The organism is Rhizobium sp. SVR5-9E (assembly GCF_056755095.1).
This window is the reverse complement of record NZ_JBNDHS010000031.1, coordinates 1-55,336: the sequence shown is the minus strand read 5'-3', so window position 1 is coordinate 55,336 and position 55,336 is coordinate 1. Positions and strand designations below refer to the sequence as shown.

General features: G+C 60.1%; 52 protein-coding genes, 1 pseudogene and 1 other annotated feature (1 of these 54 cut by a window edge). Of the genes and pseudogenes, 22 read left to right on the top strand and 31 right to left on the bottom strand.

Annotated elements, in window-relative coordinates; all coding sequences use genetic code 11:
- The 4 genes from ACPYOJ_RS16130 to ACPYOJ_RS16115 all read right to left on the bottom strand — a co-directional run.
- Positions 1–1,446 carry the 5' portion of an LPS-assembly protein LptD gene (locus tag ACPYOJ_RS16130; protein ID WP_481417162.1) on the bottom strand. Its footprint begins 915 nt before the window's first position, so 1,446 of the gene's 2,361 nt are visible here — the first part of the coding sequence; it begins with the start codon at positions 1,444–1,446; its stop codon lies off the left edge, out of view.
- Positions 1,446–2,534: an LPS export ABC transporter permease LptG gene (gene lptG / locus ACPYOJ_RS16125; protein WP_481417161.1), complete on the bottom strand. Its 1,089-nt coding sequence runs from the start codon at positions 2,532–2,534 to the stop codon at positions 1,446–1,448. Before lptG ends, ACPYOJ_RS16130 begins: the two co-directional genes overlap by 1 nt.
- Positions 2,531–3,712, bottom strand: a complete 1,182-nt coding sequence (locus ACPYOJ_RS16120; protein ID WP_481417160.1) for an LptF/LptG family permease — start codon at positions 3,710–3,712, stop codon at positions 2,531–2,533. The genes lptG and ACPYOJ_RS16120 overlap by 4 nt, the downstream gene beginning before the upstream one ends.
- Before the next feature lie 98 nt (positions 3,713–3,810).
- Positions 3,811–4,584 (bottom strand): phosphatase PAP2 family protein, encoded by a 774-nt coding sequence (locus tag ACPYOJ_RS16115; RefSeq protein WP_481417159.1) that lies wholly within the window; start codon positions 4,582–4,584, stop codon positions 3,811–3,813.
- A gap of 161 nt (positions 4,585–4,745) precedes the next feature.
- Here ACPYOJ_RS16115 and ACPYOJ_RS16110 point away from each other — a divergent pair, with 161 nt between their 5' ends.
- Positions 4,746–6,239, top strand: a complete 1,494-nt coding sequence (locus tag ACPYOJ_RS16110) for a leucyl aminopeptidase (RefSeq protein WP_481417158.1) — start codon at positions 4,746–4,748, stop codon at positions 6,237–6,239.
- A gap of 8 nt (positions 6,240–6,247) precedes the next feature.
- Entirely contained in the window at positions 6,248–6,697 is a 450-nt protein-coding gene (locus tag ACPYOJ_RS16105; RefSeq protein WP_481417157.1) for a DNA polymerase III subunit chi, read from the top strand.
- 42 nt (positions 6,698–6,739) lie between these two features.
- Here the strand turns inward: ACPYOJ_RS16105 and ACPYOJ_RS16100 are convergent, their stop codons facing one another.
- From ACPYOJ_RS16100 to ACPYOJ_RS16085, 4 genes are all read right to left on the bottom strand, one after another.
- Positions 6,740–6,958, bottom strand: a complete 219-nt coding sequence (locus tag ACPYOJ_RS16100) for a hypothetical protein (protein WP_481417156.1) — start codon at positions 6,956–6,958, stop codon at positions 6,740–6,742.
- 43 nt (positions 6,959–7,001) lie between these two features.
- Entirely contained in the window at positions 7,002–7,928 is a 927-nt protein-coding gene (locus tag ACPYOJ_RS16095) for a Gfo/Idh/MocA family protein (RefSeq protein ID WP_481417155.1), read from the bottom strand.
- A 149-nt stretch (positions 7,929–8,077) separates the two neighbouring features.
- Positions 8,078–9,961: an ABC-F family ATP-binding cassette domain-containing protein gene (locus ACPYOJ_RS16090; RefSeq protein ID WP_481417154.1), complete on the bottom strand. Its 1,884-nt coding sequence runs from the start codon at positions 9,959–9,961 to the stop codon at positions 8,078–8,080.
- A gap of 53 nt (positions 9,962–10,014) precedes the next feature.
- On the bottom strand, positions 10,015–11,058 hold the full coding sequence (locus ACPYOJ_RS16085) for a GGDEF domain-containing protein (protein ID WP_481417153.1): 1,044 nt from the start codon (positions 11,056–11,058) through the stop codon (positions 10,015–10,017).
- Positions 11,059–11,272: 214 nt separating this feature from the next.
- Between ACPYOJ_RS16085 and ACPYOJ_RS16080 the strand changes: the two are divergent.
- A pseudogene (locus ACPYOJ_RS16080) lies at positions 11,273–11,407 on the top strand (glutathione S-transferase family protein); the annotation flags it as partial.
- An 84-nt stretch (positions 11,408–11,491) separates the two neighbouring features.
- Positions 11,492–11,914: a nucleoside-diphosphate kinase gene (gene ndk, locus ACPYOJ_RS16075; RefSeq protein ID WP_481417152.1), complete on the top strand. Its 423-nt coding sequence runs from the start codon at positions 11,492–11,494 to the stop codon at positions 11,912–11,914.
- A gap of 73 nt (positions 11,915–11,987) precedes the next feature.
- Here the strand turns inward: ndk and ACPYOJ_RS16070 are convergent, their stop codons facing one another.
- Both ACPYOJ_RS16070 and ACPYOJ_RS16065 read right to left on the bottom strand, forming a co-directional pair.
- The gene (locus tag ACPYOJ_RS16070; RefSeq protein ID WP_481417151.1) at positions 11,988–12,500 is read right to left on the bottom strand and encodes a hypothetical protein; all 513 of its coding nucleotides are present in this window, start codon (positions 12,498–12,500) and stop codon (positions 11,988–11,990) included.
- The gene (locus ACPYOJ_RS16065) at positions 12,497–13,042 is read right to left on the bottom strand and encodes a CGNR zinc finger domain-containing protein (protein ID WP_481417150.1); all 546 of its coding nucleotides are present in this window, start codon (positions 13,040–13,042) and stop codon (positions 12,497–12,499) included. The genes ACPYOJ_RS16070 and ACPYOJ_RS16065 overlap by 4 nt, the downstream gene beginning before the upstream one ends.
- Positions 13,043–13,109: 67 nt before the next feature.
- On the opposite strand from ACPYOJ_RS16065, the gene ACPYOJ_RS16060 reads away from it, so the two are divergent.
- Positions 13,110–14,006 (top strand): branched-chain amino acid ABC transporter permease, encoded by an 897-nt coding sequence (locus ACPYOJ_RS16060; protein ID WP_481417149.1) that lies wholly within the window; start codon positions 13,110–13,112, stop codon positions 14,004–14,006.
- Between the two features lie 4 nt (positions 14,007–14,010).
- Here ACPYOJ_RS16060 and ACPYOJ_RS16055 read toward each other — a convergent pair whose 3' ends face one another.
- The 5 genes from ACPYOJ_RS16055 to ACPYOJ_RS16035 form a co-directional block, all read right to left on the bottom strand.
- Entirely contained in the window at positions 14,011–14,472 is a 462-nt protein-coding gene (locus ACPYOJ_RS16055; protein ID WP_481417148.1) for a molybdenum cofactor biosynthesis protein MoaE, read from the bottom strand.
- Between the two features lie 169 nt (positions 14,473–14,641).
- Positions 14,642–14,896, bottom strand: a complete 255-nt coding sequence (gene moaD / locus ACPYOJ_RS16050; protein WP_481417147.1) for a molybdopterin converting factor subunit 1 — start codon at positions 14,894–14,896, stop codon at positions 14,642–14,644.
- Positions 14,896–15,483, bottom strand: a complete 588-nt coding sequence (pgsA, locus tag ACPYOJ_RS16045; RefSeq protein ID WP_168829095.1) for a CDP-diacylglycerol--glycerol-3-phosphate 3-phosphatidyltransferase — start codon at positions 15,481–15,483, stop codon at positions 14,896–14,898. Before pgsA ends, moaD begins: the two co-directional genes overlap by 1 nt.
- Before the next feature lie 110 nt (positions 15,484–15,593).
- Entirely contained in the window at positions 15,594–17,633 is a 2,040-nt protein-coding gene (gene uvrC / locus ACPYOJ_RS16040) for an excinuclease ABC subunit UvrC (protein ID WP_481417146.1), read from the bottom strand.
- Positions 17,630–18,397, bottom strand: a complete 768-nt coding sequence (locus ACPYOJ_RS16035) for an SDR family oxidoreductase (protein WP_481417145.1) — start codon at positions 18,395–18,397, stop codon at positions 17,630–17,632. The genes uvrC and ACPYOJ_RS16035 overlap by 4 nt, the downstream gene beginning before the upstream one ends.
- Before the next feature lie 368 nt (positions 18,398–18,765).
- Here ACPYOJ_RS16035 and ACPYOJ_RS16030 point away from each other — a divergent pair, with 368 nt between their 5' ends.
- The gene (locus ACPYOJ_RS16030; RefSeq protein ID WP_168829098.1) at positions 18,766–19,401 is read left to right on the top strand and encodes an outer membrane protein; all 636 of its coding nucleotides are present in this window, start codon (positions 18,766–18,768) and stop codon (positions 19,399–19,401) included.
- A 52-nt stretch (positions 19,402–19,453) separates the two neighbouring features.
- Here ACPYOJ_RS16030 and ACPYOJ_RS16025 read toward each other — a convergent pair whose 3' ends face one another.
- Positions 19,454–20,050, bottom strand: coding sequence for a glutathione S-transferase (locus ACPYOJ_RS16025; protein WP_168829099.1), 597 nt, complete (start codon positions 20,048–20,050; stop codon positions 19,454–19,456).
- Between the two features lie 58 nt (positions 20,051–20,108).
- Positions 20,109–20,978 carry a 23S rRNA (adenine(2030)-N(6))-methyltransferase RlmJ gene (locus tag ACPYOJ_RS16020; RefSeq protein ID WP_481417144.1) on the bottom strand — a complete coding sequence of 290 codons (870 nt, stop codon included), beginning with the start codon at positions 20,976–20,978 and terminating at the stop codon, positions 20,109–20,111.
- A gap of 16 nt (positions 20,979–20,994) precedes the next feature.
- Here ACPYOJ_RS16020 and ACPYOJ_RS16015 point away from each other — a divergent pair, with 16 nt between their 5' ends.
- The 4 genes from ACPYOJ_RS16015 to ACPYOJ_RS16000 all read left to right on the top strand — a co-directional run bounded on the left by ACPYOJ_RS16015 (position 20,995) and on the right by ACPYOJ_RS16000 (position 25,869).
- Positions 20,995–23,184 carry a molybdopterin-containing oxidoreductase family protein gene (locus ACPYOJ_RS16015; RefSeq protein ID WP_481417143.1) on the top strand — a complete coding sequence of 730 codons (2,190 nt, stop codon included), beginning with the start codon at positions 20,995–20,997 and terminating at the stop codon, positions 23,182–23,184.
- Entirely contained in the window at positions 23,181–23,774 is a 594-nt protein-coding gene (locus tag ACPYOJ_RS16010) for an NUDIX domain-containing protein (RefSeq protein WP_481417142.1), read from the top strand. Before ACPYOJ_RS16015 ends, ACPYOJ_RS16010 begins: the two co-directional genes overlap by 4 nt.
- A gap of 208 nt (positions 23,775–23,982) precedes the next feature.
- Positions 23,983–24,612: a hypothetical protein gene (locus ACPYOJ_RS16005; protein WP_481417141.1), complete on the top strand. Its 630-nt coding sequence runs from the start codon at positions 23,983–23,985 to the stop codon at positions 24,610–24,612.
- Positions 24,613–24,705: 93 nt separating this feature from the next.
- Positions 24,706–25,869 (top strand): alpha-D-ribose 1-methylphosphonate 5-triphosphate diphosphatase, encoded by a 1,164-nt coding sequence (locus ACPYOJ_RS16000; RefSeq protein WP_481417140.1) that lies wholly within the window; start codon positions 24,706–24,708, stop codon positions 25,867–25,869.
- Between the two features lie 5 nt (positions 25,870–25,874).
- Here ACPYOJ_RS16000 and purN read toward each other — a convergent pair whose 3' ends face one another.
- Together purN and purM are read right to left on the bottom strand one after the other, a co-directional pair.
- Positions 25,875–26,537, bottom strand: coding sequence for a phosphoribosylglycinamide formyltransferase (gene purN, locus ACPYOJ_RS15995; protein ID WP_481417139.1), 663 nt, complete (start codon positions 26,535–26,537; stop codon positions 25,875–25,877).
- Entirely contained in the window at positions 26,534–27,607 is a 1,074-nt protein-coding gene (gene purM / locus ACPYOJ_RS15990; RefSeq protein ID WP_481417138.1) for a phosphoribosylformylglycinamidine cyclo-ligase, read from the bottom strand. The genes purN and purM overlap by 4 nt, the downstream gene beginning before the upstream one ends.
- A gap of 241 nt (positions 27,608–27,848) precedes the next feature.
- On the opposite strand from purM, the gene ACPYOJ_RS15985 reads away from it, so the two are divergent.
- From ACPYOJ_RS15985 to ACPYOJ_RS15965, 5 genes are all read left to right on the top strand, one after another.
- Positions 27,849–28,970, top strand: a complete 1,122-nt coding sequence (locus ACPYOJ_RS15985; RefSeq protein WP_481417137.1) for an AI-2E family transporter — start codon at positions 27,849–27,851, stop codon at positions 28,968–28,970.
- Positions 28,967–29,665 carry a DnaA regulatory inactivator HdaA gene (gene hdaA / locus ACPYOJ_RS15980; RefSeq protein WP_481417136.1) on the top strand — a complete coding sequence of 233 codons (699 nt, stop codon included), beginning with the start codon at positions 28,967–28,969 and terminating at the stop codon, positions 29,663–29,665. The genes ACPYOJ_RS15985 and hdaA overlap by 4 nt, the downstream gene beginning before the upstream one ends.
- A 65-nt stretch (positions 29,666–29,730) precedes the next feature.
- Positions 29,731–31,935 carry an RNA degradosome polyphosphate kinase gene (locus ACPYOJ_RS15975; RefSeq protein WP_481417135.1) on the top strand — a complete coding sequence of 735 codons (2,205 nt, stop codon included), beginning with the start codon at positions 29,731–29,733 and terminating at the stop codon, positions 31,933–31,935.
- 12 nt (positions 31,936–31,947) lie between these two features.
- Complete coding sequence (gene ppx, locus ACPYOJ_RS15970) at positions 31,948–33,471, top strand: exopolyphosphatase (protein ID WP_481417134.1); 1,524 nt, start codon at positions 31,948–31,950, stop codon at positions 33,469–33,471.
- Between the two features lie 133 nt (positions 33,472–33,604).
- On the top strand, positions 33,605–34,483 hold the full coding sequence (locus tag ACPYOJ_RS15965; RefSeq protein WP_481417133.1) for an aldo/keto reductase family oxidoreductase: 879 nt from the start codon (positions 33,605–33,607) through the stop codon (positions 34,481–34,483).
- Positions 34,484–34,547: 64 nt separating this feature from the next.
- On the opposite strand, the gene ACPYOJ_RS15960 is transcribed toward ACPYOJ_RS15965, so the two are convergent.
- The 5 genes from ACPYOJ_RS15960 to ACPYOJ_RS15940 form a co-directional block, all read right to left on the bottom strand.
- Positions 34,548–35,906, bottom strand: a complete 1,359-nt coding sequence (locus ACPYOJ_RS15960) for an esterase-like activity of phytase family protein (RefSeq protein ID WP_481417132.1) — start codon at positions 35,904–35,906, stop codon at positions 34,548–34,550.
- A gap of 45 nt (positions 35,907–35,951) precedes the next feature.
- Complete coding sequence (locus ACPYOJ_RS15955) at positions 35,952–37,025, bottom strand: adenylate/guanylate cyclase domain-containing protein (RefSeq protein ID WP_481417131.1); 1,074 nt, start codon at positions 37,023–37,025, stop codon at positions 35,952–35,954.
- Between the two features lie 91 nt (positions 37,026–37,116).
- Positions 37,117–38,262, bottom strand: a complete 1,146-nt coding sequence (rnd, locus tag ACPYOJ_RS15950) for a ribonuclease D (RefSeq protein ID WP_168829114.1) — start codon at positions 38,260–38,262, stop codon at positions 37,117–37,119.
- A gap of 88 nt (positions 38,263–38,350) precedes the next feature.
- Positions 38,351–38,476 (bottom strand): hypothetical protein, encoded by a 126-nt coding sequence (locus ACPYOJ_RS15945; protein ID WP_481417130.1) that lies wholly within the window; start codon positions 38,474–38,476, stop codon positions 38,351–38,353.
- A gap of 283 nt (positions 38,477–38,759) precedes the next feature.
- Complete coding sequence (locus ACPYOJ_RS15940; protein WP_481417129.1) at positions 38,760–40,151, bottom strand: multicopper oxidase family protein; 1,392 nt, start codon at positions 40,149–40,151, stop codon at positions 38,760–38,762.
- Between the two features lie 255 nt (positions 40,152–40,406).
- Here ACPYOJ_RS15940 and aspS point away from each other — a divergent pair, with 255 nt between their 5' ends.
- Complete coding sequence (aspS, locus tag ACPYOJ_RS15935) at positions 40,407–42,197, top strand: aspartate--tRNA ligase (RefSeq protein ID WP_481417128.1); 1,791 nt, start codon at positions 40,407–40,409, stop codon at positions 42,195–42,197.
- 95 nt (positions 42,198–42,292) lie between these two features.
- Positions 42,293–42,348: a sequence feature (sul1 is cis-regulatory element that is thought to sense ions involved in sulfur or methionine metabolism; They are found in Alphaproteobacteria), on the top strand.
- A gap of 67 nt (positions 42,349–42,415) precedes the next feature.
- The gene (locus ACPYOJ_RS15930; protein WP_481417127.1) at positions 42,416–43,903 is read left to right on the top strand and encodes a SulP family inorganic anion transporter; all 1,488 of its coding nucleotides are present in this window, start codon (positions 42,416–42,418) and stop codon (positions 43,901–43,903) included.
- Between the two features lie 47 nt (positions 43,904–43,950).
- Here ACPYOJ_RS15930 and ACPYOJ_RS15925 read toward each other — a convergent pair whose 3' ends face one another.
- The gene (locus ACPYOJ_RS15925) at positions 43,951–45,138 is read right to left on the bottom strand and encodes a YdgA family protein (RefSeq protein ID WP_481417126.1); all 1,188 of its coding nucleotides are present in this window, start codon (positions 45,136–45,138) and stop codon (positions 43,951–43,953) included.
- Between the two features lie 221 nt (positions 45,139–45,359).
- Here ACPYOJ_RS15925 and parC point away from each other — a divergent pair, with 221 nt between their 5' ends.
- The gene (gene parC, locus ACPYOJ_RS15920; RefSeq protein ID WP_481417125.1) at positions 45,360–47,615 is read left to right on the top strand and encodes a DNA topoisomerase IV subunit A; all 2,256 of its coding nucleotides are present in this window, start codon (positions 45,360–45,362) and stop codon (positions 47,613–47,615) included.
- A gap of 155 nt (positions 47,616–47,770) precedes the next feature.
- Entirely contained in the window at positions 47,771–48,226 is a 456-nt protein-coding gene (locus tag ACPYOJ_RS15915; protein WP_168829120.1) for an SRPBCC family protein, read from the top strand.
- Here ACPYOJ_RS15915 and ACPYOJ_RS15910 read toward each other — a convergent pair.
- The 6 genes from ACPYOJ_RS15910 to hemB all read right to left on the bottom strand — a co-directional run bounded on the left by ACPYOJ_RS15910 (position 48,215) and on the right by hemB (position 52,259).
- Positions 48,215–48,607, bottom strand: coding sequence for a type II toxin-antitoxin system death-on-curing family toxin (locus ACPYOJ_RS15910; protein WP_481417124.1), 393 nt, complete (start codon positions 48,605–48,607; stop codon positions 48,215–48,217). The two genes, ACPYOJ_RS15915 and ACPYOJ_RS15910, sit on opposite strands and share 12 nt — an antisense overlap.
- Positions 48,604–48,825, bottom strand: coding sequence for an AbrB/MazE/SpoVT family DNA-binding domain-containing protein (locus ACPYOJ_RS15905; protein ID WP_481417123.1), 222 nt, complete (start codon positions 48,823–48,825; stop codon positions 48,604–48,606). Before ACPYOJ_RS15905 ends, ACPYOJ_RS15910 begins: the two co-directional genes overlap by 4 nt.
- A gap of 60 nt (positions 48,826–48,885) precedes the next feature.
- A complete protein-coding gene (locus ACPYOJ_RS15900; protein ID WP_481417122.1) occupies positions 48,886–49,770 on the bottom strand; it encodes a DMT family transporter in 885 nt (294 codons plus the stop codon).
- Positions 49,771–50,547 (bottom strand): arginyltransferase, encoded by a 777-nt coding sequence (locus ACPYOJ_RS15895; RefSeq protein WP_168829124.1) that lies wholly within the window; start codon positions 50,545–50,547, stop codon positions 49,771–49,773.
- Between the two features lie 169 nt (positions 50,548–50,716).
- The gene (locus ACPYOJ_RS15890) at positions 50,717–51,175 is read right to left on the bottom strand and encodes an RDD family protein (protein ID WP_481417121.1); all 459 of its coding nucleotides are present in this window, start codon (positions 51,173–51,175) and stop codon (positions 50,717–50,719) included.
- A 70-nt stretch (positions 51,176–51,245) separates the two neighbouring features.
- On the bottom strand, positions 51,246–52,259 hold the full coding sequence (gene hemB / locus ACPYOJ_RS15885; protein WP_481417120.1) for a porphobilinogen synthase: 1,014 nt from the start codon (positions 52,257–52,259) through the stop codon (positions 51,246–51,248).
- Positions 52,260–52,385: 126 nt separating this feature from the next.
- Between hemB and ACPYOJ_RS15880 the strand changes: the two genes are divergently transcribed.
- From ACPYOJ_RS15880 to ACPYOJ_RS15870, 3 genes are all read left to right on the top strand, one after another.
- Positions 52,386–52,823 carry a DUF6163 family protein gene (locus ACPYOJ_RS15880; RefSeq protein WP_481417119.1) on the top strand — a complete coding sequence of 146 codons (438 nt, stop codon included), beginning with the start codon at positions 52,386–52,388 and terminating at the stop codon, positions 52,821–52,823.
- A 131-nt stretch (positions 52,824–52,954) separates the two neighbouring features.
- Entirely contained in the window at positions 52,955–53,470 is a 516-nt protein-coding gene (gene ldtR / locus ACPYOJ_RS15875; protein ID WP_168829128.1) for a transcriptional regulator LdtR, read from the top strand.
- Positions 53,471–53,932: 462 nt separating this feature from the next.
- Positions 53,933–55,237, top strand: a complete 1,305-nt coding sequence (locus tag ACPYOJ_RS15870) for a L,D-transpeptidase family protein (protein WP_168829130.1) — start codon at positions 53,933–53,935, stop codon at positions 55,235–55,237.
- The last annotated feature ends 99 nt before the right edge of the window (positions 55,238–55,336 follow it).

The window sequence follows — 55,336 nt, the reverse complement described above, 5'->3', positions numbered from 1 at the left end:
CATGTTGAGCGCGAGCGCGTCGCCTCGTGCTGCAACGAGAGGCGTAAGAAGGACGCCCTGAGGTGTCACGAAAGTGCGCTTCCATTCCAATTCGCCGGTCAAGCGGGACGTCTGGCCCTTGAGCCCCGGGAAGCGGTTTTCGCCCACAGGGTTGTCGAAAAAGCTGTCGTGCGTGCGCGATATATTCGTGAAGTTGACGTCGAGCGAAAGTTCGCCACCCGCGAGCGGCTGCGGAGCGACCGCGTGATAGTCGATCACCGGATAGACGATCGCCTGCTGCTTTTCTTCCTCGCTGTCCGGATCGGCATCCTGCACATCGAAGTAGAACGAGCGGATGTCGAAATAATTCCGCTTGCCGAGACCTGTCAGGTAAACCTGGTTGGTGTGGGTCGTTTCATCGAAGCCTTGGAGCTTATAGGTACGCGAGAAGTTGTTGTCGGTCTGCGCCATGACATCCCAGCCGAACGTCCAGCGGGGATTGATCTTGAACTCTGCCTGAGACCCGATCATTGCGCGGCCATCGGCCTCGTGGTCGCTTGTGCCCTCAGTAAAGGTTTGCGGGCTCAGTTGGTCTATCCCGGCAACGCGCAGCGTGTGCGTGCCATTTTCAAACCGCTGACGGAACTCGGCGTCCAGAAGGAAGCCCTGGGTCGTATAGCCGGTGCCGTTAACCGTGACGTCCGCGCTCGGCGAGAAGACGTAATAATACGGGACGGTAACGCCGAATCCGAGATTCTGCGACGTACTGAAGGTCGGGAACAGGAATCCCGACTTCCGCTTCACGGTCTGGTCCGGAACCTCGATCCACGGAAGGAAAGCGATTGGCTTGCCAAGCAGTTCGAAGCGCGCTTTTTCCAGGCGGATCGTATGCTTCTCGCCGTTCTGAATAACGCGCTCGGCCTTTACCTGCCAGAAAGGTGGCCGCTCGGGGTGTTCGGCGCAGGGAAGGCACGCCGTATAGACGCCCTTGTTGAGGATCATCAAATTGTCGTCGACGCGCTGGCCGCTTTCGGCCGCGATGCGCGTATTGTCCGTGGTCTCGATGCGCAGCGCGCTGACGAAGCCTTGGGCAAAGTCGTCTGTCACGTCGATCTTGTCGGAATACATGCGGTTGCCATCGGGGCTGATCAGCTCGACATTGCCGATCGCCATCATCCGGCGCGTCTGCTGGTTGTATTCCACGCGCTGGGCCACCATTTTGTAGCCGGCGTAATTGATCTGCACGCCTCCGACGGCCGAAACGATCTGCTGGTCTCTGTTGTAGACCAGCTCATTCGCCGAAAGGATCATTTTCGCGTTGGGATCGATCTTCGGCTGCAGCCTTCCCACCGTCGTGCTCTGTTGCGCGAAGGCGGCAGGAATGGTTCCCGAATAGCTAACCAGAGTCGCCCCGGCCAGCAGGGCAACCATCTGTTTACTAAAAGTCTTGCGGTCGCCTGCCGCCACTAGCCGTCCTCCTGATGAAGCAGAATCGTTGCGCCGAGAGCCAACGCGACGACTACAGGAATCCAAGCCGCCACGAAAGGCGGCACGACTCCGCTGCTTCCAAACGCTCTAACAAGCGCCGTGACCACATAAAGCACGAAGCCTGAAAGGATTCCACCCAGAATCACCGACCTCGACTGGTTGAACCGGCTAAATTTTAGAGACACTGTTGCAGCAATGAGAGTCATCGCGACAAGCAGCAACGGTTGGGACAACAATGAGTGGAATTGCGTCTCCAGCGCCTTCGTCGGTATGCCAAAGGATTTGGCGATTGCGATTCGATGGGAAAGATCAAAAAAAGCAATGGTTTCAGGCGCCGTCAGGCGTTCCCGAACGAAATCCTGCTTCAAATTGGTGCGAAGTTCGACGGTTTCCTTGCGAAGGGCGATTTCGCCCGGCCGGCGTTCGACAACGTTCTTAAGAAGCCAGTAACCATTTTCCAATTTCGCCGATGCTGCATCCTGGCGCAGGATGACATGTCCGCTCGAATCGAAGTGGATCAAAACCGCATCGATCAGCAGCGTTCCGTTCTCTTGAATCGTGCGCGCTCCGATGATGACGTCATCCTTTCCGCTGATCTGGCGGAGCCATGGGATCTGCGGTTTGCTGCTCGAGGCTTTTTCCTGGCCGCGCCAGTCGGTTTCGACCAAAGCCGCCTGCCGCTGTCCCCAGGCCGCCAGCGGGTTGATGACCGTCATCGTCAGGACGCCGAGGAGGAAGGCGCCAAGCACGAACGGAGACATGAACTGCCAAACCGAAATGCCGGCCGCCCGCGCCACCACCAGCTCATACTTGCGGTTTAAGCCGATCAGGACCGTCATTCCGACGAAAAGCGCAATGAATGGAACCGTCTGCTGGATGATGAGCGGCAAGCGGACCGCAGTCATCAGCAGGCCGCCGGTGACGGTATAGCCGGGCAAGCCCGACATTCGTCCCGCCGTTTCGCTGAAATCAATGAGGAAGACGATCGAGATCACGCCCAGGAAGAACCAGATCGTAATCGCAAGATACCGGCGCAAGAAATAGCGCCCCAGAGTGCCGAAAATCATGAACGCCCTCCGGGTGTCTTGCCTTGAGCCGCGGACGGCAGCAGCCGTTCGATCTTCTGCCAGATGCTGGCCGCGCGCTCGCTCACCGCGGCTGGAACGGAAAGACGCTTGTGCAGGTTGAACGAGAGGATTGCTAAGACGGCGCTCACGATCGGAATCGCATACAGAACGCCGATATAAGAGGGATCGGTGTCAATCTGGTTCGCCGCGTAGAAGGAGGCCCAGCGCAGTGCAAAGGCGAAAGTAAGCGCCGTTACCATCGGATGCAGCCGCGCCTCGCGATGCGACCGTGCGTCGCCCGCAATCGCCAGTGAAATAAGCGCGAAGACAAAAGGCAGAATCCAATCGGTAAGCCGCCGGTGGAGTTCGGCGCTGTATGTTCCTGGCTTCGAAATATAGTCTTTGTCCGTCGGATCCGGATTGAGCAGGAAAGCCAGGTCGCGGTCGCTGGCGCGCAGCGTTGCCTGGCCGCGGTTCTCGGTCAGATCGGACAGATCGAAGGAGTATGAGTCGAATCTGATGATCGAGACATTGCCGTCGTGGGGTTTGCGCTGAACCTCGCCGTCACGCATGATGAGCGAGGTGCCCTTCTCGTCGACGGCACCTTCACGTGCATAGTAAATCATATCGGCGGTAGGATCGCGCTCGTCGACGACGAACAGGCCCTTCAGGACGCGGCCAGCCAGCCGCTCCGAAATCTGGACATACAGCCCATCATCGATCTTGCGGAAGTTCTTCTCTTCCATGACGGTGGACAGAAGATCGGCGTAGGCCGCTGCAATCATCTGGCGTCCGGCGGTCTTTGCTTTCGGTTCAACGACGTTGTCGACCAGGAAGGAGAACACGCTGATGAGCGCCGCGAGCACGAGGATCGGGCGGATGATCACGTCCCTCTTGGCGCCGGCCGCATCGATGACGGCCAGTTCCGAATCATTGTTCATCGTCGTCAGCGTTTGTGTGACGCCGATCACGACGGCGAACGGCAGCACGATGGGAATGATCGACGGCAGGATGAATGTCGCAAGCATGGCGAACGAGCCGATCGACTGGCCGCTATCTGTGACCAGGTTGATGCGTTGCAGCACTTGGGTGGTCCAGATGATAGCGAGTACAGGAAGGAGCGCTACGAGGAACATCTGGCCGACGCGCCGCAATATGTAGATCTCTAGTAGTTTCATGCCGGCCCTTGAACACACAAGCGATGCGGACGCACCGCAGCTGGAACCATCTAAGCTCTTTGCCGCGCTTTTGCGACAACCAGCCGTCATAATTTCATTCAAATTTCAGAATTTTTTGCGCGGTGTGATGAATCGGCTAGCGCAAAGACGCCAGCGAAAACAACCACAGCCAGCAGCCAACCGAGCACGACATCGGAAAGGAAGTGCGCGCCGAAGGCCAGCCGCATCAGCGGCGTGAGAATCGAGATTGCCAAAATCGGCAGAAACAGCCCGGTGCGTGCCGGCTGCGGTATCAGCACGAGGAGGCAGAGGAGCCAGCCGGCGCTCGCGGCCTCTCCGGAGACAAACGAGCAGTTCGACAGGCATTTTCCGGCAAAGGATCCGGCCTGCATGAAATCGAGTGTGCCGCCGAAGTCGAGTGTGCTGATAGGCCTCGGCCGGCCCGAATGCTCCTTGAGTATGAGGTTCACGATCAGGCCCGGCCCCAACAGCAGAGACGTCAGAGCGATTTTGAGGTTCCGAGCCCGAAGCGCGTTGAACGTCGCGCCATGATGTCCGTAACATGCAATCAGCATGATGAGCATCCCGATCGCGACGACATACGGCAGCCGGAAGAAGATTGTTCTGAGGATATCCAGAAATGCCGTCTGACGGGAGGGGAAGTGCCCGCAGATCTGCGCGGCGACATTGGAGCTCTTGCAGGTGTCAACAACGAAGAAATACCGGGACGCGGCGATGTCGATCTGCGGGAAGGCATGGAATACGACAAGCAGCACCCACCAGAGAGAGAAGAGGGCGACGAAACTACCGGCCGCCGTCCTGGGAAGGCGAATCTTGGGCCTTAATAGCTGGTTCTCGGTAGCGGACTTCACGTTGGACTTCTTTTCATGTTTTGCTGCGCTGCATCGAGGCGCTGGCTTTTTGACTCGGCACAGCGGATTTGTCCATGCCTCGTGATCAAGCCTTGTTTTAGGCGCTAAAACCCGAAATTATCGCGCCGGATAGGATTCTGAAGAATCCGAATGGAGAAAACATGTCAGCCAAATTCGATATTTCATTTTCAAAGTCGGCGCAGATCCGCGGCGGATTGACAATTCTTTTGAAAGCCAGCGAGTCCGATTTGGCGGCGGGAGCTGAAATTGCCGACCCGGCGGGCATCATTGCCAAGGCTGCGAAAATTGCGAAATTCGCCGCCAAATCGATGAGCGCGCTTGATCTTGTCGCCCCTGAAGGCTCTCACGCCGATCGCATCGTCGTCGTCGGTCTCGGCAAGGCCGCAGAGCTTGCGGCTCATGACTGGCTGAAGGCAGGCGGCACGGCTGCCTCGAAGGTCAAGGGTGTTGATAAGGCAACCATCTTCGTTGATGCCCCAGGCGTTACCGTCGACGGAAAGACTGCTGCGGATTTCGCGCTCGGAATGCTGCTGCGGGCCTACAATTTTGACAATTACAAGACGAAGAAGGGCGATGACGACGACGCGGCAAACGGCAAGACAGTCAAGGTAACGATCGTTACCAATGACGCGGGCGGTGCGAAGAAGGCCTTTGCAGATTCCGAGGTTGTCGCCGATGGCGTCAACCTCGCCCGCGATCTCGTCAACGAACCCCCAAATGTCCTCGGCCCGGTCGAGTTCGCGGCAAGGGCAAAGGAGCTCGAAAAGCTCGGCGTTGAGGTCGAAATCCTGACCGAGCGCGAAATGAAGCGTCTCGGGATGGGTGCGTTGCTCGGCGTCGCTCAGGGTTCCGCCCGCCCGCCGCGCCTCGCCGTCATGCAGTGGAAGGGTGGCAAGGCCAAGGACAAGCCGGTCGCCTTCATCGGCAAGGGGGTCGTCTTCGATACCGGTGGCATCTCCATCAAGCCGGCGGCAGGCATGGAAGACATGAAGGGCGATATGGGTGGTGCTGCCGCCGTCACGGGTCTCATGCATGTGCTTGCCGCCCGCAAGGCTGCTGTCAACGCCGTCGGCATCATCGGTCTCGTCGAAAACATGCCGGACGGCAATGCTCAGCGCCCGGGGGATATCGTCACTTCGATGTCGGGCCAGACGATCGAGGTCATCAATACCGACGCCGAAGGCCGTCTCGTGCTCTGCGACGCGCTTTGGTATTGCAACGACCGCTTCAAGCCGAAGTTCATGATCAACCTTGCGACGCTGACGGGTGCGATCATGGTAGCGCTCGGCAATGTCCATGCCGGTCTGTTCTCGAACGACGATGACCTGGCCGGGCAGCTGACGGCGGCCGGCACCTCCACAAGCGAGAGGGTCTGGCGCATGCCGCTCGGCAAGGAATACGACAAGATGATCGACAGCAAATTCGCCGACATGAAGAACACCGGCGGCCGTTACGCGGGTTCGATCACGGCTGCGCACTTCCTCAAGCGCTTCGTGCAGGAGACGCCCTGGGCACATCTCGATATCGCCGGCACCGCAATCGGATCGCCTCAGGATGAGATCAACCAGTCCTGGGCCTCCGGCTTCGGCGTTCGCCTGCTGGACCGCTTGGTACGCGACAGTTACGAAGCCTGATCGCCGAGATGACGGAAGTCCTGTTCTATCACCTGACCGAATCCAAGTTGGAGGACGCGCTGCCCCCGCTCGTCGACAAGAGCGTCGAGCGGGGCTGGCGTGTTGCGATCCAGGTGCAGGAAGCGGCTCGAAGGGATGCGCTTGACGCGCATCTCTGGACTTTCCGTGAAGACAGCTTTCTGCCGCACGGCACGGACGAGGCCGAACTTGCCGAAGACCAGCCGGTGCTGCTCACGGCATCCGCCGGAAATGCCAATGCCGCGACCGTGCGTTTTATTGTCGACGGCGCCGAGCCGCCGCCGGTCGATGCCTATGACCGCATCGTCTTCATGTTCGATGGATATGACCAGGAACAGCTCGAAGGCGCTCGCGCCCAATGGAAGAAGTTAAAAGGCGAGGGGCACAACCTCACCTATTGGCAGCAGACCCCCGAGGGACGCTGGGAGAAGAAGGCCTGAGCCTGCGGGCCGATCTTTGTTGCCTGACCGTCCGCTCAAATGTCAGTCGGCGCGCTTGAACGTCCACTTCACGACATAATCGCCATTGCGTTTCAGCTTGGCTTTGGTCTTCACCTTGACGCGACCGCCGAGCGCGCCCTCGGCCGTCTCAAATGCCTGGCGGGCTTCGGCCATCGCTGCGTGGTAGGCGCTGTTGTCGCGCTTCGGGCTCTCGGCGACTTCCTTGAGGAGGGCGGTCATCTCCGGTTTGTTCTCGGCCATGTCCACCCTCCTGACTCATCATTTGATCGCCGCCTTTTTAGGCTCAGTCGTGGAATGCTTCCACGAATTTGCGCTTGCCGAGCATGAAGGCGTCGGCGACATGGCGGAGCGGCGCGAGATCGACGTCGGATTTGCCCGCCTTGACGATTTCCGCAAAGCGCCGGTAGAGCTGAGGATATTCCTCTTCCGGAGCGGAGAATTTCAGCTCGCCATTGACGGAAAGCTTCGAGCCGCCTTCCGCAAGCTCCATCGTTCCGGCTGCCGTCTCAGCAATGATATCCCAGCTCTGCTTGCCGGTCTGGCGCCAGTCGAATTCGGCGCGAACAGGGACATCATCGGCGTTCTTGAAGTGCAGATCGGCGGCAATCGGCGCGTCTCGGTTTTCCGGGAATTCCAGTGTCGCGCCTGTCAGGAAGATCGCCTTTGGCAGGATATGGGTGACGATCGACAGCGCATTGATGCCGGGATCGAAAACGCCGAGGCCGCCTGCCTGCCAGATCCAATCCTGGTTCGGATGCCAGTGGCGCACGTCCTCTTTCCAGATGACGTGGACGCTTTTGATCGTCGTCGACGCCAGGAAGGCTTTTGCAGCTTCGACAGCGGCGGCGTAGCGCGAGTGCCAGCTTGCAAAAAGCGAAAGACCCTTTTGGGCTGCCAGCGCTTCGAGGTCGGCGACCTCGCTCAATGTGGCCCCCGGCGGCTTTTCGAGGAAGACATGCTTGCCAGCGGAAAGCGCCTTGTGGGCGGCCTCGTATCGATACTGCGGTGGCATGCACAGCGATACGGCGTCGATCGCCGGCACGGCGTCCAGCATGGCCTCGATGCTGGTGAAGCTTGGGATACCTTCGACCGTGCCATGGCGGCTCGCCGTCGCGATGAGCTTGAAGTCGGGGTTCTTGGCGATCGAGGGAAGGTGCTGGTCGCGGACGATCTTGCCGACGCCGACGATGGCGAGATTGATGGGTGACATGGGATAAAGCTCGCGTTCGGTGTTTCGCTCAAAAGTATGATTTATTGCGCGGTGTTTTATCAGAATGTTACCGCCGGGCAAGCCGCGTTGTCACGTCTTGAACGACGTTGCTTCGACCAGTTGGGATATTTCGTAGGCAAACGGGCTGGCTAGCCCGCCATGGCGTCCTCGTATTCGGCCGAAAGCTCGAGCCACTGTTCCTCGGCCGTTGTGAGCTTCGATGCCGCCTCGGCGCGCTGCCTGGCCTTCTCCGTCGCCTTCGCCGGCGTCTTTTCGTAGAGGGCCGGATCGGCAAGCTCCGCATCGAGGGCTTGAATCTGTTTCTCGAGCTTTGCCGTCAAGGATTCGATTTCGTTGATCTTCTTCTTGAGGGGCGCAAGCGAGGCGCGCTTGCCGGCATTCGCCTTGCGCTGATCGGCCTTGGAGGAAGCTTCTTCACCCGGCTCGGGCTTTTCGTCCTTCTTCTTGCCAGAGGAAACGACGATGTTGCGATAGTCTTCCAAGTCGCCTTCGAAATTCGAAACCGTGCCGTTGTTGACCAGCCAGAGGCGATCGACTGTCGCCTCGATGAGATGGCGGTCATGCGAGATGAGAATGACGGCGCCCTCGTAGTCGTTGAGGGCCTCGATCAGCGCCCGGCGGCTGTCGATGTCGAGGTGGTTGGTGGGCTCGTCGAGGATCAGAAGGTTCGGCGCATGGAAGGCGGCAAGGCCCATCAGCAGACGCGCCTTCTCGCCACCGGAAAGATCCTTGGCAGCGGTCGACATCTTTTCCGTCGCAAGTCCCATCTGCGCGACGCGGGCACGCACCTTTGCCTCGGGTTCGGTCGGCATCAGCCGGCGCACATGCTCGACGGGCGTCTCGGCCGGGACGAGGTCGTCGAGCTGGTGCTGCGCGAAGAAGCCGATCTTCAGGTTCGGCGCGAGTTTGATTTCGCCTCTTTCGGCCAAGAGCCGGCCGGCGATGAATTTCGCGAAGGTTGATTTGCCGTTGCCGTTGGAGCCGAGCAGCGCGATGCGATCGTCGTTGTCGATCCGAAGACTGATGCTCTTGAGGATCGGCTTGCCGGGCTCGTAGCCGACCGCGCCGCCCTGGATCGCCACGATCGGCGAGGCGGGCTGTTTTTCCGGCTCGGGGAAAGTGATCGGCTGCACGTGATCTTCGATCACCGCAGCGACGGTGCCCATGCGCTCGAGCGCCTTGACGCGGCTCTGCGCCTGGCGTGCCTTGGACGCCTTGGCCTTGAAACGGTCGATGAAGCTCTGCAGGTGTTTGCGCGCCGCCTCGTTCTTGGCCTTAGCCTTCATCTGCAGTTCGTCGGCCTCGGCCTTCTGGCGCTCGAACTGGTCGTAGCCACCGCGATAGAAGGTCAGTTTCTTCTGGTCGAGGTGGATGATCGAATTGACGGCGTTGTTCAAAAGGTCGCGGTCGTGGCTGATGACGATGACGGTGTGCGGGTAGCGCCGCACATAGTCTTCCAGCCAGAGCGTGCCTTCGAGATCGAGATAGTTTGTCGGCTCGTCGAGGAGCAGCAGGTCCGGCTCGGCAAACAGCACCGATGCCAGAGCCACGCGCATGCGCCAGCCGCCGGAAAAGGAGGACGCCGGCCGCTGCTGGGCGTCCCGGTCGAAACCGAGACCCGCGAGAATGCTCGCGGCCCGCGCCTCGGCCGAATGTGCGTCGATATCGACCAAGCGCATCTGGATTTCCGCGATACGGTGCGGATCGGTCGCCGTGTCGGATTCGGCAAGCAGCGCGGCGCGCTCCCGATCGGCGGAGAGCACGATTTCGATCAGCGAATCCTCCGTGCCCGGAGCTTCCTGCGCCACCTGGCCGATGCGGGCATTCTTCGGAATGGAAACCGAGCCGGACTCCGCACCGAGATCGCCGGTGATGATCCTGAAGAGCGTGGATTTGCCCGCGCCGTTGCGCCCCACAAGGCCAGCCTTCGTTCCCGCCGGGAGCGTTACGCTGGCATTGTCGAGGAGAAGGCGCCCGGCTATGCGCGCAGAGATATCGGTAATCGTGATCATGCGCGGCGTTTTGGCCGAAACGCGCGATCAAGGCAAGAGCGCTCGGACGAAGGCTAGCGCCCAAAAGCCTGCACCGGCTGGCGGCGGTTGGACTGGGCGGCAAGAAGAGCGACGCGGGCATTGGCCTGAAGCTGTGCCGGCGTCGCCGCATCGGAACTCAGCGCGATGCCAAGCGAAATGGTAAGCTTGCCCGGCCCACCTTCGGAAGTCGCGAAGACCATGTTGTCTTCCACCGAATTGCGCAGTCGCTCGGCAATCGCCACGGCATCGCGCATGCCGACATTGGCAAAGAGGAAGCCGAACTCGTCGCCTTCGATGCGCGAGACGAGATCGTTCTTCTTGATGGACTTGCGGAAGAGGCCGCCGAGCTTCTTGATCAGCTTGTTCCCGGCCGGCAGGCCGTATTTCTGGTTCACTTGCTTGAAATCGTCGATATCGACCATGATCAAAGCACTGCCCGCCGCACCTTCCTCGCGCTCGTAAAGTTCGTTGATTGCCTTGGTCAGCGCGATGCGGTTTGGCAGGCCGGTTAGCGCATCGGTCACCGATGCCGATTGCGCGGCGGCCATTCCGCGCTCCAGCGTCTCGATCCGCTCGGCGGCGGCTTTCAGCTTTGCTTCGAGTTCGGTTTCGGAGGAAAGGACGCTCTTAAGCGAGGCCGCGAGATATTCCATCTCGCTTATAAGAGATCCGATGCCCCGGTCGCCACTGCCGGAAATCGACTGCAGCAGGGCTTCAGCGGCGCGTGAAAAGGAGCGTTTCTGCTGGAGGCTTTCGGAAAGATGTTCTGCGGCTTCGAGCAGAAGCTTGCCCGCTTCGCTGCCGGCGGCTTCTGCGGCAATCCCGCAATGGCTGACGAGACGATGTTGCAGGCCGAGCGCATCGAGCTTCGCCTGCTGCGGATGGGAACCGAGCGCGGCAATGTCGCTGGCGAGCGCTGCATTGTGACCGGCGACCGCTTCATAGAAAAGTTCGTAATTTCGCGGCAGGCTCGCGATGTTAAGCCGCGCCATATGCTGCGCGATTTTTTGCGCCTCAGTGGCAGGAGCGGGGCGTGCGCCCTCGTTCTGCACTGCGTTTCTGGTTGCATTCTGCATAACCGTCCCTCGCTGCGTCAGCCCTGTCCGGCCGCGGCTGTTGTGGCGTTATGCATTCAAAGATTTTAAAATAGCTTGAATTTTCAGCAGTATTGGGTGGACTTATTATGAGGTGCTGAAGTACAGTTAATACAACCTTGAAGCGGCCATGCTCTAAATGATGACGGCCATGGGTATTCCTGATTTTGATCGTCGCGACAATCTGTTGTGAAATGCGATCCAAACTCTTCGCGAAAGGCAGGTCACAACCCGGCTGTCGATGCTATCAGCCGATGACCCGGTTATGGGCTGGTTCGAGCGCGGTCTTGACCTGCATGAGGGCAGGGGACGCACTGTGACAGCGGCGTGAAATTGGCGCTTGCCCCTTGTTTTCGGGGCTGGGGGCGGGTAAAGACCGCCCACTTTTCTCCGAGAAACAGAGGATTTGACCCCAATGGCGATTGAACGCACCTTTTCGATGATCAAGCCGGATGCAACGAAGCGCAACCTGACGGGTGCCATCACCAAGATGCTGGAAGATGCCGGCCTGAGCGTCATCGCCTCCAAGCGCGTCTGGATGAGCAAGCGCGAAGCTGAAGGCTTCTACGCCGTTCACAAGGAGCGTCCGTTCTTCGGCGAACTCGTTGAGACCATGACCTCGGGCCCGACGGTCGTTCAGGTTCTCGAAGGCGAGAACGCCATCGTCAAGAACCGCGAAATCATGGGCGCAACGAACCCGGCAAACGCCGACGAAGGCACGATCCGCAAGGTCCACGCTCTTTCGATCGGCGAAAACTCCGTTCACGGCTCCGACGCTCCGGAAACGGCTGTCCAGGAAATCAAGTACTGGTTCTCCGACACGGAAATCGTCGGCTGAATCGGATTTTCAGCCGAGAGGCTGAAACCTCTGAAATGACTCTGAAAGCCGGGGCTTCGCTCCGGCTTTTTCGTTATGCCGCAGGGCACTTGTCCGTATTGCTGAAGTCGGCTGTTCCATCCGGCTTGAAGACATCCGGGTTCTGCGTATAGAGCGGCCCTACGACCAGCGGCTTGCTTGGCAGGATCGATTGATCGACATCCGAAACCAGTTGCGTCTTCAATTCCTGCAGCGTCTGGCCCTCTGCATCCACCAACCGGATTTGCACGGAATAGGGGCGGTCCTTGCGGACGCAGTGGATATTCGGGCTCTGGAGCGTGATCTTGTCCCATGCCGGAAAGATCTTCTCCCTGATCACGATTGGATCGCCGCCCGCCGGGTTCTCGAATTCGGCAACCGCCACGGCGCCCTCGGGGATCGGCGAGGTCTTGCGCAATGTGACAAGATAGGTGGCGCTTGCGACGCGATAGTTGAATACGAAGATACGACCGCTCACCTCGACCATCTTTTCCACTTCGCGCGTGCAGGCGGCGAGCAGCGCCATGCCCGCCATCAGAGCCGCGATCGTCTTCGCTTTCGCCTTCATGGGGCGTCCTCCTTCTTTTTGCGGTAATACCTGTTCGCCTTGGCGCGGTTGCCGCAGACGGTCATGTCGCACCAGGCGCGGCTTTTGTTCTTGCTGCGATCGATGAACAGCCAGCCGCAATTGCGGCAAATCTTCATGCGCTCCGGATCGGGCATCGCTATCAGCCGAAGGACCGAATGCGCAGTGGCGGCATCGAGCCCGTTCGGCCGTGCATTTCGCAGCGTCTCGGCAAGTTTCTCAAGCAGCTCTGCAAGAAGGCCATCGTCGTTGCCGTTCACGACGCGCTGCCGGAAATAGCGGTCCGTCGCTTCGCGCAGGGCAATGAAACCGGGCCTGTTCTCCGGCGCTACCGGCAGCACCTCGCCGAAGAGGTCGCGCTCGGCGCAGAATTCTGCAGCCGCTTCCGGAAAACGCTCCAGTTGTTCATCCGTTGCAAAGCGGTCGATGCTGCGCCCTTCATCATGCCGCAGAATGACGCTGTTGGCCACGTCCAGCGCTAGTGCGCCGCCGGAAAAACGATGTGCAGTCCAGGTAAAGCTCATGGAGAAAATATAACTGGTAAAACGATTTTTGCTAGTTATTATTTTGCAAGCGATCCGGAGTTCGTTGATGGGCTATCTCCTGCAGCAATTGGCAAACGCGGTGCCGTTGGCAGCGCTTTATGCCGCGCTTGCTTTCGGCTATGCGCTTGCCTTTGGCGTTACCAAGCGCGCCGACATTACCTATGGTGCGGTCTTTGCCTTTGCGGGACAGATCCTGCTACTCTTTACCGATTTCGCCTATAACCGCCTCTGGCTCGTCCTGCCCGCGTCGCTTGCGATCGGCGCCCTCATGTCGTTCGTCTATTCGCTGGCTGCTGGCCTGTGGATCGGCCGCTCGGTGATGCGGCCGCTGGTGGGCCGCTCGCCGAATGCGGTTATCGTCGCGGCTCTTGGCGTGACGATCCTGCTCATGGAGACCGCGCGCCTGGCGTCGGACACGCGCGAACTCTGGCTGTCGCCGTTTCTCAACGGCACCGTGGTTTTCTGGAGTGACGCGGCGTTCAAGGTGACGCTGACCTATATCCAGCTCATCAACACGGGCTTGATGTGCTCTTTGATCGCCATCGGCACTCTTGTCCTCAGGCGTAGCGCCTGGGGGCGCATCTGGCGTGCGGTGACGGACGATCCTCTGGCCGCCGAACTCTGCGGCATCAGCGCAAGCCGCGTCTTTCTGGTTGCCTATGTCGCCGCCGTCTTCTTCGCGACATGCTGCGGCATCCTGACGACCTTCTACTACGGTTCGATGAATTTCGGCGCCGGCCTGCTGTTCGGCCTCAAGATCCTGCTGATCGCCGCAGCCGGCGGCTATTCGGATCCCCTGAAATCCGCAGGCGGCGCGGCGGGCATCGGTCTTGCCGAAACCCTGTGGACGGCTTACGGCCCCTATCTCTGGCGGGATTTCGTCATCTTCTCGCTGCTCGTCTTCCTGCTGGTGCTGAGCAGACGGGAGCGCGCGATTCCCTAATTAGTCATTTCCACTTGTCGCGCGCGGTATCGTCCGCATCCTTGGCGGCGACCCAGCCGCCTGCCGCGCCGTCCGTGCCATGCTCTTTTTTCCAGAAGGGCGCGGAGGTCTTCAGGTAGTCCATGACGAAGTTGGCGCCGTCGAATGCCGCCTGCCTGTGGGGCGCGGCAGCAATCACCAGCACGATATTCTCTCCGGGCGCGATTTTTCCGAAGCGGTGGATCGCGGTGAGGCCAAGCAGGTTGAAACGGTCGACCGCCAAGCTGGCGATACGGCTCATCTCCGCCTCGGCCATGCCCGGATAATGCTCGAGTTCGAGTGCGGCGAGTTTGCCGCCTTCGTCGCGGCAAAGGCCGGAAAAGGTCACGACCGCGCCGATGCCGGACCTGCCCTTGGTGAGCCGGTCGATCTCCGTCTGCAGATCGAAGTCTTCGCGTTGGACGCGGATGGTGGGCGTGATGGTCATGGCAGCCGCCTCTGTGGCCGGAGAATGGCGGTGCCGTTCGCGGCCCCCTCATCCGCCCTCCGGGCACCTTCTCCCCGAGGGGAGAAGGTGGAATAGATACGGCGCGGCATATCCCTTCTCCCCTCGGGGAGAAGGTGGCGGCAGCCGGATGAGGGGGCGGGAGCGCCGATCACCCCCCCGTCATCGGCGGAAATATGCCGATCTCCCGGGCGTCACCAATCGGTTCGTCATGGTCGACATGTTCCTGATCGAGCGCAACGCGAATGACATTCTCATGCTGAAGCGCCGTCTCATATTCTTCGCCCAGCGTCTTCAAATGATTGAGAAGATCGGCAACGGTGATGATGGAAGACGGAAGCGCGATATCTTCCTCGCTCTTGCCGATCCGTTCCCGCACCCAGGCGAAATAGACGATACGCGTCATCATTCATTATCCACGATATGCTTGAGACCGGCGCGGAAATAGTCATAGCCGGTATAGATCGTCAGTAGGGCGGCGATCCACAGAAGGCCAATGCCGGTCTGGGTGGTAAAGGGGAATATCTCGTCGCCCGCAGGCCCTGCGAGCAGAAACGCGATCGCCACCAACTGTACCGTCGTCTTCCATTTGGCGATCCGCGTAACGGGAACGCTGACCTTGAGGGCGGCGAGATATTCGCGCAGCCCCGAAACGAGGATTTCGCGGCAGAGGATGGTGATTGCCGCCCAGATCGACCAGCCGGCGATCGTCTGATCCGCCGCGACCAACAGCAGGATGGAGGCGACCAGAAGCTTGTCTGCGATCGGGTCCAGCATGCGGCCGATATTCGAGGTCTGGTTCCAGATGCGCGCCAGATAGCCGTCCAGGAAATCAGTAAGGGAGGCGATGATGAAGATCCAAAGCGCAACCCATCGTGCCGTGTTGCTGATCGCGAGTCGCCCCTCGATAAAGAAGCACAGGACGATCAACGGCACCGCGAGAATGCGGCCATAGGTGAGCAAATTGGGGATGCTATATGCGCGCGAAGCCATGAAACCGTTCTCTGAATTTATACGCCCGTAGATGAGGGTGCGGAGGGCAGATCGTCAACATTCTTTCTGCTTTTCCGCCGCATTTGCGTGGAATTTGCGACCGCAGCCGCCTATTTCGCGGCATCATCATGAAAATGGTTATAGACCTGCTTTGCGACCGTTTCGGAAATGCCGTCGACCGCCATGAGATCGGAAAGTGCTGCGCGCGAGACGGCCTTCGCGGTACCGAAGTGCTGAAGCAGCGCCCGCTTGCGCGACGGTCCGATGCCACCGATCTCGTCGAGCGGGTTCTTGATCATTTCCTTCTTGCGACGCGCGCGATGCGAGCCGATTGCAAAGCGGTGAGCCTCGTCTCGCATGCGCTGGATGAAATAAAGCACGGGATCGCGCGGTGGCAGCGTGAAGCTTTCGCCTCCCGGCGGAAAGAACCGCTCACGCCCCGCCTCGCGGTCGACGCCCTTGGCGACGCCGATGGCCGTCACGCTATCGGTGATGCCGAGCTCATCGAGGATTGCGCGCACCGCCGTCATTTGCCCTTGCCCGCCGTCGATGAGGATGACGTCCGGCCAGGCCGGGAAGGGCATGTCCGCAGCCTCCGTGCCTGAGACGGCTTGCGTCCGGTCGGGAATGCCTTCTTCCTTGATCAGCCGTGAGAAGCGCCGCGTCATCACCTCGCGCATCATGCCGAAATCGTCTCCCGGCGTGATGTCGGTCGATTTGATGTTGAACTTGCGATACTGGCTCTTCACGAAGCCTTCCGGCCCTGCGACGACCATGCCGCCAACTGCATTCGTGCCCATGATGTGCGAGTTGTCGTAGATCTCGATCCGCTGCGGCACATAGGCAAGGTTGAAGGTGGCCTTGAAGCCTCCGAGCAGCCGGGATTGCGAAGCGGTCTCCGCCAGTTTGCGGCCATGCGCCTCGCGGGCGTTGGCAACAACGTGATCGACTAGATCGCGTTTTTCGCCTCGCCGGGGCACAAGGATCGAGACTTTATGCCCCGCCTTTTCGCCAAGCGCTGCCGCCAGCAATTCCATTTCCTCGACCGTTTCCGAGAGCATGATCTGCTTCGGCACCGGCTTGTCGTCATAAAACTGAGCAAGGAAGGCACTGAGAACCTCCGCGCTTGAAAGCTGCGGATCGGCCTTCGGGAAATAGGCACGGTTGCCCCAGTTCTGCCCGGTGCGGAAGAAGAAGACCTGGATGCAGGAAACCCCGCCTTCGTGATGGATGGCGAAGACGTCCGCCTCCTCGACGCCCGCCGGATTGATGCCTTGATGGCTCTGGACATGCGAGAGTGCCGCAAGGCGGTCGCGATAGATCGCGGCACGCTCGAAATCGAGGTCCTCGGCAGCGGCGTTCATGGCCTTTGCCATTTGCGCCTTCACCTTCTGGCTCTTGCCGGAAAGGAAGTCTTTCGCCTCCTGTACCAGCTCCGCATATCCCTCGTCGCTGACCTCATGGGTGCAGGGGCCTGAACAACGCTTGATCTGGTAAAGCAGGCAGGGGCGCGTGCGCGTCTCGAAGACGCTGTCCGTGCAGGTGCGGATGAGAAAGGCGCGCTGCAGCGAGTTGATCGTGCGGCCCACTGCGCCGGCAGAGGCGAAGGGACCGAAATAGTCGCCCTTGCGGGCGCGGGCGCCGCGATGCTTGAAGATCGCCGGGGCGCGATGATCGCCGGTAATGAGAATATAAGGAAAGGACTTGTCGTCGCGCAGCAAGACGTTAAAGCGCGGCCGCAAACGCTTGATAAGATTCGCTTCCAGAAGCAGCGCTTCCGTCTCCGTGCGCGTCGTCACGAATTCCATATGCGCCGTCAGCCGCACCATCTGCGCCAGCCGATTGGAATGGACACGGCCCATCGCATAATTGCCGACGCGCTTCTTGAGGCTGCGGGCTTTGCCGACATAAAGCACATCGCCGTCGGCATTGAACATGCGGTAGACGCCGGGGCTGTTCGGCAGCCGCTTGACGAACTCGCCGATCAGCTCCGCGCCGCGCAGTCCGCTCTCGTTGCCGCCGCCTTCGTTCCAGTCGATCGCAGTCGGAAGCGGCGAGGCGGAAGCATCGCTCTCTACCTCGATATCGTCTTCGCTGTCTTCCGTTTCGTCATAAAGAATACCGCCGTCGGGCAGCTTCCGTCCGTTCATTCCGTAATCTCCGCCACATCAGGCGTCTGCCAGGCAAGGTGCTGGCCGCCGTCGAGGGCAATCATCTGACCGGTGATCGAGGGCGTATCGTAGAGGAAGCGAATCGTTCTGCCGAATTCCTCGAGCTTCGGCCCTCGCTTCAGGATAAGCGCTGAAACCTGCGCTTGGAAGTCTTCTTGCGACTGCCGCTCGCTCGGTATCGAGGGACCGGGACCAACGGCGTTGACGCGGATGCGCGGCGCGAGCGCCTGCGCCAAGGTCTGCGTCGCCGTCCACAAGGCCGATTTCGATAGCGTGTAGGAATAGAAGCTGGGCCGCAGGGCCCAGACGCGCTGGTCGATGATATTGACGATCAGTCCGTCGGTCTCTTCGGGGAGTTGGGCTGCAAACTCGGCCGAGAGAATCGAGGGGGCGCGAACATGCAGCGCGAAGTGCTCTTCCCAGATTGCCGCGTCGAAACTGCGCGCCGAATCGTCGTGGAAGACGGAGGCGTTGTTGACCAGCAAATCGAGCGGCCCGAGCTCAGCGTTCACCCGCTTAATCAACTGCGCGGTGCCATCCACGTCGCACAAATCGGCGCGGATCGAAATCGCCCGATGGCCCTTCTGCCGCAATTCTGCCGCAACTGCCTCGGCCTCGCCGATGGAGCCATTGGCATGAATCGCAAGCGCAAAACCGCTTTCCGCCAAATCCTCGACAATCGCCCGGCCTATTCTTCTGGCCGCCCCTGTTACGAGTGCCGCCTTAAGTCTTTTCTCTTTCAAAAGCGTGCCTTTTGGTCCTGCAAATCTCAGTGCGCTCTATATAGTCGCCGAGACAAATTATATAAATAGGCATGATTGCCGCCTTTGTTTCTTCAGCTTATTCTATGTATTATTTAAGAAAAGAAGTTGCTAATATAAGTATTCATTAGTGAGCCGCCCGATTATGGTTAATAAATAGTCTGTTGCGACATAGCAACATCGAATTTCAGCCACGTGTCCGCCACAATCATTTCACAGTTTGGCTCTTTCAAATCCGCAATTGAGCTCCACCTTCGAGGCTGATCCGAGAGGGACATCTAGTAATTTCTCGCGAATGCTTCGATGTAGGACAGTTCACGAAGAGCGCGGGAGCGAAAGGAGAATTAAGTATGCGTACATTTGTTGCTAGCCTGATGGCGTCCGTCTTCGTGATCGCCGGCGTTTCCGCCGCCAATGCTGCAGACGCGGTCGAACAGATCCCGGAAGCTCCGGTTGCTCAGAATGAGCCGGTCACGCCCGCCGGCAATTGGGAAGGCTTCTATCTCGGCGGCGCGGGCACCTACAATGTCGGCCACTTCGCGCACAACAGTGACGGTTACGCGCTCGGCGGCCAGCTTTACACCGGTTACAACTGGCAGAGCGGCCAGATCGTCTATGGTGTCGAAGCTGATCTGGGTTATTCGGGTCTCGACAGCACCTCGGGCGGCGTCACCAACAAGAATCGTTTCAACGGCTCCGTTCGCGGCCGCGTCGGCTACGACCTCAATCCGTTCCTGCTCTATGCAACGGCTGGTGTCGCTGCGGCGAACAACAAGGTTAGCGGCTTTGGGGATTCCGACAGCAAGACGGCCTACGGCTACACGGTCGGCGCAGGTGCCGAAGCAATGGTGACGAACAACATCACCGCGCGCGTCGAATATCGCTTCAGCGATTACCAGGACAAGGACTTCGATCTCGGTCCGACGAGCGTTTCGCGCGGCTATGACGAACACAGCGTCAAGGTAGGTATCGGCGTCAAGTTCTAAGTCCGCCGAAGACACTTTGAAAAAGCCGGGTCTCGTGCCCGGCTTTTGTGTTTTAGCCCTGCGGCTTGATTTCCCCGTAGGCAGGGAATTTCTTTTCGAACTTGCTTGCCCAGTCGATTAGCTCGGGGTGCTCGGCTTCCCATTGCCCTTTGAAGCGCAGGCCCAGATAGCCGATCGTTGCGGCAAGGGCGAAGTGGCCGCCGTTCGGCTTCTTGCCGATTTTCGGCGGGTGCGCGCTGATGTGGTGCAAACCGCTGACGACCTTTTTCCACTGGCGATCGATCCAGGGCTGGTGCACTTTCTCTTCGTCGCGGAAGCGCCGCTCGTAGACGATCGCCAACAGGCTGTCGCAGATCCCGTCGCAGAGTGACTCCAGTATCTCGGCCTGGGTTCGCTTGCCGTTGTTGGAAGGATAGAGCTTCCCCTTCTTGAGCCGGTCGAAATAATGCATGATCGCCACGCTGTCGAAGACCGAGAGCCCGTCGTCGGTCAGAAGCGTGGGGATTTTGCCGAGCGGGTTGTTGTCGACGAGAATTGCCGGTCCGGCATTGGTATCCACCCTGATCTCGGTGACGTCCAATTCCAGATAGCGCGCGGCCATACGCACCTTGCTGGAAAAAGGCGACGCTGGGGAGCAAAGAAGTTTCATGTTTTCACCTTAAGGAATGCGGTTGCGGCGCGGACTATTTCGCACGCGCGGCAAGCGGTCAATCAGCCTTTGTCGTCTTCGCTTCGCCGCGCAGCCAGAAGGCGCGTTGGGAAGCGAAGCGATCCTGCGCTAGATGGTCCTTGAGCGCCGGCAGCAGCGCGTGCAATTCGTCCTTCAGCGTGAACGGCGGATTGACGATGATGAGGCCGGACCCGGTGAGGCCGGTAATCCCGCGGTCGCTGCGCACGCTGAGTTCGGCGCACAGCATCTTCGGAATGTCAGTCGCCTGCAGCGATTCGTGAAACTCTTTGATGGGCGCGGCCTTCTTCAGCGGGTACCACAGGCAATAGGTGCCGCCGGGAAAGCGGCGATAGGCCTTCACAAGGCCTTCGACCAGCCGGGCATATTCGCCATCTTCCTCGAAGGGCGGGTCGACGAGGACGAGGCCGCGCTTTTCCTTCGGCGGCAGATGCGCGCCGAGCGCCAGCCAGCCGTCAAGTTCGGTGACGCGGGCGTGGTGATCGCCTTCGAACAGCCGGTGAAGGCGGGCGTAGTCTTCCGGATGCAGTTCCATGGCCGAAAGCCGATCCTGCGGGCGGAAGAGCATGCGCGAAAGCTTCGGCGAACCGGGATAGAAGCGGATTTCGCCATCCGGATTGAGTTCGCGGATTACCGTAAGATACGGCTCCAGCAAACCGGCGACCTGAGGCGCAAGTTCAGCTTCCATGATCTTGCCGATGCCGTCGCGCCATTCACCGGTTTTCTGCGCCTCTTCGGAGGAGAGATCGTAGAGCCCGATGCCTGCATGCGTATCGAGCACACGGAAAGCCGCATCTTTTTTCTGCAGATAGCGGATAAGGCGCGCCAGAACGGCGTGTTTCAGCACATCGGCAAAGTTGCCCGCATGATAGATGTGGCGGTAATTCATGGTCGTTGATGCCTGTATGAATTCGCCTGATCGGCGTTTTTTCCGGCTTTTGGCCGGTTGCCGCTTGGCATATAGAAATCACATGAACATTGCGACCCCCACTCACGCCAAATCAAGGATCGGCCACAGCGTCTGTCCGCACGACTGTCCCTCCACCTGCGCGCTGGAGGTGGACATCACGGAAGACGGCCGTATCGGCCGGGTGCGCGGCGCGAACGATCACAGCTATACGTCGGGCGTCATCTGCGCCAAGGTCGCGCGCTATGCCGAGCGTCTCTATCATCCGGACCGGCTGATGCATCCTCTGCGCCGTATCGGCGTGAAAGGCGAGGGGCGCTGGCAGCAGGTTTCCTGGGATGAGGCTCTGGACGAGATCGCCGAGGCCTTCGTGAAGGCGGAAGCGAAGGACGGCAGCGAGGCTATCTGGCCTTACTACTATGCGGGCACGATGGGCTTGGTGCAGCGTGACAGCATCGATCGCCTGCGCCATGCCAAGGGCTATTCCGGTTTCTTCGATTCCATCTGCACCAACCCGGCCTGGACCGGCTTCACCATGGCGACGGGCGCGCTCCGCGGCCCCGATCCGCGCGAAATGGGCCGCACCGATTGCGTCGTCATCTGGGGCACGAATGCCGTGTCCACTCAGGTCAACGTGATGACGCATGCGATCAAGTCCCGCAAGGAGCGAGGCGCCAAGATCGTCGTCATCGACATCTACGACAATCCAACGATGAAGCAGGCCGACATGGCGCTGACAGTCAGGCCCGGCACCGATGCCGCGCTCGCCTGCGCCGTCATGCACGTCGCCTTCCGCGACGGCTATGCCGACCGGGCCTACATGGCGAAATATGCCGACGATCCGGCAGGCCTCGAAGAACACCTCAAGGCGAAGACGCCGGAATGGGCTGCCGCGATCACCGGCCTTTCGGTCGATGAGATCGAGTCTTTCGCAAGACTGGTGGGCACGACGAAGAAGACCTATTTCCGCCTCGGCTACGGTTTCACGCGCCAGCGCAACGGCGCGGTTGCCATGCACGCCGCGGCTTCGATCGCCACCGTGCTCGGCTCGTGGCAATACGAGGGCGGCGGCGCTTTTCACTCGAACAGCGGTATCTTCCGCATGAACAATGCGGAACTGACCGGCAAGTCGATGAAGGATCCCGACATCCGCATGCTCGACCAGTCGCAGATCGGCCACGTGCTGACCGGCGATCCCGTGGCGTTGCGCCATCGCGGGCCGGTCACCGCGATGCTGATCCAGAACACCAATCCGGTAAATATCGCGCCCGAGCAGCGGCTGGTGAAGCGGGGCTTCGCTCGCAACGATCTCTTCGTTGCCGTGCACGAGCAGTTCATGACCGAGACGGCCGAGATGGCCGACATCGTCATTCCCGCCACGATGTTCGTCGAACATGACGACATCTACCGTGCCGGCGGGCAGAACCATATCCTGCTCGGGCCGAAGCTGGTCGAACCGCCGCCGACCGTGCGCACCAACCTTTTCGTCATCGAGGAACTGGCCAAGCGCCTCGGCGTCGCGGATCGGCCCGGCTTCGGCTTTACCGCGCGGGAAATGGTCGACCGTATTCTAGAGACGAGCGGCCTGCCGGGTTACGACCACTTCCTCGAGCACAAGTGGTTCGACCGCCAGCCTGCCTTCGAAGAGGCCCATTACCTCAATGGTTTTGCGCATCCGGACGGCAAGTTCCGCTTCCGGCCGGACTGGATGAACCAGCCGGCTCCCAACCGCCCGCCGAAATCGGTAGGCCTGCTCGGTCCGCATTCCGAGCTGCCGGCCTTTCCGGACCAGGTGGACGTCATTGAGGTGGCCGATGCCGAACACCCCTTCCGGTTGGCAACCTCGCCGGCGCGCAACTTCCTGAATTCGAGCTTTGCCGAGACGAAGACCTCGCGGCAGAAGGAGGGGCGTCCTGAACTGATGATAAACCCGAAAGATGCCGAGGCGAACGGCATTGCACACGGCAATCTCGTCCAGGTCGGAAACCAGCGCGGTGAAGTGCGCCTGCATGCCCGCGTTACCACAGAGGTCAAGCCCGGCGTGCTGATTGCCGAAGGCCTGTGGCCGAACAAGGCCCATGTCGATGGCGAAGGCATCAACGTACTGACCGGCGCAGACCCCGTGGCGCCCTATGGCGGCGCGGCGGTCCACGACAATAAGGTCTGGCTGCGCAGAGGCGCCGCATGACGAAGTTCGCCAAGGCAAAGGCGGAGATCGCCGCGGAAATGACGCTCTCGGAAGGCTGGACACGCCTCAGCACCTATGAGCTGGACTACACGGATTCCGAAGGCGAGACCCATCGCGTCCACCGCGAAGTCTATCACCGCACGCCTGCCGCCACGATCCTGCTCTATGATCCGAAGCGCTCGACCGTCGTTCTCGTCAAACAGTTTCGCCTGGCGCCCCACCTTCACGGCGAACCAGCCTTCATAATCGAGACACCGGCCGGGCTCCTGGACGGCGAGGAGCCGGAAGCGGCGATGCGCCGCGAAGCCGTGGAAGAAACGGGTTTCCGCATCCGGGACGTCGATTTTCTGTTCAAGGCCTACAGCTCGCCTGGTTCGAACACCGAAGTCGTGCATTTCTTCGCCGCACAAATCGATACCGCCGATCGCGTTTCCCATGGCGGCGGTCTGGACCACGAGCACGAGGATATCGAAGTGCTGGAGATCCCGCTGGACACGGCGATTGCCATGATCGAAACCGGCGAGATCTGCGACATGAAAACGATCATCCTGCTGCAATGGGCGGCGATGAACAGGGCAAGTCTTTTGTAAGGGGCTGGCGACGACGCTAATAAAGGTAGAAACGCTGCCCCGCCTTATTCGTAGTGGAGAGCCAGCGTTCTTCATCGACGTTAGGCTTGCGCGAAAGAAGGATGAAGTTGCTCTCGCTGGCCTGATGATGTGTGATCGTCGCCTATTTGGCGAGGTTTATCAGGCGATCCAATCCGAATATTTCTGGAGAATGCCTCAGGATAGCGGCGTGCTCGTTCATCAATGCGCACCGACTTCCACGATTTTTCCAGGAAAGAATAATCCAGGCGATATCGATCTACTCATAGTTCCCTACGAAGGAACTTACCTAGTTGCCGACAAAATTGTCGCTGTTGAGCTTAAAGTAATCCGAGCCACTTATCAGCGGCAGGGAAAATCACCCAATGATTTCGGATACACTCAGGCACTTCACCTTCTTCAATTAGGATTTCCCTATGTAGCGGTTATTCATCTGATTATCTCTGATGAGAGCCCGCCTGAGGCTTGGGAAGAGATGCTGGCGTTTCGGATATTAGACTCATCTGGAAGAGTTGGGGCGCCGGAGAAGCATCTTGTGGATACCATGCCGATGTCATTGATGAACCGAGCCTTTGGTCGCCTTCTGGCAAATTGCCCCGATGAGAGTCTTGGTCTTGTTGCAACTTATATGGGCATGTGGCGGGAAGGAGAACGAGCGATTTTCGCGAACGCCGGTCGTTGGCACCCAAGTGGCCGCCACGCCTCGTTCAATCCGAGCTACGATCTAGGAGCGATGATGCAGGTTTGTGGCTACTACGAGAAAGCTTTCTCTCGTTTTTTTCGCATTCCTCGGTTTGATCCGATCGAACCGTCAACGTAAGGATTCTATCTGGATTAGCTTCATCCGTTTGTCACGAAGCAAGCCTATGCGCTGCTGCTTGGCCGATAATCGCATGCCGTCAGGAGAAAAGTCATGTGGCTCAGCAATTTCACGCTCGTTCTTCCCGAAGAAGTTGTGAGCCAGGGTTCGGTGCGCATTGAGGACGGCGCGATTGCCGAGATACGGAACGAGCCAGTCGCCAACGCCGCAATCGATGGCGGGGGCCGGTTGCTGATGCCCGGTTTCGTGGATCTACATGGCGACATGATCGAGCGTGAGATCGCACCGCGGCCGAACGCCATCATGCCCATCGACTTCGGTATTCACGAGTTGGACAAGAAGCTCGCGGCGGCAGGCGTGACAACGGCTTATGCAGCGATTTCCTTCGCGACCGAAAGTGTCTACGGCCACGTCCGCTCACTGGAGACGACGAACGCCGTCATCGAAGGGATCAATCGCCTCAAGCACAATCTGCTGGTCGACCACCGCGTCCATGCTCGCTACGAAATCACCAATGTGGGGGCCGCGCCCGCCCTCGAAAAACTCCTCGAAGCCCGCCAGATCGATATGGTTTCGCTGACGGACCATACGCCGGGGCAGGGGCAGTACAACAACATCCAGAGCTACATATTGAGCATCGCCGAGCGCCGTGCGATCTCCGAGGAGATCGCGGCGGAAATGGTCGCCAAGCGCATCGCCTTGCGTAACAATCCCGAGATCGAGGCAAAGCTGAAGGAAATCGTCGCGCTGTCGCTGAAGCAGAAGCTGTCGCTTACGTCGCATGACGATGACAGCGTCGAAAAGGTCGCGGAGATGCATGATCTCGGCGTCACCATCAGCGAGTTCCCGGTCACGCTGCCGGCGGCCGAGGAGGCCCGGCGCCGCGGGCTCTGGACGCTCATGGGCGCGCCGAATGCGCTTCGTGGCCAGTCGATGTCCGGCAATCTGAGCGCGCTCGATGCCGCCAAGTCCGGCCTTTTGACGGTGATCGCGGCCGATTATCACCCGGCAGCCTTCGTCCCCGGCATCTTCAAGATCGCGGAATATACCGCAATACCGGTCGCAGTTGCGATGGCGACACGGAATGCCGCCCGCTCGGCAGGTCTGACGGATCGCGGCGAGATCGCCATCGGCCAGCGCGCCGATCTGGTCGTGGTCGAGCCGGGCAATGTGCATCGCATCCGCGCGACCTTCCGCGGCGGGCGCTTCGTCTATAGCGACGGCACCTTGCATCAGCTTCAGGCACTTGCCGCCTGAAGCGATCAGGCGATCAGGGAAATGATGTGATTGCAACTACCCGGCGTGGCCGCATCCGCGCCGACAGCCTTGCCGCCTTCCATCCGCACCTTGCCCTCGGCAAAAAGCCGCAGCGCCCGGGGATAAAGCTGGTGCTCCACCGTGAGCACGCGGGCAGCGAGCGCATCGGCCGTATCACCGGAGAAGACCGGCACGGCCGCTTGGCCGATCACCGGACCTTCATCCATGCCCTCGGTCACGAAATGCACGGTGCAGCCCGAGATCCGCATGCCGGCGTCGATGGCGCGCTGATGGGTGTGCAGCCCGGGAAAGAGTGGCAGGAGGGAAGGATGGATATTGATCATCCGGCCTTCATAACGCCGGATGAATGTCGCGCTCAGAAGCCGCATATAACCGGCAAGGCACAGGATATCAGGCGAGAGCCTGTCCAGCGCTTCGAAGATCGCCGCCTCGTGCGCTTCCTTGCTTGCATAGTCCTTGCGGATGAAGGCGAAAGCCGGAATGCCTTCAGCGGCGGCTTTGGTGAGCCCGCCGGCATTTGCGTTGTCGGAAATCACCCCGACGATCGCCGCCGGAAAGTCTTCGGTTTTCGCCGCCTCGACGAGCGCCATCATGTTGGAGCCGCCGCCGGAAATGAAGACGACGACGCGTTTGCGCGGCATGGTCATATGGCAAGCGTGCCCTTGTAAACCGTACCGGCAGCGCCTTCCGCCCGGGCGATCATGCGGCCGAGGGTGACAACCTTTTCGCCTTCGGCTTCCAGAACGGCGGTCACCGCTGCGACGTCTTCGGGCGAGACGACGGCGATCATGCCGACGCCGCAGTTGAAGGTCCGCAGCATTTCCTTGGCTTCGACGCCGCCCGTCTTGGCGAGCCACGAGAAGACCGGAGGGACCTTGACGGCGGCAAGATCGATCTCGGCAGCGAGATGTTTCGGCAGCACGCGCGGAATGTTCTCGGGAAAACCGCCACCGGTGATGTGCGCCAGCGCCTTGATGGCTTTGGTTTCGCGGCTGGCCTTAAGGAGCGGCTTCACATAGATGCGGGTCGGCGTCAGCAGAGCTTCGCCCAGCGCTTTGCCTTCGGCAAAAGGCGCAGGCGCGTCCCAGCTCAAGCCGGAAAGCTCGACGATCTTGCGCACCAGCGAGAAGCCGTTCGAGTGAACGCCGGAGGAGGCGAGACCGAGGATGATGTCACTTTCGGCAATGTCGCCGGAAGGCAGAAGCTGGCCCCGCTCGGCGGCACCGACGGCAAAGCCTGCAAGATCGTAATCGCCGGAGGAGTACATGCCCGGCATTTCCGCTGTTTCGCCGCCGATCAGCGCACAGCCCGCCTCGCGGCAGCCGGCGGCAATGCCGCCGACGATCGCTGCGCCCTGGTCCGGATCGAGCTTGCTGGTCGCGAAATAGTCGAGGAAGAAAAGCGGCTCTGCGCCCTGTACGACGAGATCGTTGACGCACATCGCCACCAGGTCGATGCCGACGGTCTCATGATAATCGGCGTCGATCGCGATCTTCAGCTTGGTGCCGACGCCGTCATTTGCGGCGACAAGAACCGGATCGGTGAAGCCGGCGGCCTTGAGGTCGAACAGACCGCCGAAGCCGCCGATTTCGCCATCGGCGCCAGGGCGGCGCGTCGAGCGCACGGCAGGCTTGATCTTCTCCACCAGAAGATTGCCGGCGTCGATATCGACACCTGCGTCGCTATAGGTCAGGCCGTTTTTTCCAGACTGGCTCATGCTAATCTCCGATGGCTGTCTTCGGGCGGTTTCTTAACCGATCTTCACATGCCGGTCGCAATTGCATGAGAGTGCGCTTTATGCAAGGCGCCGCATAGAGAAAAGCCCTAATTTCCTGCTCTTTCCATAGGGGAAGGCGGGATTTTTCGCAGCAGGGTTGACCATGTTCCAGCCTGCATCCTATGTGCTTCAAGGACCGGTGCGAAGCGATCGCGCCAGGGGCGGACGAACGGGGAAAACGATGCCAAATCAGGTCAGCGGAGCTAGTCTGAAGCGTCAGATCTTTTTCTGGCTGGGCGTCTTCGTCTTCTTCGTCATCTTCCTCTACATCTTCAGCTCCATCCTGCTGCCTTTCATTGCCGGCATGGCCATCGCCTATTTCCTCGATCCCGTCGCCGACCGTTTGCAGCGCCTGGGCATGAGCCGCTTGATGGCGACGATCGTCATACTGGTCGCCTTCGTCATCGTCTTCGCGCTGGCGCTGATGATCCTCATTCCGGTGTTGATCAACCAGTTCAATGATTTCGCGCAGCGCGTTCCCGGCTATATCAGCCAGTTGCAGGCTTTCATCGCCGATGCGCAGGATTCCGTGATGCCGGTCTGGGTCAAGAACCAGCTCGGTACGATCAAGGACAATTTCTCCGCAGTCCTTACGGAAGGCATGGGCTTCCTCACTGGCCTCTTTGCGCAGATCTGGAATTCCGGCAAGGCGATCGTCGATGTCATCTCGCTGCTGGTCGTAACGCCGGTGGTCGCCTTCTATATGCTGCTCGATTGGGACCGCATGGTCGCCAAGGTCGATCAGTGTATCCCCCGCGATTATCTCAACGACGTCCGCCAGATTGCCCGCGAAATCGATCAGGCGATTGCCGGTTTCGTTCGCGGGCAAGGCTCTCTCTGCCTGATCCTCGGGATTTACTACGCGGCCGGGCTGTCGCTCGTCGGCTTGAACTTTGGCCTGCTCATAGGTCTCTTTGCCGGCATGATCAGCTTCATTCCCTATGTCGGCTCGCTGGTCGGTCTGGTTCTTGCCGTCGGTGTTGCCATCGTGCAGTTCTGGCCGGATTACCTGTGGATCGGTGCGGTGCTCGCAGTCTTCTTCAGCGGTCAGTTCCTGGAGGGCAATATCCTGCAGCCGAAGCTCGTCGGCCATAGCGTCGGCCTTCACCCGGTCTGGCTGATGTTCGCCCTTTTTGCGTTCGGTGCGCTCTTCGGCTTCGTCGGCCTGCTGGTTGCCGTCCCGGCAGCCGCCGTTGTCGGCGTGCTTGTCCGTTTTGCGCTCGCGCGCTACCTTCAGAGCGATCTTTATGCGGGCCAGTCGCAACCTGCTGCGGCCCGGAAGACAAAAGCCGATTCAAAATGAGCGACGTGAAGCGCAGGGCGGGGGAGCAACTCCCGCTGGTCTTTTCTCATGATGCCGCAAGCAGCCGGGACGATCTCCTGATCTCCGACCGGCTGAGCGCTGCCGTGACCATCGTCGACGCCTGGCCGCAATGGCCATCCCCGGTTGTCATTCTCGCCGGACCGGTCGGTTCCGGAAAGACGCATTTGGCGACGATCTGGGAGGAGCGCAGCGGGGCCGAACGCATTCACCCGACATCCGGATCCGGTGCCGCGCTTGCCGCTGCCAACGGTCCGGTTCTTTTCGAGGATGTCGACCGTCTCGGCTTCGACGACACCGAGCTTTTTCACGTCATCAACAGCGTGCGCGAAAACGGCAACAGCCTGTTGATGACCAGCCGTCTCTGGCCGATGTCCTGGCCCGTTCAGCTTCCCGACCTGCGCTCAAGGCTCAAGGCGGCGACGACCGTCGAAATCGGCGAGCCCGACGAGGAATTGCTGTCGCAGGTCATCGTCAAGCTCTTCGCCGACCGCCAGCTTAATATAGATGACAAACTCGTGCTCTATATCGTCAACCGGATGGAACGGTCGCTGAATGCGGCTCAGACGATTGTCGAACGGCTCGACCGGTTGGCCTGGTCTCGAGGCACCAAGATCACTCGAGCGATGGCAGCCGAGGTATTGAATGAATTGGGAAATTCCGGCTCGCTTGATTGACTGTCACAGTTCCGTCGTGAAACTGATATAATTCGCAGGGACGAATAAACGGGGCGGATCGACATATGGACAGTGCAGTTGCAGAGCATCAGGAATCCCTTCCTCCAACACCGGCCGTCGTCCCTTCGCTGGAAGAGCTGCTGAGCAGTCCTGAACGCTTCATCAACCGCGAATTCTCCTGGCTGCAGTTCAACCGCCGTGTTCTTGAGGAAACCCTGAACACCGAGCATCCGCTGCTCGAACGCGTCCGCTTCCTGTCGATTTCGGCCGCCAACCTCGACGAGTTCTTCATGGTGCGCGTCGCGGGCCTCGAGGGCCAGGTCCGCCAGAACATCGCCATCCGTACGCCGGACGGCAAGACGCCTGCCGAACAGCTCGATGCCATTTTGCGGGAGATCGACAATCTGCAAATGGAGCAGCAGGCTTCGCTCGCCGTTCTGCAGCAGTATCTCGCGAAGGAAGACATTCTGTTCGTACGCCCCGGCGCTCTCAGCGACGCCGACCGGCAGTGGCTGGCGGCAGAGTTCGAACAGGCGATCTTTCCGGTCCTGACGCCGCTCTCGATCGACCCGGCCCACCCGTTCCCCTTCATTCCCAATCTCGGCTTCTCGATCGGTCTGCAGCTTACCAGCAAGCATGGCCGTGAGCCGATGACGGCGCTGCTGCGCCTGCCGCCAGCCTTGGACCGTTTCGTGCGCCTGCCGGATGACGGAGGGACGATCCGCTACATCACGCTGGAAGACGTGGCGAACATCTTCATCCACCGCCTCTACCCCGGCTACGAGGTGCAGGGCTCGGGTACGTTCCGCATCATCCGCGACAGCGATATCGAAGTGGAGGAAGAGGCCGAAGACCTCGTGCGCTTCTTCGAAACCGCACTCAAGCGCCGGCGCCGCGGCAAGGTGATCCGCATCGAAACGGATTCCGAAATGCCCGCGTCGCTGCGCCATTTCGTGGTGCAGGCGATGAACGTGCCGGACAATCGCGTTGCCGTTCTGCCTGGCCTGCTCGCGCTCAACACGCTTTCGGAAATCACCAAGGCGCCGCGCGACGATCTTCGATTTCCACCCTACAATGCGCGATTTCCCGAGCGCGTCCGCGAGCATGCCGGAGACTGCTTCGCCGCAATCCGCGAGAAGGACATGGTGGTTCACCACCCCTACGAGTCTTTCGACGTGGTGGTCCAGTTTCTTCTCCAGGCTGCGCGCGATCCTGACGTTCTGGCGATAAAGCAGACGCTTTACCGCACGTCCAATGACAGCCCGATCGTCCGCGCGCTGATCGACGCCGCCGAATCCGGCAAGTCGGTGACTGCCCTTGTCGAGCTCAAGGCCCGTTTCGACGAAGAGGCGAACATCCGCTGGGCGCGCGACCTCGAGCGTGCCGGCGTGCAGGTCGTCTTCGGCTTCATCGAACTCAAGACACATGCAAAGATGTCGCTGGTCGTCCGCCGCGAGGAGGGCAGGCTCCGCAGCTATTGCCACCTCGGCACCGGCAACTATCATCCGATCACCGCGAAGATCTACACCGACCTTTCCTTCTTCACCTGCAATCCGGTGATCGCCCACGATATGGCGAACATCTTCAACTTCATCACCGGCTACGGCGAGCCGGAAGAAAGCATGAAGCTCGCGGTTTCGCCCTACACGCTGCGCGACCGCATTCTTCGTCACATCGACGAGGAGATCGCGCATGCCAAGAACGGAGCTCCTGCCGCCATCTGGATGAAGATGAACGCGCTCGTCGACCCGGAAATCATCGACGCGCTCTATACGGCAAGCCGTGCCGGTGTGGAGATCGATCTTGTCGTTCGCGGCATCTGTTGCCTGCGGCCGCAAGTACCGGGCCTGTCGGACAATATTCGCGTCAAGTCGATCGTCGGCCGCTTCCTGGAGCACAGCCGCATCTTCTGCTTCGGCAATGGGCACGGGCTGCCGTCGGACAAGGCGCTCGTTTATATCGGCTCCGCCGACATGATGCCGAGAAACCTCGACCGCCGCGTCGAAACGCTTGTTCCGCTCACCAATCCGACTGTCCACGAGCAGGTTTTGTCCCAGATCATGCTCGGCAACATCATTGACAATCAGCAGAGCTACGAGATATTGCCCGACGGCACGTCTCGGCGCATGGAAGTGCGCAAGGGCGAAGAGCCGTTCAACGCGCAGCAGTATTTCATGACCAACCCCAGCCTGTCCGGCCGCGGTGAAGCCTTGAAATCCAGCGCTCCAAAGCTGATTGCCAGTCTGCTTTCCGGCTGGACCAAGAGATAAAACTGGACCTGCATGGTTGAATCAGAAGCCCAGGGGCGCCTTCCAGGAATAGCCCCGGTCTCCGTCATCGATATCGGGTCGAACTCGGTCCGCTTGGTCGTTTACGAAGGCCTTGCCCGGTCGCCGACGATCCTTTTCAACGAAAAGGTGCTTTGCGGCCTTGGGAAAGGCATCGCATTGACCGGCAAGATGGATGAAGGAAGCGTCGCCCGCGCGCTGGCCGCTCTCCACCGCTTCAAGGCTCTGTCTGCGCAGGCGCGCGCCTCGACCATGTACGTGCTTGCAACGGCCGCCGCGCGCGAAGCCTCCAACGGCCCCGATTTCATTCACAAGGCCGAAACGATCCTCCAACGCAAGATCCGGGTCTTGTCCGGAGGGGAGGAGGCCAAGTTCTCCGCGCTCGGTGTCGTCAGCGGCTTCTACCATCCGGACGGTATTGCCGGCGATCTCGGCGGCGGCTCGCTGGAGCTCATCGACATCAATGAGCGCAAGATCGGCGAAGGGATTACCTTGCCGCTCGGGGGCTTGCGCCTCTCGGAATATGCTGGCGGCTCTCTCGCCAAAGCCCATACTTTTGCCCGCAAGCATGTTCGAAGCGCTGCGAAAATTCTGGAAAACGGCGCCGGCCGAACGTTTTACGCCGTTGGCGGGACATGGCGTAACATCGCCAAGCTTCACATGGAAATGACGCAGTACCCACTGCATATGATGCAGGGTTACGAGGTCTCTCTCGAGGCGATGATGACATTCCTCGAGCAGGTCGAAGTGGCAAGGGATTCCAAGGACCCGGCATTCCAGGCGGTTTCGAAGCACCGCCGCACGCTTCTCCCCTTCGGTGCCGTAGCCATGAAGGAAGTGCTGGGTGCGATGAAGCCCGCCATCATTTCCTTCTCCGCGCAGGGCGTGCGCGAAGGCTATCTCTATTCGTTGCTCTCGGAAGGCGAGCGCCGCGCCGATCCGCTGCTTTCGGCTGCCTCCGAGCTGGCGATCCTCCGGGCCCGCTCGCCCGAGCATGCGCGGGAGCTTGCGGAGTGGACCGGCTATGCAATGCCGTATTTCGGCATCACGGAAACCGACGAAGAAGCGCGCTACCGCCAGGCAGCTTGCCTCCTCGCCGACATCAGCTGGCGCGCGCATCCGGATTACCGTGGCCTGCAGGCGTTGAACCTCATCGCTCACTCCTCTTTCGTCGGCATCAGTCATCCCGGCCGAGCCTTTATCGCGTTGGCCAATTACCATCGTTTCGAGGGGCTCAACGATGACGGATCCACTGCGCCGCTTGCCAGGATTGCCGGTCCGCAATTCGCCGAGCGCGCCAAGCTTCTCGGTGGCATCCTGCGTGTCGTCTATCTCTTCTCGGCATCGATGCCGGGCGTGGTGAAGAACCTGACATTCCGCAAATCGTTCGATCCGGAAATCGACCTCGAACTCGTCGTGCCGTCGGAATACCAAGACTTCGCCGGAGAGCGCCTCGACGGTCGCATGCAGCAGCTCTCGAGGCTCACGAACAAGCGGCTGGCTTTCTGCTTCGAGTAAGGGCGTCGCGATCTGGCGTGCTTCTTTGCCGGAAGTCATTGTCCGGAAATCCGGACAGCCCGTGCGGATTGTCTCCAGTTATCGAAGATGCCGCCGTGGCCTATTTTGCGTCGTCTTGAAACGGAGATAGATCATGTCCAATCTCGAAAAGTCGGGTGCATTCACTCTTGGCGACCGCGCCGTAAAACGGCTCGGGTACGGTGCAATGCAGCTTGCCGGCAAGGCCGTCTTCGGCCCGCCAAAGGATCGCGCCGAGGCGGTCGCGGTGTTGCGCGAAGCGGTCGAAAGCGGCGTCAATCACATCGACACCAGCGATTTCTACGGGCCCCACATCACCAACCAGATCATCAAGGAAGCCTTACATCCCTATAAGGACGATCTGGTGATCGTCACCAAGGTAGGGGCAACGCGCGGGGCGGACGCCTCCTGGAACCCCGCCTTTTCGAAAGAGGCGCTGACCCAGGCGATCCATGACAACCTCAAGAACCTCGGCCTCGACATCATCGAGGTGGTCAATCTGCGCGCGATGTTCGACGTCCACGGACCGGCGGAAGGTTCTCTTGAGGAGCCGCTGACCGTTCTCGCCGATCTTCAGCGTCAGGGGCTTGTCAAACACATTGGCCTGTCGAACGTCACCGCCAAACAGATCGCCGACGGACGAAAGATCACGGCGATCGTCTGCGTTCAGAACCAGTACAACCTTGCCCATCGCGAAGACGATGCGCTGATCCAGCAGCTTGCCGGGGAGGGGACGGCTTATGTACCATTCTTCCCGCTCGGCGGCTTCTCGCCGCTACAGTCTTCCACGCTTTCGGATGTCGCAGCCGAACTCGGTGCAACGCCAATGCAGGTTGCTCTTGCGTGGCTGCTGCAACGCGCGTCGAACATCCTGCTGATCCCGGGCACCTCGTCGCGCGGGCATCTGAGGGAAAATCTTGCGGTCGCCGACATCACTCTGCCGGCCGACGCCGTGAGGAAGCTCGACGGCATTGCCTCGGCGAAGGCTGCCTGACGGCGCCTCAAACGAAAGGGCGCCCGGCTTTCGCCGGACGCCCTTTATTTTTTCAGAACACGAATTACTTCGCGTTCAGGAAGTCGCCCACTTCGAGCAGGCTGAACTCGTTGTCATCCGCCTTGTCGACTGCGCGGCCGGCCGAGAAAGGCAGGTTGTTGTCGTTGCCGATGATGATGTGTGTGGCATCGACGCGGTCGACGTTTTCGATCGTCACGAACGGCATGTCGTAGATACCGTCCTTGTTTCCGGCCTTCTTCTTGTTGTCCGGATCCTTGATGTTCAGGAGATCGATGTAGCCGATCTTGCGCACGGCCTTGCCGGCGTTGGTATCGTTGAACTCGATCTTGTAGACGCGCTTGAGCTCGGCCGGAGCCTCGAAGCAATCCGGCTTCGGCTGCTTCGGATCAGCGCAGGCCTTGTCCTTCGTGCCGGCGCCGTTGTCACGCTCGATGACGAGGGCAGTCGTGGCATCCAGCATGTTGAAGTCGCCGATCGAAACGCCCTTGTCCTCGAAAGGATAGAGCCAGCTGCGGCCTGTCCATTTCTTGGATGCGACATCGAATTCGATGACGCGGATGGCGGTGTGGCCGTCAACGGATTCCATCTTGCCGTCGTCCTGGTAGAGCGCGCCTTCGAGCAGGCCGTACAGCTTGCTGCCATCCTTCGACATGGCAAGCCCCTCGAAGCCGCCGGAGCGCTTCAGGTTGAAGACGGGGTTCTTCGCAGTCGGGTTGGCCGGCAGCTGGATCAGTGCGTTGTCCGGCGAGACGACTGGCTTGCCGTCGACCGTTGTCGGGATGACGTCGGTCAGCTGGCCCTTGGTATCAAATTTCAGAAGATAAGGGCCGAACTCATCGCCGAGCCAGAATCCGTCGGCGACCGGCTGAACGGATTCGATGTCGAAGTCCGCGCCGGTGAGGTAGCGCGTGTCGGTGCCTTCCATGACGATCGGGAAGGGAGCAATCTTGTTCGGATCGGAGAGGAAGAGGTTCTGCACGACTTCAGCCTTGTTCGCCGCCCAGTCGAACTTCATCTGGTGCAGGAAGAGCATGGAGTCGGACGAGGTAAATTTCGAGCCGAAGCCGTTGTCGGAAAGCGTCCAGAAAGTCCCGTCTTCCATCATCTTGATACCGGAGAAGCCCTGAACCGGCTGGCCATCGAGCGGCAGTTTGATGTCGGTGACGCGGGCGCCGTCCTTACCCGGGACGCTACCGAGAGCTTCGGTGCGTTTGCGATCCGGCGTCGTGAACTTGCCGGAAGTCTTCAGGAAGGCCGGAGCGTCGGCCGGAGCGGCGACGATGGTGTTGGCGGGCAAGATCGCCTGGCCGGCAAGCGTTGCGGTGAACTCCTGCTGGTCCGCGGAGGCGGAAGTGGCAATCAGAAGCAATAGGGAAACGGAAGCGTAAAGTGCTGTTTTCATGGAGACCCCCATCAAATGAGTTGGCGGTCCCGATTAGCAGTCCATTCATATCGCCGAATTGAAGGTTGAATGAAGCTTTGGTGACGCTCCCGATGCGGGCAGAGCCCGGGCCAGCGCCATGACGCCCAGTCCCTGGCCCCGGCCCTTGAGAGCGTGGACGCCGAGATCTTCGACGTTGATCATTTCGGGCAGAGTGAGGCGCTGTGCAAGCTCGCTCGAAATCAGCACGGGCCGGTTCAGTGTCTTGCAGAGACCTTCCAGCCGGGCGGTCGTATTCACCGTATCGCCGAAATAGGTGATCTTGTGGTGGTCGACACCGATTTCCGCCGTGATGACGAACCCGCCGTGAAGCGCGGCCCGCAGGCGGGGCACCTGCCCATACTGCTTCAGCCAGCTTGCCGCATCGGCCTCGACGGCAGTCAGGATGTCGAAGACGCAGCGCACGCACCGGCCATCCTTCAAGCCGCGCGCGAGCGGCCACGTAATGATGGCGGCATCCCCAACATAATCATCGATAGAGCCGCCGTGGCGACGCACGGGCTCCGCGAAGGTTGCAAACAACGCGCCGAGGAACTGTTGCGCCCGCAGGTCGCCATGTTTTTCGGCAAAGGGGGTCGAATCGATGAGGTCGATGAAGAGGAAAATGCGCTCCTCCTTGACCGGATTCCGGTAGCGGCTGGACAGCATGCTGAGGAAGACGTCGCGCCCCAGCAGCTCACGCACGCGCAATACGAAAATGATGACGGCGCAGACCGCCAGCGCGTAGATGAAGACCTTGAAGGGCATGATCAGAATGTGGCTCGGCGGCGCGGGCTCGAGCAAGCCGAGCCACGAGAGGAGCGTGCCGGCAAGCGCGTAACCGATGCTCATCATGATCTCGTAGATCACGAGACCGGAAATGATGAAGGCGAGTGTCGGAAGTCTCTGAATGCGCCGGTAGAGGCCGCGAAGAAAGACCCTCCGCTCGAATAAAAGGATCGGCATGCCCATGAGTAGCGCGAAGATCGCGCCGATGACCGGTGTTTCCTCCAGGAAGAAGATGCGGCCGTAAAGGACGCCGCTCGCAGCCATCACAACCGCGATGAGCAGCCAGTTCTGCGCTGGAAAAATCTCTCTCATGGCATCCGGCCTGCTTTGACGTTCACCCGCATTTTTCCACGCAAGCCGTTTCGGTCAAGCGATTTCGCGGCGGTTCAGAGGCCGGTAGCCATCAAAGCGAAACGGTATCGACCTTCTTGCCGGCGAAACGGAGCGCAATTTCGCCCTTGATGAGTTGCAGCGCGGGCGCGCCGAACAGCTCGCGGCGCCAGCCGTGGAGGGCTGCGACCTCCGCTTTCTCGCCTTCCGCCGCAATCTTGTCGAGGTCTTCGCTGTTGGCGATGACCTTCGGCGCAACGCCGTGTTTTTCGGAGATCAGCTTGAGCAGGACCTTGAGCAGCTCGACCGCGGCGGCAGCACCTTCCGGCGCCTGCGTGTGGCGCGGCACATGCGGCATTTCGGCCTTCGGCAGGGCAAGGGCCGTGTTGACGGCTTCGAGAACCGCGCCGCCCGCGGCGGAACGCTCCCAACCCTTTGGAATCGTCCGAAGTCGGCTCAGCGCCTCGGCATCTTTCGGCTGCTGCTGGGCAATCTCATAGATCGCATCGTCCTTCAGGACGCGGGAACGCGGCACGTTGCGAGAGCGCGCCTCGCGTTCGCGCCAGGCGGCGACATATTTGAGGATTGCGAGTTCCTGCGGCTTGCGCAGCCGCATCTTCAAGCGCTGCCATGCATCGTCCGGATGCAGGTCGTAGGTTTCGCGCGCTTCGAGAATGTCCATCTCTTCGGAGAGCCAGGACGAACGGCCTTCGCGTTCGAGCTCGGCCTTGAGATAGAGATAGGCGTCGCGCAGATGCGTGACATCAGCCAGCGCATAATCGAGCTGTTTTTCGGAAAGTGGCCGGCGGCTCCAGTCCGTGAAGCGCGATGATTTGTCGATCTGCACGCCTTTCGTCCTGCCGACGAGCTGGTCGTATGACACGCTGTCGCCGAAACCGCAGACCATGGCGGCAACCTGCGTGTCGAAGATCGGATGCGGGATCAGCCCGCCGCGATGGAAAATGATCTCGATGTCCTGACGCGCCGCATGGAAGACCTTGAGCACATTCGGATTGGCCATCAGCTCGAAGAAGGGTGCGAGATCGATGCCCTTCGCCAACGGATCGACAAGGACTTCCGTCGTCGGGCTGGCCATCTGTATCAGGCAAAGCTCCGGCCAGAATGTCGTCTCGCGCAGGAATTCGGTGTCGATTGTAATAAATTCAGACTTGGCCAGCTCTTTGCAGGCGGCCGCCAAATCGGCGGTTGTTTCGATCATGTCAATTCATTCGCAAGGAAAGGTCGATTAACCTTCCTTCTCCTTTACGCAGGATATGTCAATACGTTGAGGGCGGTTGAGCAGGCGCTTATTCGCCGGGATGTATCTTGTGTTTCCGCTGTCGCTCGTTTCGCGTGGCGTAAAGCGCTACGATGCCCAGCAGCAGGCCGCCGGCCGGCACAATCAGAAAATTGATGAACTGATCAATCGTCATGCCGCAAGCCTTTCAGGACTTTCCTTGCCATGAAATGTAATGCACAGGATGCGCAAAGACAACTTACCGCTGCGACGCCAGTTACTAAGGGAGAGCCTACGACGCCATTCAAGCTCGCTACGGTCGGAGCAAATGAACCGACTGCGAAAACGGCAATGGCGATACCGTTCATATAGTTCGCGGTAAGTTTCGTTCTCTCGTTGTGGATGAGGCTCATTACGTGATCGCTGAAAATTGGGCTATGAGCTATCACGTACAATCTAGGCGTTCAGTGGGCAACTCCTCAAACAACCCGAATATAGCTCGTCATTCCGGTCTTCTGGTGCTCGATGATGTGGCAATGCAGCAGCCAGTCTCCCGGATTGTCGGCCACGAAGGCGAGCTGCACCTTTTCGTCGGGCTGAATGAGATAGGTATCCGAGACGAGTGGCATGACGTCGCGCGTCGAGGACGAAATGACGGTGAAGCTCATGCCGTGCAGATGGATCGGGTGCAGATGTGGCGTCACGTTTTCGAGCTGGAAGATATAGCTCTTGCCAAGCTTCAGTTCGGCGAGAGGGGCGGTCGGATCGGGCGTGTCCCCCGGCCAGGGAACCTTGTTGATCGCCCAGAAGCTGTAGCCGAGGGTGCCGCAGATGCTGTCGGCGGGCGCGCTTTCCGCCGTCGCGCTAAGCACCAGCGGGATCCATTCCGCGGACGACAAATCGGCTTGCGGGACCGGGTTTGCGGCCAGCGGTCCAAGATCGAGCGCATCGCGTTTCAGCGTTTGTCCAACAGCGCGCAGGCTGGCGATCGTCTTTGGCGTGGTCCCGCGGATGTCTTCCAATGTTGCGACCGCTCCCTCACCGTCCGGCATCCTCACGGCAAGCTCCAGCCGCTGTCCGGGGCCGATCTGCAGGAGTTCGAGCGGAAAGCGCTTCGGCACTGGATTGCCGTCGATCGCAATCACCGTCGCGGCGGCCCCTGCCATCTTCAAAGAGAAGATGCGCGTTACGTCGGTTATTGCGATCCGCAGGCGGATCAGCCCACCGGCTGGCGCATCATATTGCGGTTCCCGCTGCCAGTTCGCGGTGCGCACCGTCCCGTATGTGCCCGTCTTTGCCGCGTCGCGCGGGCGGAAAGGCGCGATGAACTGGCCGTCGCCGCCAAGCCGCCAGTCGCGCAGGTTGAGCACGATTTCCGCGTCGAAGACCGGGTCCGCAGGATCCTCCACGACGATAACCCCCGTCATGCCGTGGCCCATCTGCGTCAGCGTATTGCAATGCGGATGGTACCAGAAGGTGCCGGCGTCGGGCGGCGTGAAGGCGTAGTCGAAGCTGTCGTCGGTATAGACATAAGGCTGCGTCATGAATGGCACGCCGTCCATCTCGTTGTCGATGCGCAGCCCGTGCCAGTGGATCGTCGTCGGTTCGTCCAGGCTGTTGGTCAGCCGTGCCGCAAACGGCTTGCCGCGCTGCATGCGCAAGACCGGCGGCATGCCTTGGTCGCCCCAGGTCATGATGTCCTTCGTCGGGCCCGCGTCGGTGAGCGAGGCCTCGGTCTTCACCGCCTTCAGCACTTGTGGCTGCTGTCCCGCTCCGGCCAAACCGAATTTGCCTGCGGCGCCTATCCCGATGCCATAAGCGCCAGCAACGGCGGACGCCTTCAGCAGATTGCGACGGGTGAGAAGGGGCATGGGGGCACTCCGGTCATGGTGGTGGCGCCATCTTTAAAGTTGACTGCGGATTTCATCAATAAGGAAGCGAAGACCAAACTGCCGCACTTGCCTTTACCCGGGGCTCGGAATAAACCACCCCAAAGTGGCAGTCCCTGCGGCCCAAGCCTTGACAAATCAGACCGTCCATGCGCTTTTCCGCCCGATTTTCTTGTCGGCGCTTGAGGGTCATTTTTGCCCTTGCAGCCGTCTCAGCAGATACCGGGAATTGAAATAATGCATCGCTATCGCAGCCACACATGCGCCGCCCTCCGCAAGTCGGACGTCGGCTCTACCGCCCGCATTTCCGGCTGGGTCCACCGCGTTCGCGACCATGGCGGCGTTCTCTTCATCGACCTACGCGATCACTACGGCATCACACAGGTCGTCGCCGATCCGGATTCGCCCGCTTTCAAGATGGCCGAAACCGTGCGCGGCGAATGGGTCCTCCGCATCGACGGTCTTGTGAAGGCTCGCACGGAAGACACCATCAACAAGGCAATGGCGACCGGCGAAATCGAGCTCTACGCGCAGGAGATCGAGGTTCTTTCCGCTGCCAAGGAGCTGCCGCTGCCGGTCTTCGGCGAACCCGACTATCCGGAAGATGTCCGCCTCAAGTACCGCTTCCTCGATCTTCGCCGCGAGACGCTGCACAAGAACATCGTTACGCGCACGAAGATCATCCGCGACATGCGCAACCGCATGGAAGACGTTGGCTTCACCGAATATTCGACGCCGATCCTGACGGCCTCCTCGCCGGAAGGCGCGCGCGACTTCCTCGTCCCGAGCCGCATCCACCCCGGCAGTTTCTATGCCCTGCCGCAGGCCCCGCAGCAGTACAAGCAGCTGCTGATGGTCGCCGGTTTCGACCGTTACTTCCAGATCGCGCCCTGCTTCCGCGACGAAGACCCGCGCGCCGATCGCCTGCCGGGCGAATTCTACCAGCTCGACCTCGAAATGAGCTTCGTCGAGCAGGAAGATGTCTGGAACACGATGGAGCCGGTCATCCGCGGCATCTTCGAAGAATTCGCCGAAGGCAAGCCGGTCACCCAGACGTTCCGCCGCATCCCCTATGATGACGCGGTCCGCATGTATGGTTCCGACAAGCCGGACCTGCGCAACCCGATCGTCATGGAACAGGTGACCGAGCACTTCGCCGGCTCCGGCTTCAAGGTCTTCGCCAACATGATCGCGTCCAACCCGAAGGTTGAGATCTGGGCGATCCCGGCAAAGACCGGCGGCAGCCGCGCCTTCTGCGACCGCATGAACGCCTGGGCGCAGAGCCAGGGTCAGCCCGGCCTCGGCTATATCTTCTGGCGCAAGGAAGGTGACAAGCTCGAAGGCGCCGGCCCGTTGGCGAAGAACATCGGCGAAGAGCGCACGGATGCGGTCCGCACCCAGCTCGGTCTCGGTGATGGCGACGCCTGCTTCTTCGTCGCCGGCGAGCCGGACAAGTTCTACAAGTTCGCAGGCGAAGCCCGCAACCGCGCTGCCGACGAGCTGAACCTCATCGACCGCGACCGTTTCGAACTCTGCTGGATCGTCGACTTCCCGTTCTTCGAATGGAATGAAGACGAGAAGCGGGTCGACTTCGCGCACAACCCGTTCTCGATGCCGCAGGGCGGCCTCGATGCGCTGGCGAACCAGGATCCGCTGACGATCAAGGCCTTCCAGTACGACATGGTTTGCAACGGCTTCGAAATCGCCTCGGGCTCGATCCGTAACCAGTCGCCGGAACTGATGGTGAAGGCCTTCGAAAAGGTCGGCCTCAGCCATGCGGACGTCGAAGAGCGCTTCGGCGGCCTTTACCGCGCCTTCCAGTATGGCGCACCGCCGCATGGCGGCATGGCTGCCGGCATCGACCGCATCGTCATGCTCCTCGTCGGCGCGAAGAACCTGCGCGAGATTTCGCTGTTTCCGATGAACCAGCAGGCAGAGGACCTGCTAATGGGCGCTCCCACGCCTGCGACGCCGACGCAGTTGCGCGAACTGGCGATCCGCCCGATCCCGCCGGTCAAGAAGGACTGAGGTCCTCGTCAGGACAGATTGAAAAGCCCGGCATCGCTGCCGGGCTTTTTCATGTTGCAACGACAAAACGCTGCAACTATACGTCTCGCATTCGCCCCGGACCCGGTGAAACTCCGGGTGGCTCTTCTGGCCGCCGATCCGCCAGACAACGCACAACATTTCTCCCTATGTTGAGCCGGATTCAGTCCGGTTGCGCTGAACCTTGTGAAAAATCTGATATGAGCAAACTCTCCGCTTACAGGCGCGAATGGTTCTCGAACATTCGCGGCGACATTCTGTCCGGCATCGTCGTGGCTCTTGCCCTCATCCCGGAAGCTATTGGCTTCTCTGTGATTGCAGGCGTCGATCCGAAAATAGGTCTCTTTGCCTCCGTCGCCATTGCCTGCGTCTCGGCGATCGTCGGTGGACGTCCTGGCATGATTTCCGCAGCTACGGCTGCGACCGCGGTCCTCATGGGATCGCTCGTCCGAGAGCATGGCCTGCAATATCTCTTCGCTGCCACGATCCTGATGGGCGTCTTGCAGTTGATCGCCGGAATGCTGAAGCTGGGCCGTCTGATGCGGTTCGTATCGCGCTCGGTCATGACGGGCTTCGTCAATTCTCTCGCGATCCTGATCTTCATGGCGCAGCTGCCGGAACTCATCGGCATGCCGCAGACAACCTATGTGATGATCGCGGTTGCGCTCGCGATCATCTACCTTTTTCCTTACGTGACGAAAGTCATCCCGTCACCGCTGGTCGCAATTGCGGTACTGACCGCGGTAACCATCTCGTTGGGTCTCGATGTCCGCACCGTAAGCGATCTTGGCGAACTGCCGACGAGCCTGCCGGTGTTCACCATCCCGCAGGTGCCGCTGACCTTCGAAACGCTCCGGATCATTTTCCCTTATTCTATCGGCCTCGCTGCCGTCGGCCTGCTGGAGTCGCTGCTGACCGCCCAGATCGTGGACGACATGACCCATACGCAGAGCAACAAGAGCCAGGAGTGCTTTGGGCAGGGCGCCAGCAACATCGCCTCCGCCCTGATCGGCGGCATGGGCGGCTGCGCCATGATCGGTCAGTCGGGCATCAACATTGCCTCAGGTGGACGCGGCCGCCTTTCGACCTTCGTTGCCGGTGCCTTCCTTCTCGTTCTGCTTCTCGTGCTCGACGACATCCTGCGCGTCGTTCCCATGGCGGCGCTTGTGGCGATCATGATCATGGTTTCGATCGGAACATTTTCCTGGCGCTCCATTCTCGACGTTCGCCGGAACCCGCCGTCATCTTCATTCGTGATGCTCGCAACTGTCGTAACGGTAGTCGCCACGCATGACCTTTCGAAGGGCGTGCTTGTCGGCGTTCTGCTGTCGGGTGTCTTCTTCGCGGGCAAGGTTGCCGGCCTTTTCCACGTTCACTCCGCTCTGACCGCAGATGGAAGCGCACGGACATACTCGGTCGATGGACAGGTGTTTTTCGCGTCGGCGGAGAGCTTCTCGATGTCCTTCGATTTCGAGGAACCGGTCAAGACAGTGACGATCGACGTCAGCAGAGCGCACTTCTGGGATATCACTGCAGTGGGCGCTTTGGACAAGGTTGTCCTGAGATACCGCCGCAAGGGAATCGATGTCGATGTCAAAGGGCTCAATGCGGCGAGCGCGCACATGCTTGATCGCTTTGCGCTTCATGACAAGCAGGGAGCTGCTGCCGTCTCCGGTGCGTCCCATTGAACAGAAAGCCCGGCAGCGATGCCGGGCTTACTTTTGAACTTCGAACCCTACTGGTTGGCCGTCACCTTCACGCCGAGGACGTTGGGCAGCGTGTCCGGTGCGCCCATTGCCGCGCCCATGATGGTCGGGAAGGGGACCGGCTGCGCCGGAGAAGCGCTGACGACGAAGTTTTTCGGATCGTCGAGATAGGTATTGATCGCTGCCGAGATCGCATTCTGCAGTTCGGGGATATTGAGCTGCGCCAGAGCGATCGGTGCCATTGCCTTCAGCGCGTCCGCCATCTGCTTTGCCGATATGTTTTGCTGGGCACCTGCATATTCGAGGGCACGCTTGGTGATCGAAGCATCGTCGAAGCGGATTTCGGCGCCGCTGAATGAAAGCTGCTGCATGAGGCCGAGCATGGCGAGCCCGAGCGCCTGCTGCGCTTCTTCCTTGTTCGGATTCGTCTCGGACGCCTTGGCCGCTTCGCGCAGAGAATTCACGAAGGGCAGGGTGTAGCCGGAGATTTTGAGGGCAAGGTTCAGGCGGCCGATATTGGTGAAATCAAACGTGAGTTCTGAGATGTCGATCGCTCCCGGAGCGAGGTCCCACGCGCCTTTCACGGTGACATCGCCGTTGACGTGCTGGAGGGCGAGCTTCTCGATCGCTTCCTTCGCCTGCGGATCCGGCGCATCGCTGAGATCTGCCTTCATGCCTTTGAACGCGCCGTCGAAGTCGAAGCCGGATTCATCCTCGCGCAGCGTGAGGTTCATCTTTGTGTCGCCGATGGAGAAGGCTTCCTTGCCGTCCTTGACGACCTTGACCGGGCCGATGTGAGCGGTCTCGTAGAGCAGCATCGAGTCGAGCCCTTGGCCGTTCGCATCGGCCGGGATGGAGATGCCGCCGATCGTCAGTTCGGATGCGGTGATCGTCGCGCCGTCTTGGGCCGCGTTGATGTCCGGGAACTTGGCTTCCTCGACGTAATAGCCGCCGTCCTCGTCCTCTTCGACGCCGGTGAGCGCGATATCGCCGATCGTGAAGGCCTCGCCGCCATTCGGCTTAAAGCTGGCATTCTTCAAGGTCATGGTCGTATCATCGACATCAATGCCTTCGGCAGCGATCGTTCCGCCCTCGGCGCTATAGGCGGCATTCAACTTCTTCAGAAGATCCTGTCCGTCGAGCGCGAACGCGGAGCCGGCGAGCGACAGAAATGCGGCGCCAGACAGCATCAGCCGGGTGGTCCGGAAAAAAGTCATCGATAAATCCTTTGGTGGCGGTTGGGAGTGCAGCGAAGTTACTACGGATCGAACGCGGTTTATATTTGCAGGTCTCTAAAATTCTGTTGAAGGGAACAGCAACCGAAGTCCAAATTGAAAGCAATGCTTGTCGCTTTTTTTGCTCGCCTTCCGTTACGTCATCCACAGGCCAGCCCCCTTGATTCCTTGCCGTGAAGCGTCTTCTGGGCTAGGCAGAGCCTATGGGACAAGAGATTTTGCCGCCCTCCGGCGGGGATGACGACAATATTCAACCGGTTGATCTGAAGGCCGCGCTCGAAGAGCGTTACTTGGCCTATGCACTTTCGACCATCATGCACCGCGCGCTTCCGGACGTGCGCGATGGTCTGAAGCCCGTTCATCGCCGCATCATCCACGCCATGAGCGAGATGGGCATACGGCCAAACGCGGCCTTCAAGAAATGCGCCCGCATCGTGGGTGACGTCATCGGTAAGTTCCACCCGCATGGCGACCAGTCTGTCTACGATGCGCTGGTGCGTCTCGCGCAGGATTTCTCCCAGCGTTATCCGCTCGTCGACGGGCAGGGCAACTTCGGCAATATCGACGGCGATAATGCCGCCGCCTACCGCTATACGGAAGCACGCATGACCGACGTCACGGCGCTGCTCCTCGAAGGCATCGAACAGGACGCCGTCGACTTCCGCCTGACCTACAACGAGGAAGACCAGGAGCCGACGGTTCTGCCGGGCTCTTTCCCCAACCTTCTCGCGAACGGCTCCTCCGGTATCGCCGTCGGCATGGCGACGTCCATTCCCTCGCACAACGCGCACGAACTTTGCGATGCGGCGCTGCATCTGATCAAGCATCCCGATGCCACCGTCGAAAAGCTGGTCGAGTTCGTTCCGGGGCCTGACTTCCCGACGGGCGGTATTATCATCGACAGCCGCGAGAGCATCGTCGAAAGCTACCGCACCGGCCGCGGTGGCTTCCGGGTGCGCGCCAAATGGCAGATCGAGGATCTGGGCCGTGGCGGCTACCAGATCGTCGTCACCGAAATTCCCTTCCAGGTGCAAAAGTCGCGGCTCATCGAAAAGATCGCCGAGCTGTTGATTGCCCGCAAGCTGCCGCTGCTCGAGGATATCCGCGACGAGTCCGCCGAAGACGTTCGCGTCGTGCTCGTGCCGAAGAGCCGCAGCGTCGATCCGACGATCCTGATGGAATCGATGTTCAAGCTGACGGAGCTCGAGAGCCGCTTCCCCTTGAACATGAACGTTCTGTCGATGGGGCGCATCCCGCGCGTCATGGCGCTGAACGAGGTGCTGAAGGAATGGCTCGATCACCGCCGGGAGGTCCTGCAGCGCCGTTCGCGTTTCCGCCTTGCGGCGATCGACCGGCGCCTCGAAATCCTCGGCGGCTTGCTGATCGCCTATCTGAACATCGACGAGGTGATCCGCATCATCCGCGAGGAGGACGAGCCCAAGCCGGTGATGGTGGCACGCTGGGGGCTGACGGACAATCAAGTCGAGGCGATCCTCAATATGCGGCTGCGCTCCCTGCGCAGGCTCGAAGAGTTCGAAATCCGCACCGAGTTCGATGAGCTGACCAAGGAGAAGGCAGGCATCGAGGCGCTGCTCGCCTCCGATGAAAAGCAGTGGCAGACGGTTGCCTGGGAAATCGGCGAGGTAAAGAAGAAGTTCGCCAAGGCGACCGAGCTCGGTCGCCGCCGCACGCAGTTCGCCGAGGCGCCCGAGGCTGACGAGCAAGCCATTCAGCATGCGATGATCGAGAAGGAGCCGATCACCGTTGTGGTCTCCGAAAAGGGTTGGATCCGTGCGCTGAAGGGCCACATCTCCGACACCGCAAGCCTGACATTCAAGGAAGGCGATGCATTGAAGATCGCCTTCCCGGCACAGACGACGGACAAGATCCTTGTCCTCACGACTGGCGGCAAGGTCTTTACGCTCGGCGGCGACAAGCTGCCCGGCGGGCGCGGTCACGGCGAGCCTCTGCGCATCATGGTCGACATGGATAACGATCAGGATGTGCTGACGGCCTTCGTTCATGATCCGGCGCGCAAGCAGCTGATCGTCTCGACCGCCGGCAACGGCTTTGTGGTGGCGGAATCGGAAATGGCCGCCAACACCCGCAAGGGCAAGCAGATCATGAATGTTTCCATGCCTGACGAGACCAAGCTTGTCGTTCCCGTCAGCGGCGATCACCTCGCCGTCGTCGGCGAAAACCGCAAGATGCTGGTCTTCCCGCTGGCGCAGGTCCCGGAGATGGCTCGCGGCAAGGGAGTGCGTCTGCAGCGCTACAAGGACGGCGGTATTTCCGACGTCCGCTCCTTCGCGATTGCCGAGGGCCTCGTCTGGGAAGACAGCGCGGGCCGCACATTCACGAAAAACAAGGAAGAGCTCACCGAGTGGCTGGCCGACCGCGCTTCGGCGGGCCGCACCGTCCCCAAGGGCTTCCCGCGCAGCGGCAAATTCAACGGCTGACTGCAATAACAAATTGGCGATCCACTCTTGGCGAGCGGATCGCATCCTCTATCTCACCCCTGTTACCAAAAAAGAGGGATAGGTTCATTCCGAAGGCGGCTGGAATGACGTCGGGCATTGCTTTGCGAGCATTGCCCCCACAGGGAGGAGCATCAATGTCTTGCAATACCATCAAGCTGCACGTCGACCATACCTACAATGCCCCGCCTTCGGTCATCTACGACGCGTGGCTTAACCCGCAGGTCGCCAAGCGCTTTCTTTTCGCCACGGAGCAAGGACACGTTGTCCGCGCCGAAATCAACCCGCGTGTCGGCGGGCGCTTCCTTATCGTTGACCGGCGCCTCACCGGCGATGCCTGTCATTCGGGGATATTCCTGGAGCTTCGTCGGCCGAGACACATAGCCTTCAGCTTTTCCGCCGAGGAGCACGACCACAATGCCGACCGCGTCGACATCAAGATCGAACCGCTCGGAGAGGGCAGTCGGCTGACGCTGGCTCACGAAATGTGCGCGGAATGGGCATCCTTCGAAGAGAAAACCCGTCAGGGCTGGAAGAATGTGATGCTAGGCTTGGAACGCGTGCTGGAACAGACGAACCGCCTAGCCAGCTAAAGGCACGCTGAAATCACGCAGAAAGCGGGTAGCGCCTTCTTCATCGATCTCTCCGGCGGCCACCGAGAGGACGAAGGCCACAATCTGTGCGTTTTCGGCTTCAATAAGATAGCCGTTTACATACAGGAAGGTGAACGCCGCGAGGTAGCCAGTACGTTTGTTGCCATCGATAAAAGGATGGTTTCGTACAATGCCGTTAAGATATGCAGCGGCGAGGACAAAGATGTCGTCCTCGCCGTAGGCGGCTTTGTTGAGCGGCCGAGCGAGACCGGTTTCCAAGGCATTGGCGTCGCGTAACCCGGCCAACCCGCCGTGTTCGGCGAGTTGCTCATCATGGATTTTTTCGATTGCGTCGCGACTGAGCCATTTCAAACGGGTCATTTGGCGAGTTCGCGCAGCGCAACCCGATACTTCTCCATGCCAATTCGGGCAGCGCGTAGCTGTTCTGCCAGGTCCGGAGACTCCGGAATCAACTGAATGCTGCCATCGCTTTCGCGAAGTTCTAGACTATCGCCGCTACTCAACCCAAGCCGCTGCAATACTTCCTTCGGAATAATGACGCCTTCGGAATTGCCGATCTTGCGGATGGTGATGTTCATTGTCTTATCCCTCGTGATAACGGCGTTATAACATGAAGGCTTAAGGGCGGCAAGCCGCGCCTATTGCGTTGCCGGCCGAAGGCTGCCTCCACGGGCTCTCCACAGCGAATGCGTCATGATCGCTGCGATCAAAATCGAGCCGCCGACGAGCGTCATCGTCGCTGGCGCTTCGGCGAAGATGAACCAGACCCAGATCGGCGCGAGCACGGTCTCCAGCAGATAGAACATGCCGACCTCGGGCGCGGAGAGGTAGCGCGGGCCTGTTGCCAGACACCAGAAGGCCACAGGCATCACGATGGCGCCATTGAAGATGATCCAGGCAGGGTGGTCGACCGAAATGCCGGCAGGCAAGGCCATCCCGAAGCCGAGGGTCGCCGGAAAGATTGCAGCAAGAAGCGGCACGAAGCCCATGTCACACCGTGAGGCGCGGCCGACGGTGATTGCCGAGGCAAGGATAAGGGCGCTCAGCAGCGCCATCGCGTCGCCAAGGATATGCCCGCTCGATATGCCGTCATGGACGATCAGCCCCACGCCGAAAATCATGGCAGCCATCGTCAACAAGGTGGAAACCGGCGGCCGTTCCTTGAGGAAGATCCAGGAAAGCAGAGCCCCGAACATCGGATTGAAGGCGACGATGAAGACGACGTTGGCCGTTGCCGTATTGAAGACCGACAGCAGGAAAGTCAGAGTCGACAGACCATAGAGCAACCCGGCAACGATGCCGTGCCGGCCGGGGATCAGGACGGGCCATTTCCCGCGAAAAATCCGGATCGCTGCGACGATAAGCAGAGTCACCAGAACTGTGGCGATGCTGCGAAGGCCGAGGATCGACCACATGTCTCCGTGCGCAAGACGCACGAGCGGAATGTCCATGGAAAGAGCCAAGCCGCCGACGGCCGTCAGGGCGAGACCCTTCCGATGATCGGAAAGGGCAGGGAGAAACATTTAGTCGTGCGTACTTTCGGACAGCGAGGCGGGATCGAAACGTTCCCAGCCGCGCGGGGTCAGGTGTTCCTGCGGCTGGAAGCGCGTCTTGTAGTCCATTTTGCGCGATCCCTGAACCCAGTAACCGAGATAGACATGTGGAAGACCGAGCGCTTGCGTCCGTTTTACGTGGTCGAGGATCATGAAGGTGCCAAGCGAGCGCTTGTCATATTGCGGATTGAAATAGGAATAGACCATGGAGAGGCCGTCGCTCATCGAATCGGTCAGAGCGGCAGCCAGGAGTTCGCCCCGCGGACGGGCCTCGAGGCCCGAGCCTTCTTCCCGTCTGCGGTATTCAATGATCCTGGTGTTCACATGCGTATCTTCCACCATGATCGCATAGTCGAGCACCGTCATATCGGACATGCCGCCTTGCTGGTGGCGGTAGTCGAGATAGCGGCGGAAGAGAGAGTATTGCTCGCTGGACGGCTGCGCCGGAAATTCGGTGGCGATGATGTCGGCATTGGCCGCCAGCACGCGCTTCATCGACTTTGTCGGCTGGAACTCCTGGGCGAGGATACGCACGGAGACGCAGGCGCGGCAGGCTTCGCAGGCAGGACGATAGGCGATGTTCTGCGAACGGCGGAAGCCGCCTTGCGTGAGGATGTCGTTCATTTCGGCAGCACGCGGGCCGACGAGATGTGTGAAAACCTTCCGCTCCATCTCATGCGGCAAATACGGGCATGCAGCCGGAGCAGTCAGATAAAACTGCGGTGATGGCGAGACCTGCGTATTCATCTGCCGGAAAGGTGCCCCTTTGCGCTGTCTTCCTTATAACAGCATGACCTAAGAATAAAAAACGTCAACAGCGCGGCTAAACTGTCCTCGCTATCCGTTTTCCATTCTTGTTGATATGGCATCGCCAACCGGACAGCAAAGACCGGTGGCGGACTATATTGCGCGGCTCTCAGGCGGTGCGTACCGTAACCGTCCCGACGAGGAGGTCGTGGATCAGGCGGCTGCGTTCGATGAAGAGACCGGCAAGCAGAATGAGCGGCGTCAGTACCGAGTTCAGGATCCAGAACAGCGCCAGATGCACGATCGCTGTGAGGAAATCCATCGGCCGTCCATCGACGCGGACGATCGCGATACCCATAGCTCGCATGCCTAGCGAAGCCTGGCTTGGCCCGCCGACCGTCAGGCCGAAGTAGAGACCGGCAACCAGCACGAAGAGCGCCGGATAGAGCAGAAAGCCCAAGCCGAATGTCAGGATGGAGAGGAAAAACAGCACCACTGCGGCAGGAATGCAGAGCAGCAGGACGATGATGTAGTCGAGAATGAATGCAAAAACCCGTCGGCTGAGCGTGCCGCTGTAGGCGCGCCAGTCCTCCGGTGCAGCATAGAGCGGGTTCGGGTTGATGCTCATCGAGGTCTCCTTCGGAAAAACGATGCCAAAGATATGGTATCGGCGGCCGGAGATACAATAATGTGTGAATTCACCGCTTGGCGAGCTGTCTGGCGACCTCGATCGCGAAATAGGTCAGGATCCCGTCGCAGCCTGCGCGCTTGAAGGCCAGCAGCGTTTCCATCATCACCCGTTCACCATCGATCCAGCCATTCATGGCCGCAGCCTTGATCTGGGTGTATTCGCCGGAAACCTGATAGGCGAAGGTCGGAAGGCCGAAGGCCTCCTTCATCCGCCAACAGATATCGAGATAGGGCAGGCCGGGCTTGACCATGAGCATGTCGGCGCCTTCCTCGACATCGAGAGCGGCGTCGCGGATCGCCTCGGTGCCGTTGGCGGGGTCGATGTAATAGGTCTTCTTGTCGCCCTTCAGCAGGCCGCCGGTCGAAATCGCCTCGCGATAGGGGCCATAAAAGGCCGATGCGAATTTCGTCGCATAACTCATGATGCCGACATTCTGATGCCCTGCGGCGTCGAGCGCCCGGCGGATGGCGCCGATCCGCCCGTCCATCATTTCCGAGGGCGAGATGATGTCGGAACCGGCATCGGCCTGCATGACGGCAGCACGCGCCACCTGATCGACCGTCTCGTCATTGACGATCTCGCCGCCGCGCAGAATGCCGTCATGCCCGTGGCTGGTGAAGGGGTCGAGGGCGACATCGGTGATCACGCCGATGTCAGGCACGTGCTTCTTCAGTGCGATCGTCGCCTGGTTGATGAGGTTGTTGGCTTCGAGACTGTTGGAGCCGGTTTCGTCGCGCAGCGCCATCTCGATGTTCGGGAAGGTTGCGATCGCCGGTACGCCGAGATCGGCCGCTTCCTTGGCCGCTTCGACCAGCTTGTCGACGCTCACGCGGTTGACGCCGGGCATGGCCGGGATCGGCTCGACGATGCCGGAGCCGGGGACCACGAAGACCGGCCATATCAGGTCGTCCACCGTCAAACGATTTTCTTGCACCAGCCGGCGCGTCCAATCCGCCTTGCGGTTTCGCCGCATGCGGCGGTGTCCGGTGATTTCGTCGACGAGATGGGTCTTGTCCTGCATTGTCTTTGGTCCCTGACCATTCTATTTCTCGGTGCGCTCATTATCACGACAGCCTGGAAAACCAAACCGGGCGATTGGCCGCGGGCGACAAGCCGCTGGCCCAACTGGAAACCTAACGTCTGCGCCATGGAACATGATTCTCCGACAATGCCGAAGCGGACGCTAACGGACATTCTCTTCATCCTCTTCCTGAGGCTGGTCGCGATCTCCTGCTTCTGTCTCGGCCTGCAATACTGGGCGATGCTCGTTGGCTATTCGCTGGCCGGGGCAGGGCGCTTCGATCTGCTGAGCCTTCCGTGGAAGGTCGCGGCCACCAGCCTTGCCGTTCTCTTCCCCGTCGCGGCGCTCGGTCTCTGGCTGACGGTTTCCTGGGGCCCCGTTCTCTGGGTGCTCGCAGCCGGTGGGCAGATCCTGATGTACGGCATGCTTCCCGAGACCTTCGGCGCCAACAGACTCATCATCCTACTGCATGGCGTGGTTGCGCTTCTCTACCTGGTTTTCCGCCTTGTGCTCTGGCTGGAAAATCGCCGCCACCGCCGCCAGGTAAGCGTTGATTTACCCTGATACAACGCGGGGTTTCCGGTAAGGTGCTGTTAAGCCTGCAGTTTAAGTAGAATTTTATTTGTATTCGATAGGGTCTCACTCAAGGCGGGAAGAAAACCAACACCGCCAAACAAAACAGTGAGGCAGTCATCATGAATACGAAAATCAAGCCGCAGGCGGCATCGAACTTCCGTGACCAGCAGGACCAGGACATCCGTGATCTTTACATGGAATCCCTTCATCTGGTTGAACGTCTTCACCGCCGCCTTCTGGATGTCATCAAGGACGAGTTCGACCGTCAGGGCCGCAGCGACGTCAATGCGATCCAGGCACTGCTCCTTTTCAACATCGGCAATTCCGAGCTGACCGCAGGCGAGCTGCGCTCGCGTGGCTATTATCTCGGCTCGAACGTTTCCTACAACGTCAAGAAGCTTGTCGACCTTGGTTTCATCAATCACCAGCGCTCGCGCATCGACCGCCGCTCCGTCCGCATCAGCCTGACGGACACCGGCGCCGAGATCGCCGAAACGGTCGCTAGGCTCTACGAGCGCCACATCACCTCGATCGACAAGGTCGGCGGCATCGGCACCGACGAGTTCACCCAGATGAACAAGCTCCTGCAGCGCCTCGACCGCTTCTGGAACGACAGCATCATGTACCGCCTCTAGGGCGAAGACCTCCTCCGAAGACCTCCTCCAGGGTCTAAGAAAACCGGATGCGTCCCTGCGCGTCCGGTTTTGTCCGTTCGGGGTAGGCGTGTCATCTTTGCAACGCATCGCAGCCAAGCGTTGTCGCCCGTATCCAGGCCGCTTTTTAGCCGCTATTGACCAGCACGGTTCGACGATCGATATGGCTTTGTCCGTGCGGCTCACCTGCCGGCGTTTGTCAATACGGGGCGTCATGCGACACGAATCGGCCATATTGGTGTGAGAGCGGAATGCACCGTAAGCGGCGCTTTCCGGCACAGTAATTCAGGGTAGTCCGCGCTTCCGGCTCGCAATCTTGTGATGTCCGGACGCGCAAAAATGGTGACGTGCCGAAAAACGGAATGATACTGGACTGCGTTGCGACGCAGTGAATCGCAAACCCGCGGTTTTCCTTTCAGGCTGCGGCATTCAGTGGTTGGGAATATGTCGAAGAAGAATGGTATTGAAGCTCTCTCGCGCCGCGCTTTTCTAGCGTCTGCAGCAACCGTCGGAGCCAGCGCAATCGCCGCCCCGGCTTTTGCGCAGTCGGCGCTCGATGCGCTGATCAACGCACCGCGCCGCGGCGATTGGGACGACCAGTTCGACGCCAAGGCGGCATCGCGTACGGCGGCCGCTGTTGTTTCCAATACGCCGATCCTCAGCCCGCAGGCAGTTCCGAGCATCCAGCAGGGGATTATGCAGTATCAGCAGATCGCCTCCGCCGGCGGCTGGCCTCAGGTCAATCCCGGCGAGCAGCGTCTGCAGCTCGGCGTGACGGATCCTTCTGTCCAGGCCCTGCGCCAGCGCCTGGCCATCACCGGCGACCTTCCGCAGGAAGCCGGCATGTCTTCCGCCTTCGATTCCTATGTTGACGGCGCGGTCAAGCGCTTCCAGGCCCGTCATGGCTTGCCTGCCGATGGCGTCATTGGCGAATTCACCCTGAAGGCGTTGAATATTCCTGTCGAGGTGCGCCTGCAGCAGCTGAATACCAACCTGATCCGCATGCAGACCTTCCCGGAAGATCTCGGCCGCCGCCACGTCATGGTCAACATTCCCGCCGCCTATGTCGAGGCAGTCGAGGACGGCAGCGTGGCGACGCGTCATGCGGCCATCGTCGGCCGTATCACCCGCCCCACGCACATCATCAACTCGAAGATCTACGAGGTCATCCTCAATCCTTACTGGACGGCACCGCGCTCGATCATCGAGAAGGACATCGTGCCGCTGATGCGCAAGGACCCGACCTATCTCGAGCGCAACAACATTCGTCTCCTGGACGGCAAGGGCAACGAAGTGGCGCCGGAAACGATCGATTGGAACGCTGAAAAGGCTCCGAACCTGATGTTTCGTCAGGACCCTGGCAAGAACAATGCCATGGCCTCCACGAAGATCAATTTCCACAACCCGAACAACGAGTACATGCACGACACGCCGGAGCAGGGCCTGTTCAACAAGCTGATGCGCTTCGATAGTTCGGGCTGCGTCCGCGTCCAGAACGTCCGCGACCTTTCGAACTGGCTGTTGCGCGAAACCCCCGGCTGGTCGCGTCAGCAGATGGAACAGGTCATCGCAAGCCGGGTCAACACGCCGATTACGCTTGCCGAGGAAGTGCCGGTCTATTTCGTCTACATCTCCGCCTGGGGCATGCCGGACGGTATCGTTCAGTTCCGCGACGACATCTATCATCTCGACGGCAACGACGAGCTCGCCCTCGACACGACCCAGGGCATGGAGCAGCCGGTACAATAAGATAGGCGGCTTACTGCAATCTTTTGAAGACCGCGCCTTCGAGCGCGGTTTTTTGTTCGGCGGTTGCCGCCTCGCGCTCTTTGCCTAGCAAATGTCGTT

What these genes read in the sequence shown, in the direction of transcription:
- ACPYOJ_RS16095 (WP_481417155.1), bottom strand. Translation starts at nt 7,928, where the DNA reads ATGTCACCCATCAATCTCGCCATCGTCGGCGTCGGCAAGATCGTCCGC.
- ACPYOJ_RS15915 (WP_168829120.1), top strand. Translation starts at nt 47,771, where the DNA reads ATGTCTTGCAATACCATCAAGCTGCACGTCGACCATACCTACAATGCC.
- ACPYOJ_RS16060 (WP_481417149.1), top strand. Translation starts at nt 13,110, where the DNA reads ATGGGCTATCTCCTGCAGCAATTGGCAAACGCGGTGCCGTTGGCAGCG.
- ACPYOJ_RS15960 (WP_481417132.1), bottom strand. Translation starts at nt 35,906, where the DNA reads ATGAAAACAGCACTTTACGCTTCCGTTTCCCTATTGCTTCTGATTGCC.
- ACPYOJ_RS16105 (WP_481417157.1), top strand. Translation starts at nt 6,248, where the DNA reads ATGACGGAAGTCCTGTTCTATCACCTGACCGAATCCAAGTTGGAGGAC.
- ACPYOJ_RS16070 (WP_481417151.1), bottom strand. Translation starts at nt 12,500, where the DNA reads ATGAAGGCGAAAGCGAAGACGATCGCGGCTCTGATGGCGGGCATGGCG.
- ndk (WP_481417152.1), top strand. Translation starts at nt 11,492, where the DNA reads ATGGCGATTGAACGCACCTTTTCGATGATCAAGCCGGATGCAACGAAG.
- ACPYOJ_RS16120 (WP_481417160.1), bottom strand. Translation starts at nt 3,712, where the DNA reads ATGAAACTACTAGAGATCTACATATTGCGGCGCGTCGGCCAGATGTTC.
- ACPYOJ_RS16010 (WP_481417142.1), top strand. Translation starts at nt 23,181, where the DNA reads ATGACGAAGTTCGCCAAGGCAAAGGCGGAGATCGCCGCGGAAATGACG.
- ACPYOJ_RS15890 (WP_481417121.1), bottom strand. Translation starts at nt 51,175, where the DNA reads ATGAGCATCAACCCGAACCCGCTCTATGCTGCACCGGAGGACTGGCGC.
- ACPYOJ_RS16020 (WP_481417144.1), bottom strand. Translation starts at nt 20,978, where the DNA reads ATGAATTACCGCCACATCTATCATGCGGGCAACTTTGCCGATGTGCTG.
- ppx (WP_481417134.1), top strand. Translation starts at nt 31,948, where the DNA reads ATGGTTGAATCAGAAGCCCAGGGGCGCCTTCCAGGAATAGCCCCGGTC.
- ACPYOJ_RS15975 (WP_481417135.1), top strand. Translation starts at nt 29,731, where the DNA reads ATGGACAGTGCAGTTGCAGAGCATCAGGAATCCCTTCCTCCAACACCG.
- ACPYOJ_RS16100 (WP_481417156.1), bottom strand. Translation starts at nt 6,958, where the DNA reads ATGGCCGAGAACAAACCGGAGATGACCGCCCTCCTCAAGGAAGTCGCC.
- pgsA (WP_168829095.1), bottom strand. Translation starts at nt 15,483, where the DNA reads ATGGCTTCGCGCGCATATAGCATCCCCAATTTGCTCACCTATGGCCGC.
- ACPYOJ_RS16025 (WP_168829099.1), bottom strand. Translation starts at nt 20,050, where the DNA reads ATGAAACTTCTTTGCTCCCCAGCGTCGCCTTTTTCCAGCAAGGTGCGT.
- ACPYOJ_RS15965 (WP_481417133.1), top strand. Translation starts at nt 33,605, where the DNA reads ATGTCCAATCTCGAAAAGTCGGGTGCATTCACTCTTGGCGACCGCGCC.
- ACPYOJ_RS15905 (WP_481417123.1), bottom strand. Translation starts at nt 48,825, where the DNA reads ATGAACATCACCATCCGCAAGATCGGCAATTCCGAAGGCGTCATTATT.
- ACPYOJ_RS15985 (WP_481417137.1), top strand. Translation starts at nt 27,849, where the DNA reads ATGCCAAATCAGGTCAGCGGAGCTAGTCTGAAGCGTCAGATCTTTTTC.
- ACPYOJ_RS15880 (WP_481417119.1), top strand. Translation starts at nt 52,386, where the DNA reads ATGGAACATGATTCTCCGACAATGCCGAAGCGGACGCTAACGGACATT.
- moaD (WP_481417147.1), bottom strand. Translation starts at nt 14,896, where the DNA reads ATGACGCGTATCGTCTATTTCGCCTGGGTGCGGGAACGGATCGGCAAG.
- ACPYOJ_RS15910 (WP_481417124.1), bottom strand. Translation starts at nt 48,607, where the DNA reads ATGACCCGTTTGAAATGGCTCAGTCGCGACGCAATCGAAAAAATCCAT.
- ACPYOJ_RS15870 (WP_168829130.1), top strand. Translation starts at nt 53,933, where the DNA reads ATGTCGAAGAAGAATGGTATTGAAGCTCTCTCGCGCCGCGCTTTTCTA.
- ACPYOJ_RS15895 (WP_168829124.1), bottom strand. Translation starts at nt 50,547, where the DNA reads ATGAATACGCAGGTCTCGCCATCACCGCAGTTTTATCTGACTGCTCCG.
- ACPYOJ_RS16015 (WP_481417143.1), top strand. Translation starts at nt 20,995, where the DNA reads ATGAATTCGCCTGATCGGCGTTTTTTCCGGCTTTTGGCCGGTTGCCGC.
- ACPYOJ_RS15930 (WP_481417127.1), top strand. Translation starts at nt 42,416, where the DNA reads ATGAGCAAACTCTCCGCTTACAGGCGCGAATGGTTCTCGAACATTCGC.
- ACPYOJ_RS16090 (WP_481417154.1), bottom strand. Translation starts at nt 9,961, where the DNA reads ATGATCACGATTACCGATATCTCTGCGCGCATAGCCGGGCGCCTTCTC.
- rnd (WP_168829114.1), bottom strand. Translation starts at nt 38,262, where the DNA reads ATGATCGAAACAACCGCCGATTTGGCGGCCGCCTGCAAAGAGCTGGCC.
- uvrC (WP_481417146.1), bottom strand. Translation starts at nt 17,633, where the DNA reads ATGAACGGACGGAAGCTGCCCGACGGCGGTATTCTTTATGACGAAACG.
- ldtR (WP_168829128.1), top strand. Translation starts at nt 52,955, where the DNA reads ATGAATACGAAAATCAAGCCGCAGGCGGCATCGAACTTCCGTGACCAG.
- purN (WP_481417139.1), bottom strand. Translation starts at nt 26,537, where the DNA reads ATGACCATGCCGCGCAAACGCGTCGTCGTCTTCATTTCCGGCGGCGGC.
- hdaA (WP_481417136.1), top strand. Translation starts at nt 28,967, where the DNA reads ATGAGCGACGTGAAGCGCAGGGCGGGGGAGCAACTCCCGCTGGTCTTT.
- ACPYOJ_RS15940 (WP_481417129.1), bottom strand. Translation starts at nt 40,151, where the DNA reads ATGCCCCTTCTCACCCGTCGCAATCTGCTGAAGGCGTCCGCCGTTGCT.
- lptG (WP_481417161.1), bottom strand. Translation starts at nt 2,534, where the DNA reads ATGATTTTCGGCACTCTGGGGCGCTATTTCTTGCGCCGGTATCTTGCG.
- ACPYOJ_RS16000 (WP_481417140.1), top strand. Translation starts at nt 24,706, where the DNA reads ATGTGGCTCAGCAATTTCACGCTCGTTCTTCCCGAAGAAGTTGTGAGC.
- ACPYOJ_RS16055 (WP_481417148.1), bottom strand. Translation starts at nt 14,472, where the DNA reads ATGACCATCACGCCCACCATCCGCGTCCAACGCGAAGACTTCGATCTG.
- ACPYOJ_RS16110 (WP_481417158.1), top strand. Translation starts at nt 4,746, where the DNA reads ATGTCAGCCAAATTCGATATTTCATTTTCAAAGTCGGCGCAGATCCGC.
- aspS (WP_481417128.1), top strand. Translation starts at nt 40,407, where the DNA reads ATGCATCGCTATCGCAGCCACACATGCGCCGCCCTCCGCAAGTCGGAC.
- ACPYOJ_RS15955 (WP_481417131.1), bottom strand. Translation starts at nt 37,025, where the DNA reads ATGAGAGAGATTTTTCCAGCGCAGAACTGGCTGCTCATCGCGGTTGTG.
- ACPYOJ_RS16030 (WP_168829098.1), top strand. Translation starts at nt 18,766, where the DNA reads ATGCGTACATTTGTTGCTAGCCTGATGGCGTCCGTCTTCGTGATCGCC.
- purM (WP_481417138.1), bottom strand. Translation starts at nt 27,607, where the DNA reads ATGAGCCAGTCTGGAAAAAACGGCCTGACCTATAGCGACGCAGGTGTC.
- ACPYOJ_RS15945 (WP_481417130.1), bottom strand. Translation starts at nt 38,476, where the DNA reads ATGACGATTGATCAGTTCATCAATTTTCTGATTGTGCCGGCCGGCGGC.
- ACPYOJ_RS15925 (WP_481417126.1), bottom strand. Translation starts at nt 45,138, where the DNA reads ATGACTTTTTTCCGGACCACCCGGCTGATGCTGTCTGGCGCCGCATTT.
- ACPYOJ_RS16085 (WP_481417153.1), bottom strand. Translation starts at nt 11,058, where the DNA reads ATGCAGAATGCAACCAGAAACGCAGTGCAGAACGAGGGCGCACGCCCC.
- parC (WP_481417125.1), top strand. Translation starts at nt 45,360, where the DNA reads ATGGGACAAGAGATTTTGCCGCCCTCCGGCGGGGATGACGACAATATT.
- ACPYOJ_RS15900 (WP_481417122.1), bottom strand. Translation starts at nt 49,770, where the DNA reads ATGTTTCTCCCTGCCCTTTCCGATCATCGGAAGGGTCTCGCCCTGACG.
- ACPYOJ_RS16065 (WP_481417150.1), bottom strand. Translation starts at nt 13,042, where the DNA reads ATGAGCTTTACCTGGACTGCACATCGTTTTTCCGGCGGCGCACTAGCG.
- hemB (WP_481417120.1), bottom strand. Translation starts at nt 52,259, where the DNA reads ATGCAGGACAAGACCCATCTCGTCGACGAAATCACCGGACACCGCCGC.